The organism is Paenibacillus sp. 01T424 (assembly GCF_056398745.1).
On sequence record NZ_JBFTPZ010000041.1, the window covers coordinates 1 to 57,671 of the forward strand.

The following is a 57,671-nucleotide window of genomic DNA, read 5'->3' on the forward strand; positions in this document are numbered from 1 at the left end:
CTTCTTTCTTCTTTATCATAAGGTTGTGTTGTTAAACAGGTGTAATCGCAATATGAAGAAATTACTAAAAAGAGGCTCCACCTCGTCGAAACGACAAGGTAGAGCCTCTTTTTATAGTAGTAAAAACAACTTATAGAGGAAGCAGCGCTTCAATATCTCTCAAGGATTGTATTTCAAAAGTTGGACGTGCGGCACCTTCTGGCAGCTGCTGTCTCGATCGATTTAGCCAGGCGCTTGCTATACCGGTTCGGCTCGCCCCCAAAATGTCGGTAAACAAATTATCTCCTACCATTAGACATTGCTCAGGTTTTAGCCCCGCGAGATTCATCGTGTGCTCGAAAATTTGCGGAGCCGGCTTGCCGCAGCCGACTTCTCCCGAAATAACGATATGGGGAAAATAATCGGATAATCCGTTGATGCCATAGAGCTTCACTTTCTGTAAATCAGGTGTTCCATTGGTCAGCAGCATAAGCGGGTATTTTGCAGATAATGCTTCGAGCACCTCAAATGTTTCTTCATATACGTAGGGGCGCTTGCGCCTCTCGGCTGGAAACTGTTCAGCAAGCTTGACTGCAAGGTCTTCATCGTGGATGCCGAGCTCTTGTAGTCCTCTCTCCCAAACGTTTCTACGAAAAGCAGGTGCTGCCTCTTTCATTAATTGCAGCTCTGCTGCTTCTCCATCATCAAACCGAGCCCACATCGCTTCCATCGCCGTTACTTCAATATTCGCTAAGTAAGCGTAACATTCCAATTCGTGAAATACAGAATGAGAAGAACGAATGATAGATTGCTTTAAAAGTCCTATTTGTAAACCTAATGCTTGCTCGGCTGCTTCGCATGTTGCATCGAGTGCCTCGTCTGTACTTTTCTCATCCCAAATCAGCGTGTTGTCTAAATCGAAAATAATCGTTGTCATAAGTGTTGAACCCGTCCTTTTTTTTAGTTTGTTGTCTTTGCTAAAGAAATGAAAAAAAGGTTGTTGCACATAAAATACAGCATTCGGATCTTTAAAACAACTTAAAACCATAATAAAAGCAATTAAACACACAATCTTTACTTGTGTTTGACACTCACTTAACAAATCTATTTTAAACTGCTAATAGATCAACGATGCAAATGTTTTAACTTCATCATACCGTTCTTGAACGATTATTACGAGAACACAAGGAGAATGAGAATGAAAAATGAAGGATTAGCGATTAATGGTATTCGCAAGGCATTTGGCAGCTTTCAAGCACTCCATGATGTCAGCGTTCATATTCCGAAAGGGAAATTCACATGTCTGCTCGGCCCAAGCGGCTGCGGCAAGACGACATTGCTGCGTATTATCGCAGGTCTTGAACAGACTGATGCCGGCACCGTTATCCTTGATGGAAATGATATTACGACGCAGCATACGTCCAAACGCAACTTTGGCATCGTTTTTCAATCGTATGCGCTATTTCCGAATCTAAGTGTGAGCGACAACATTGGCTATGGTCTCAAAGGGAAACAGCCGAAGCGTCAAATTGAAGAACGCGTGAAGGAAATGCTGGAGCTTATTGGACTGACTGAGGTGAGGGATCGGTATCCAGCACAGCTCTCCGGAGGCCAGCAGCAGCGGGTGGCGCTCGCAAGAGCAATCGCCTTATCGCCTGATATTTTATTGCTGGATGAGCCGCTTTCTGCGCTTGATGCGAAGGTGCGGGAGAAGCTGCGCGAACAGCTATGCGAGCTGCAAGAGCGGCTTGGCATTACGACGGTTATGGTTACGCATGACCAAGAGGAAGCGCTGACGATGGCGGATCAGATTGTCGTCATGGATCAAGGACGGGTTGTCCAAATTGGCACGCCGCAGGAGGTATATGACAAGCCAAATACGCCTTTTGTCGCTGATTTCATTGGGGCTATTAATTTTTTCCCTGTAGGAACAGAAAGATGGATGGGGGCAAGCCCAAATGATTTGTTAGCTATAAGGCCGGAACATATCCAGATTGATGAGGAAAAGCATACGGGCGGCCTATCCAATGATAGCGGAATTAGCGGATTTGTTCAGCATGTGGAGTTTCGTGGCGCATTCTATCGTGTAAGCTTGCAGCTCGCGAATGAACACGGGAAGCACTCGGACATAAGCGTAACGGTAGATATATCCGCGCAAATAGCTAATCGATTTGAATGGTCGCGCAATAAGCTGTTTCATCTTCAAATGCCGAAAGAGCGTATGCTTCATTATCCTGCGGCAATCGCTGGGAACGTGGGGAGGTAGAGAATGAAAGGGAAAATAGATCAAGCTCTGCCCTCGCAGTGGGTGAGAAAAAGCAATCAAAAGTTACGGGAGAGCAATGGCGTTATTAAGCTCTTGCTAGTCCTAGTCCTGCTCACACTTATTACTGTCATTGTTCTGCCGCTGTTCGCGATGTTTAAGCAGGCGTTCATGGATTCAGATGGAAATCTGGTTGGCTTCACTCATTTTTCATCGTATCTGCAGTCAAGATCACTCATTCAATCGATGCTGAACACAATTACCGTATCCACAGCTACAACCGCGATTGCTGTACCGCTTGCCTTTGGGCTGGCGTTCGTACTGACTCGCACAAATATTAAAGGAAAGTCCTTCTTCAAAGCTCTTGCCATGCTGCCCTTATTCGCACCAACTATGATGCACGGGCTCGCGCTTACTTATTTATTTGGTCATCAAGGTCTCATTTCTACCGGATTGTTCGGACTGCTGCCGTTTGAGTGGCGAATTCCGCTCTATGGAAAAGTAGGCATCATCATTTCAGAGGTCATCTATACGTTTCCGCAGGCGTTTCTTATTTTGTGTGCGGGGCTTGCCGTCAGCGATTATCGCTTATATGAGGCAGCAGAGTCGATGGGCGCGAGCAGCTTGCGAAAAATGTTTACCGTAACGCTGCCGTCTGTAAAATATGCGCTGCTCAGCGCAGTCGTCATTTGTTTTACGCTCAGCTTCACCGATTTTGGCGCACCGAAGGTCGTAGGCGGACAGTATAACGTGCTGGCCACTGATATTTTTAAACAGGTTGTCGGCCAGCAAAATATGTCTATGGGAGCTGTAGTCGGCATCGTGCTGACCATTCCCGCCATTCTCGCGTTTATCGTGGATCGAATCGTCACGCGCAAGCAGCAGGCTTACGTCACATCAAAGTCTGTTCCCTACTCCGTGAAGAACAATCGGCTGCGCAATGTTTGGGCGTATACGTATGCGATTGTTTTATCAGCCATGATATTGCTGTTAATGGGAGCTGTTCTGCTTGCTTCGGTCGTGAAGAAGTGGCCGTATGACATGTCGCTAACGTGGAGCAACTTCGACTTCTCCAATGCAGCGGCAGGTGGCTTTGATCCGTTCTGGAACAGCATTGAGATGGCTGCTTGGACCGCGGTAATCGGGACGATCATTACGTTCTTGTTTGCTTATTTGATCGAAAATGGACGTGTCTACCGTCCGATCCGGCAAGCTGCTTATTTCTTGTCGATTTTGCCACTGGCGCTTCCAGGGCTGGTCATCGGATTATCTTTTATTTATTTCTTTAATCATCCGGCCAACCCGTTTCACTTTTTTTATGGAACGATGATCATTCTTGTTTTGGCTAATGTTGTGCATTTTTACTCCGTTCCATTCATGACGGCGACCGCAACTTTAAAAATGCTGGACAAGGAGTTCGACAACGTCTCGGAGTCCATGAATGTCTCAAAGCTGCGGACATTTTCGCGCATTACGGTGCCATTGTCCTTGCCGGCCATATTAGAAATGGCAGTTTACTTTTTCGTAAATGCAATGGTGACGGTATCTGCACTGGTCTTTCTGTATGCGTCGGACTTGCGAATTGCCTCGGTTTCCATCGTCAGCATGGACGATGCGGGCGATACGGCAGCGGCGGCAGCGATGTCAGTACTCGTTGTGCTCCTCAATGTTGTCGTTCGCTTTCTATATGAAGCGGGCACCGCAAGGCTGAGACGCAAAATGTCAGCTTGGCAGAAGCGATAAGGCGATGCCAAAAACAAGTTTTCAACAAAACAATTACACAATATACGATGGAGGTTTTTACTCATGATTAAAACAGTCATATTAGATTGGGCAGGTACAGTGGTTGATTATGGAAGCTTTGCACCGGTTGAAGCGTTTCGCCGCTTATTCGAAGAAAGAGGCATTGAGGCGTCGTTCAAAGCGATTCGGAAGCCGATGGGTCGTATGAAAAAGGATCATTTGCGCGATATTTGCTCCGATCCTGATGTGTCTGCTGCATGGCAAGCGAAGTTTGGCAGCATGCCAAATGAAAATGACATTGATGAAATGTATGAAAAGTTTGAACCGATGTTGTTCTCCATTCTTCATCAATATGCAACACCAGTGCCCGGAGCACTAGCACTTATTGAGAGACTGCGCGAGCAGGGCATCAAGATTGGAACGACGACAGGATATACGCGTCCCATGATGGACATTATTGCTCCGGAAGCTGCGAAGCAGGGATATTCGCCAGATAGTACAGTAACGCCAGATGAAGCAGCCGAAGGCCGCCCGCATCCATGGATGATTTTCCGCAATGCGGAACTGCTCGGTACGTATCCGATGAGCCATATTGTCAAATGCGGCGATACCGAAGCGGATATGAGAGAAGGCCGTCATGCAGGCGTATGGTCAGTAGGCGTTATTTTCGGCGGGAATGAAGTGGGTTTGACACAAGCGGAAACGGAAGCCCTGTCTGAGGGCGAGAAGGAGAAGCTGTTTGTTGAAGTTTCGGATCGCTTGATGCAAGCGGGAGCACATTTTATCATTCGTGAGATTGGCGAGCTGGATGGCGTTATTTCACACATCAACGAAAGACTACAAGCGGGGGATCGTCCATGAAATCACATAATGATGCATTATTGCTAACAGAAAATCCATATCTACTTCTTACGCCAGGACCGCTAACGACGACTCGAACCGTGAAGGAAGCGATGATGAAGGATTGGTGTACGTGGGATGATCAATACAATCAGCTGGTATCTTCGATAAGAGAGCGGATCGTTAAGCTTGCTGCACTATCGGCGGCAGAAGACTATACTGCTATATTGATGCAGGGCAGCGGGACGTTTAGCGTGGAAGCCACAATAGGCACGGCGATGCCGAAGCAAGGCGGTAAATTGGCTATTGCCGTTAATGGAGCTTATGGCGAGCGAATGGTTCAAATTGCCGACGTGCTTGGTATTTCAGTTACGCCAATCCGTTTTGACGAGCGCAGCCCTATCAATCCGGAAGTCATCGAGAAAGCACTTAAGGATGATCCGCAGATTACACATGTTGCCATCGTACATTGCGAAACGACAACAGGTATCCTTAACCCTTTGAATGAAATAGCTCAAGTTGTTAAGCGCCATAATGTCACGTTTATTGTTGACGCTATGAGCAGCTTTGGCGGTGTAGCTATGGACATAGATGAGCTGGGCATTGATTTCCTCATTAGCAGCAGCAACAAATGTATACAAGGGGTACCGGGTTTTGGTTTTGTAGTTGCCCGCCGTGATGCCATTGCCAAATGCAAAGGCCATGCGCGCTCTTTATCGCTTGATTTGTATGACCAATGGGACATGATGGAGCGCTCGAATAGCAAATGGCGTTATACTTCGCCGACACATGTTGTTCGCGCATTCGATCAAGCGCTGAAGGAGCTGGAGCTTGAAGGCGGAATCGCGGCTCGTGAAGCTCGTTATAGCAGCAATCAACAAGTAATAACTGAGGGGATGGAGGCTACTGGTTTCAGTGCGCTGCTTCCTCGTGAGTGGCAATCTCCTATTATTACGGCATTTCGTTACCCAAGCGCTAACTTTTCATTTGAATCATTTTACGGAAGCTTGAAGAAGGCAGGTTTTGTTCTGTATCCAGGGAAGCTGACCTCGGAGCCGACTTTCCGAATTGGCAGCATCGGTGATGTTAATCCAGCAGATATGGAACGATTGGTTCATGTGATCAAAAGCATTTATTCATCCTTTGACAAGGAACAGTAGGAGAGTGAAGACGATGAAAGTATTTTGTCTTGGCGGTGCAGGTCGAATTTGTATGGAAGCGGTGCTGGACCTTGTTCAGTACTCCTCATTTGAGGTCATTACGATTGGTGATTTCAATCTGGAAGCGGCGCAGCAGCTTGCTGCCTCACTGAATGATAAACGTGTCAATGCAGTCAGAGTGAATGTGCATGATCATGCGGCAACGGTAGAACAGCTTCGCGGCTACGATATTGTAATGGATGGAACTACAATTACATTAAACGGCTTGTCGACGGCATGTATTGCAGAGGCTGGCTGCCACGGCATTAATTTGAACGGCTTTGGCGAAGAAGATGCAAGCCACGATGTATTTGTCCGCAACGGAAAAATGTGTTTGCCTGGCTTCGGGATGACGCCCGGTGTAACGCAAATGATGGCGATGCATGCTGCTAATCAGTTGAAGGAAGTGCATGAGGTACGGGTTAGTCATGGCTCATACCGGCCGATTGCATTCTCCAAATCGATAGCGGAAACGACGGTTTATGAGTATGATCCGAAGCTGCCGGGACGCGTAGTTTATGAGAAGGGGCAATTCATTCAGGTGGAGCCGTTTGCTCGTCCACGTGAAATTGAGCTGCCAGAGCCTTACGGCAAATCGATTCAATACATTATTCCGCACGCAGAGACACGAACGCTGGCAAAAGCGCTTGAGAGCAAGGAGGTTCAGTTAATTGAAGTACGCGGTACATGGCCTCAGCAAAATATGAGACTCGTCCGTGCGTTATATGACTATGGGTTTATGCGCAACGATCGTATAAACATTGCAGGCCAGGAAATTGGCATTATGGATGCGATTGGGCAATACTTATTCGAATCGCAGGAAGGCCATGAAACAGAATTATACGGTTATTCTCTTCATATTGAAGTAACGGGGATATCGGCACAGACTGGCGAAGCTTGCAAACATACACTTACCCATACACATCCTGCATCGGATGGTTCAGTAGAGGGCTGGGAGAAACTCCGTGCGTACACTAGAAACGTCGGCATTCCACTTGCGATAGCGACGGAGCTTATTGCGAGCGGTCAGACGTTATGCAAAGATCAAACAGGAATCATCACACCGGAAGAAGCTTTTGAACCGAGCATTATATTTGAACAGCTAAGCAAGCGCGGCATTCTCATTCATGAAAAGATTGAGAGTTTAGTTGAAGTAGGCTAGAATACGATTAATAATCAAAACAGTAGACTAAGCTGAAGACGAAGGGGAAATAGAGATGTCGCTAGCCGGAGAAGAGCGGAAGCAGATCATCATTAATATGCTGCAGCTAAAAGGAAAGGTTCGAACGCCGGAGCTCGTGCAGGCGCTTGATGTATCATCGGAAACGATCCGCCGTTATTTGGAGGAGCTGGAGGATGAGCTTAAGCTCAAGCGAGTATACGGCGGCGCCGTTAAGATTAATGTGGAGCGGGAAGAGCCCGCTTATGTTCGGCGCGAGGTGCAGCAGGCTGAAGAGAAAAGAAGGATCGGACGAGCTGCCTCCTCTCTCATTCAAGATAAAGACGTTGTTGTCATCGACGATGGAACAACCACGCTGCAAATGATCGATTCACTTGCTTACAAAAAACAACTTACCGTTCTTGTTACATCCGTTTATACCTTAAACTTGCTGATTGGCTACAAAAATCGCAATATATTTGATGGTGAAATCGTGCTTATTGGCGGTCGCATTAACCCGAAGCATTACCGGACATCCGGTACGCTTGCGATGGAGTTTATGTCCAATTTTAATGTGGACAAAGCTTTTATCGTTGCTGACGGCTTACAGATTGATAGCGGTGTAACAAGTTATGAGGATGAGCGCGGCGTGTTGGCTAGAACTTTCATGAAACAAGCCAAGCAAACAATCGTGTTAGCTGATTATACGAAGATTGGGACGAACCATTTTTATAAGATTGCCGATTTTAAAGAGATTGATATGATTATTAGCGATGTAGCGCCTCCGCAGGCTTGGCGTTCCAAGCTTGATGATCAGGATGTGCACTGGATTGTAGCAGAATAGCTGTTTATGGCAAAGGAATCTTCGAGTCTAATAAGACTTGGAGGTTCTTTTTTTATACCAACCAAATGCAAATTACTCAAAGGAAAAACACATCTAATTAGTGGAAATCAAAAACAAAACAATTTATTTACTTGTATTTTACAGTGCGTTAAACAAACAAGCATATAGTAGGAATAGAGAAGAAGAACAAACAAAGGGAGAGAAAAAAATGAAAAGAAGCTGGTTTCTGCTTGTGAGCATGATAGTTATTGTTACGGTTTTATCCGCTTGCGGAGGTAACGGAGGATCGAGCAATAAAGGAAATAACAAAATGGGCAATACTACAGAAGCTACAGAATCAACAGAATCGTCGCTTGATACGGATAGCAAAGAACTTACCGTATACACTGCGCTTGAGGATGATCTTATTAAAGAGTATTTGAAAACTTTTTATGAAAAATACCCCGACATCAAATTGAATATTGTTCGTGATTCAACAGGTATCATTACGGCTAAGCTGCTTGCTGAGAAGGAAAATCCGCAAGCGGATGTCGTGTGGGGCGTTGCAGCAACAAGCTTGCTAGTACTGGATCAAAACAGCATGCTGGAGCCTTATTCTCCTGCTGGCGTAGATCGGATTCTTGCTGAGTTTAAAGATACTAGAAGTCCGGAGCATTGGGTAGGCATTGATGCATGGGAGACTGCTTTTATTGCTAATACGGTTGAGCTGGAGAAAAAAGGTTTGGCCGTACCGAAAACTTACGAGGATCTGCTTAAGCCAGAATATAAAGGTTTAATCACGATGCCTAACCCTGCATCATCTGGAACGGGTTTCCTCACGGTATCGGGCTTGGCGCAGCTGCTTGGAGCTGATAAAGCATGGGAATACTTGGACAAACTGCATGAGAACATTGGCATCTACACGCACTCAGGTTCGAAGCCGGCAAAAATGGCTGGTACTGGTGAATATCCAATCGGGATCTCCTTCGGATACCGCGGAATTAAAGAAAAAAGCGGCGGATCGCCAGTTGAAGTAGTGTTCCCGGCAGAAGGCTCAGGCTGGGATGTTGAGGCAAATGCGATGATTAAGAAATCGAAAATGAAAAAAGCTGCACAGACGTTTTTGGACTGGGCAATTACAGACGATGCAATGGCTGAATATAGCAAAAACTATCCGATCGTAGCTGTGAAGAGTGACACTAGCGTCATTCCAGAAGGTTATACTAAAAACCCGATTGAGCAATTAATCAAATACGATCTGCAAGAAGCGGCTAAACAAAGAGACACTATTTTAAAAGAGTGGAGCAACCGCTACGACAGCAAGAGCGAGCCGAAATCATAATAGTTGTATAAAGAAAAAGGCTGACAAGCGCTAGTTAAGCTGCTGTCAGCCTTTTCACTAGCACGCTCCCTATTGAACATAATGAAAAGCACGATTTGGAAGGAGAATGGACATGTTGTTAAGAGTGAAAAAAATAGCAATTTTGTTAATAGTGATGACGTTGTTTTCTGGCGTCTCTACGCTAACGGGCGTTGGCCGCTCAGCCTTGCTGCCTGCTGCACATGCTGCGGCTGCAACGTTGTCGCTTACCGTCAATCAGAAAAAAGCGGCAGTCGGACAACCAGTTGAGGTCGTTGTAAAAGGGGAGCAATTAAATGATTTATATGGCTTCGAGATTAAACTGAAGTACAACACAGCAAAACTTAAATTCAAACAGGCAACAGCAGCGTGGAAAGGAATGCCCATTTCACCGATTGATAAGGATGGGGTTATAACATTCGCTCATACGAAGATTGGGAAGGATAGCGGAGTGAGCGGATCGGCAGCTATTGCCACGTTTACTTTTGAGGGAGTTGCGAGTGGAAAGGCGAGCGTTGAGCTGGTAGAAGCAAAGCTGGTCGATAGCCAGGTCAAGGCGGTTCAGCTGAAAAATGCGGCGAAGCTGGCTTTGCTCTTAAGCTCTTCGACGCCAGTATCCTTCAGTGACATAAAAGGCCACTGGGCTGAGGCAAATATTACAAGAGCGGCTTCGCTTGGTATCGTAACAGGCTTTGAGAACGGTGCTTTTCAACCTAATGGTTGGGTAACGCGTTCGCAATTTGTTGCTATGATCGGCCGTGCATTCGAGTTGAATGCTAAGCAAGCGAAGGAAGTTAATTTTAAAGACAAGGGACAGTTTCCAGCTTGGGCAGAGGCGTTCATAGCGGAGGCTGTGAATGCTGAGGTAATTAGCGGTTATGACGATGGTACATTCCGGCCAAACCGCCATATTACAAGAGCGGAAATGGTGGCAATGACGATGCGTACATCTGGTTTTCCGCTCGACGAGAACCCGTCAATTCGTTTTGCGGATGCCTCGCAAATACCAGCTTGGGCTAAGCCGGCTGTAGCGGCTGCTGTTTCTCGCAATCTGCTTAAGGGGAGAAGCGGCAATCGCTTTGAACCACAGGCAAAGGCTACTCGTGCAGAAGCATTGACGTTTATTTTGACGCTCATCGATAGCCAGAATAAATAGACTTGTTCACTAGAGCAGAGGCGTTTAGTCATTGCAAGAAAGTGTGGGCGGGCATAAAAAATGAGCAGGAGCACATTTTACGAAATAGCCTATACCTTTTTTACTAAAAATCATAGGATACTGTACCTTAGTAAAAAGGAGATGAACAAATGGGCTATGGAGTAGCAGGGGTTGGCGCAGGAAATTGCGGACCTTCTTATCCAGTTGCAGGTGTTAGCAATTGTGGAGCTGGAGTTGGCGGCTGGGGAACTGGTATCGGTATTATATTGGTACTTTTCATTTTGCTTGTTATTATTTCCCGCGCTGTATGCTGGTAGTCAACAAAGCTTGCTTGTAAATCGGAATCAATGCGTTTTCCACTAATTGAAATAGTATTAAACCCCCAAGTGCCTGAGCCTTGGGGGTTTTGCTTGTTTATGCTATTCACGAACCTCTGCAATGAGCTCGATTTCAACTGGCGTATGGAATGGAAGGTCGCTTGTACCAATCGCGGACCTTGCATGGCGTCCATTTTCTCCGAATACTTCTATGAGCAGATCCGATGCGCCGTTCAGCACATAAGGCTGATCGCCGAAACCGGGAGCGCTGTTGATGAAACCAAGAATTTTTACGATTTTTACGACACGGTCAAGGTCGCCTAGGTGAGTTTTCATCGCCGCAAGCAGGTTGATAACGACTTGGCGCGCTGCTTCTTGACCTTGCTCGATCGTCAGATCAGAGCCGATTTTACCTTCATACATGAGAACACCATCGATACGGCAGTCGAAGCCGGAAGTATAGATGAGATTGCCCGTTTGGTTGACCGGAATGTAGGAGAACTTAGGCTTAGTCGTTTCAGGCAAAACAATTCCTAGCTCAGCAAGACGTTTTTCAATAATAGACATAATAAAACAGCTCCTTGTTTATCAATTGTGTATTGCGGGTTAACTAATGCGTGCAGCAGTGCTGCGCGCGAATAAGATTACCTTCGCGCTTATGCGTGTGTTCACCATGTGAGAGCGTGAGCTGGCCGGCAACGATAACATGCGAGATGCCGGACGGATATTGACGCGGGTCCTCGAACGTAGCTGTATCTTGAATGACAGCTGGGTCGAATACCGTGATGTCAGCAGCATACCCTGGCACAAGCAGTCCTCTTTTGCCAAGCTTAAAGCGCTGTACGGGAAATGAGGTTAGCTTGCGAACCGCTTGCTCAAGCGACAGTACCTTATCTTCACGCACATATTTGGCAAAAACGCGTGGAAAGGTGCCGTACGTGCGCGGATGAGGCTTGCCGATCTCGCAGTTCAAGCTGTCGGATGCAATCAATGATTTCTCATAACCGATGACCTGCTTCACATCGTCGTCGGACATATGGAAGTAGACAATCGCGATTTGACCATTCTCCTCAAGCAGAAGATCCATCATGCAATCGACTGGATGTTCTCCGCGAAGCTCGGCAACCTCGGCGATTGATTTGCCTTCGAGTGCCTTGTTCGCTTCGGTCTGAATCGAAGAAATAATGATGCTGGACCAGCCAGTTGAACATACAAGATTATCCCAAGTGTCCTGCTCGCGGCTTAGCTCTTCTTTGATCCGCAGGCGCAGCGCCTTATCGCGGAACGCTTCAAGTGTTGCATGAATGCCGCCCTCTAGTACCCAAGGAGGGAGGACGGTTGTTAAGGTGGTGGAGCCTGCCGCGTAGGGATAAACATCAACTGTGACGTCCATACCACGTGCTCTTGCCGCTTCTACAAGCTCCAGCGCATCAAGCGCTTTACCCCAATTGGCGCGGCCAGCTGCTTTCAAATGACTGATATGCAGCGAGATGCCGACTCGTTCAGCGATCCATATGACCTCTGCAACGGACGGCAGCAAGTTATTGCCCTCACCGCGAATATGTGTGGAGAGCAGACCGTTGTATTTAGGCAAAACGCTGCAAAGCTCAACCAGCTCTTCGCGTGAAGTATAGCTGCCAGGTGCATACAATAGGCCAATTGATAATCCGATTGCGCCTGCTCGCAGCCCTTCTTCAAGCAATGTCTTCATCCGCTCGATTTCGTCTTTCGTCGCAGGACGGTTCTCGAATCCCATGACTGCGATACGCAGTGCACCGTGTGCTACATAGGTGGCGATGTGCTCCGAAGGATTGGATTTGCTGACAAAATCCATATATTGACCAACCGTTTCCCAGGGCCACTCCCAGCTTGTACTCCCAAGTACGGGCTGCACATACGACTGCAGCAGTGCGCCTTTACTCCGAATAAATGGAGCAGGGGCGAGGCCGCAGTTGCCGACAACCTCAGTTGTTACCCCTTGCTGCAGCTTAATTTCACTGTAAGGATGATCAATAATCATCAGATCCGAGTGGCAATGCCCATCGATGAAGCCAGGAGAAATCACTTTGCGTCCCACATCAATAATTTGGCTAGCCTCTTGATCAATTTGGCCGATAGAAACAATGATGCCATCTTTGACTCCAACATCGCCGCCGTACCAAGGATTGCCGCTGCCATCGACGATTTTGCCGTTTTTCAAAATAAGATCGAGCATGTTATAAGCCTCCTCCTTCTCGTTATTCGAGCATTCCGCGAGCCGCTACAGTCGTTTTGTGAAGCTGCCCACTGGAATCCTTGATGTAGACAAAGCTGTGCAAATTAACGGTGCTGCAAATATGATTGGGGATGATACGCACCAAGTCGCCAACCTGATAGTTGGAATCCGGCTGTACACGAATCATGCCGTGCTCCTCATTCATTCGCTCCAAAATCGCTTCAGGATCTCCGATGATATGGCCGAAGCCCTTAAGGAATAAAGGTGAATTGCCCGGTTGTACGTCCGTTGCGAATGTTTTGCTGCCGCCGTCAATGATGATTAAATCTTCATAGGGCCTGCTGACAATGGTAGCCAGCACAACGCCGGCACAATCCTCAAGCGTACATGTTCCGAAAGCTGCCTGCATTCGGTCTTGATAAATGTAAGTCCCGGGACGAACTTCAGTGATGCCGTCAACTTCTGCAGCGAACAGCGCAGTAGGCGAAGAGCCTACACTTACATCCTCAATGGCGATGCCTGCGCTCCGTAGTACTGCAGCAGCCTCAACCATTAAGCGCCCCTCTTCATGGCCGGCTGCTTGCAAATCGAGCGTCGATGCTCCGCCGACCATAGCCCCTCGATAGGTGAAAATACCGCTAAGCTTTATGCCGACAAGATCATTGATTTGCTTCGCAAGCTCCACGGCTTTGTCGATCGCAACTCCTGTACGACGAAGTCCCGTTTCTAGCTCCAGGCGTACTTCCAACACTGCGCCTTCACGCACGGCTGTCTCAGATATGCGCTTCGCACCCTCTAAGCTATCGACTCCGATAATTAAACGAACGCCGGATAGACTGAGCCGAGCTGCACGCTCAAGCTTGGATTTGGCCACTAACGGATAAGCGACAAAAATATCACGAATGCCGCCGCTTGCCATGATCTCCGCTTCGGAAATTTTGGCTACGGTGATGCCGATGGCACCAGCTGAGAGCTGCTTTGAGGCCATTTCCGGCAGCTTATGTGTTTTGGCATGGGGACGAAGCTTTACGCCGCGTTTCGCGATAGCTTCTGCCATTGCAGCAATGTTGTTATCGACAGCATCACTGTCGATGACAACGCATGGTGTTTCTAGCTTAAGCAAGGCTTCCTCATCTTTGCGTACGTTCAATATCTCGCTCATTCGCTTGCTCCTTCATCGCTATCTACACCTTTGGATTCCTCCAAATAGCTGTATAACGTAAATTTTGAAATGCTCAAATAGCTGCAAACCTTCTCGCCTGACTTTTTAATGAGAAAAGCACCCTTTTGATCAAGCAATTGAATGATTTTAATTTTATCTTCTTTGGTCATGGCAGCTGGCGGCTTGCCAATCGTGACCTGCGCTTCCTGTATGAGCGTATCGAGCAGGTCGTTCACGTTGCTGACAAACGATTCCCGAACCGGCTGTAGTCCGCTCGCTGTCAGCGATTGAAGCGTTTTCTCGGCAACCATCAGATCGGTAATGTCGAAGTTGATGCAGAGCGCTCCAATGATGGTGCCGGCGTTATTTTTTACATACATGGAGGTCGAACGGAGAATACGTCCATCCTTCGTCTGGGTAACATAATTATGGCGGTTATCACCCTCGGAGGTGCCTCTCATAATTTCCAGTCCAAGATTCGTGCCAGGATCTCCTACATTTCTTCCGGTGACGTGGCCGTTCTCGATGACAACAATGGTGCTGTCTACGGGCTTTGACCAGTCATGCACAACGACCTCGCAATTGTCTCCAAACTGCGCGGTTATACCTTTGGYCATCTCCGTCAAAAATAGTAATTCTTGAGATATTGATTCCACTTGCATTCACTCTCCACTTTCTTAAAGCCTCATTGCCCACATGGTACTACGACTTACTCGAAAAATCAAACAAAAAATCTGTTAACCTAAAAAAAAGTGTGATAGGATGTTTTTAAACTTTTTATTGATACGAGAAAAGGAGAGTGGGGATGAGAGATGCGCTGGATTAGTAGCTCATTAAAGCGTAAGTTATCCTTTTTGCTGCTGCTATCGGTTCTCATTCCGCTGCTCGCGCTGGGCTTATTTGCCTACAACATGGCAGCGACAGCTACGGAAGAGAAGGCAAAGCAATCGGGCAAGAGCCTATTGCGTCAGACGGGTACGAATCTCGAATTTATCGTTCAAGATATCGAGAATATGTCATTATTTTTGATTGGGCAAAAGGATGTACAGCAATATTTGAGCAGTTCAGGAGAAAATGCGGTTAAACAAACGCAAATGATTGAGTTTCTATCTAATCTGGTGTTCTCCAAATCGTATATTTCGGACATCACGATTTATCCGCAAAGCCAGTCCCATCCCGTTTCTAATACAACGATTTTTGAGACGGAATTATCCGAGCTGACTGGAGAAGATATTGAACATTATCAATCTAGTGCAAAATGGTGGACAAGCCGTTACGAGACGGATACAGCAGCTGGGGTGAAGCAGGTGATCTCACTTGTTAGGCCGATTCGCAGTCTGAACAGCTTCAAACAAATTGGAACGTTAGTCATTAGCCTTAACGAAGAAGCTGTTTCCAAGCTGATGAATCAGGCGGGCATTTCAGCGGGGGGCTATGTCGTTTTGTCCAATGAGAAGGGACAAATTTTGTCCGGCAGTGATCAAAGCAGGTCAATGATGACAATGGAAGCTCTGCTGCCAGGCTTGACGATAAGAGGGAATGCAGGAACGCTCAACTACGGCCATGGTGAAAGTAAACAGACCATACTCTATGACACGGTTGCTGATGTAGGCTGGCGGCTGACGGGCGTCATGCCCTTCACAGAATACAAAGCTCAAAATAATTACGTCCTGCAGCTGATGGCGATCGTCATTATTTTTTCGATGCTGCTCGTGGCCGTGCTCGTTCTATACTTCGTTCAACGAGTGACCAATCCGCTTATTATGCTGACGCAGTTTCTAAAGCACTCGAACCCGGAAGAGCCGATGCAAACGTATCCGGTGGAAACGATGGATGAGGTAGGACAGCTCGTGCGAAGCTACAATAAGCTAAGCGAGCGAATTGAAGGTTTGACGGAGCAGGTAAAGCTGGAGGAATCATCAAAAAAAGAAGCGGATATGCATGCGCTGCAAGCGCAAATCAATCCTCATTTCTTGTACAATACTCTATCCTCTATCCACTGGATGGCGCTCATGAATCAAGATGAGAAGACGGCCGATATGGTAGGCAGCTTAAGTGATTTTATGCGATTCAGTTTAAACAATGGCGAGGAGTTTTGCTCGGTTGAGCAGGAGGTGGCGCATGCCGGCCATTATGCCAATATTCAGTCGATCCGCTTCCCGGACAAGTTTGAGTTTATCGTTCAGATCGATCAGGAACTAATGGACTTAACGATGCTGAAGCTTCTGCTGCAGCCTTTAATTGAGAATGCACTTATTCATGGTATTCAGAAGAAAGCTGAAGCTGGTTTGATCAAAGTAACCGCACATATGCAAGGATTGTTTATGTCCTTTGCTGTAGAAGATACAGGCGTTGGCATCGACTCGGTTAAGCTGGCTGCTATATATAAGGAGCTCCACGGACCGGATGATCGCAAAAAAGAACGTGATCGCCTAGAACGCGGCAGCTATGGACTTCGCAACGTTCATAAGCGGCTGCAGCTGCATTACGGGGCAGAAGCAGGCTTGCGCATTGAAAGCTTGGACGGAATAGGGACACGCGTGTCCTTCTCGATCCCGATGTTACACGAAGGAGGCAAAGCCTAATGAAGCTGTTAATCGTAGATGATGAGGTCATTATTCGAACTGGTCTGAGCACCGTTATAAAATGGGCAGAACTTGGCTACGAGCTGCTGCAGCCGGCAGCATCAGCCGAGGAGGCGCTTGCTCGTCTGGAATTGGAGCAGCCGGAAATAGTATTGACGGATATTCAAATGACGGGACGCAGCGGACTAGAGCTTGCGGGAGATGTTAGGAGACTGCTGCCTGATAGTGAGGTCATTATTTTGACAGGCTACGATCAATTTTCCTATGCCCAGCAGGCGATTCGAGAAGGAGCAGGAGATTATTTGCTCAAAACGAGTCGGCCCGATGAAATCATCCGAGCGGTAAATGGAGCGAAGATGCGAATTCTGCAAAAGTGGGAGGCACTAAAAAAAGACCAGCTACGCGACAGATTGCTTGAGAGGCTGATTGCTGATACGGAAATTGACAATCACTCCGCAGAGAAAGCGGCGAAGCTTCTGCCGAAGCTGCGATTAAACGAATCATTTTTTTATCAAACGGTAATTGTCTCGGCGGAAGGCTGGGGAAATGAATCGGGACACGGCTATTTATTGCTGTTTGCCGTGCACAATATGATAAGCGAGCTGATAGATGGAGAAGCTCTTTTGCGTAAAGATAGTCTCGTCATTCTCCTTAGGCATGAAAGCATGCGAGCAGATCAATCACAGCTCGCTAGATTAATGGAGAGGGTAACAAGGAAGCTGAAATGCAAATTGTTCGGGGCAACAGGCACAGTTGTTTCAGACTGGCACAAGCTTCAGGATTCGTACACGGAGGCTTCTTATGCTTTTTTGTTCAAAGGAATTATAGGCCAAGAAGGATTGTTGGCTTACGAGGATATAAAAGGACGCCGAGGCGGACGTACCGTCTGCTCGCAGGAGGAGGAAGGACAGCTCACAGCGTTATTCCAGAACGGAACGGACGCGCAGCTTTACCAATGGGTTCAAGAGCTCATTGAACTCCAGCTCAAAGATGCAGATACGACGCCAGATTCCTTGCAGAAGTTTCTTCAATCCGTCCAAATTTCTGCCCACCGCTGGGTGGAGCGAGTCATTGCCTCTTTTGGGGAATCTGCTGCCCTCTCCAAAGAGAAGTTTGCTAACAGCATTTCTCCCTCCCCAAACACTGATAACGGAGTTGGATTGCTGTATGAGCAGCTTCACCAATTGATGATGCTGTACCGTGAGACGATCGGACAAGAAGGCATACCTTACATTAAGCGTGCGATTGCTTATATTCATGATCATTTGGACAAAGAGCTTACATTGCAGCAGGTTGCCAAGCATGTTCATTTGAATCCAAACCACTTCAGCGAGGTATTCAAGCGTGAGACGGGTCATACCTACATTGAATTTGTAACTCGCATGAGAGTGGAGCGCGCCAAGCGGCTTTTGGATGAATCACCGATAAAGGTGAGTGAGGTTGCAAGCCGCGTGGGCTATACGGATATGAAGTATTTTAGCCAATTGTTTAAACGGTTTACGGGTTTTACACCTTCGGAATACCGGACGAGAAGCTGAAGTTTATCTACCCTACTCCTGAGTTCTGTCCCCTGCCCATGTCGCCTATGATTCCCTATACTCGGAGGTAAGACAAATATCAAGGAGGAAACATGACATGAAGAAGACACTAACAATTGCAATTATGGTCACTCTAATGATTTCTATCTTGGCAGCGTGCGGCGGAACAAACAATAACGGCAAAAAAAATGAGGACGGCAGTGAGCCGGCAGCTGAGAAAGTGAAGCTAAGCCTATGGCATAACTTTACCGGCGACGATCTTAGAGCGCAAACGATGCGTTCGATTATTCAGCAGTTCCAGACCGATCATCCGAACATTACGCTCGATATTCAAGCGATCCCGCCAGACGGTTACAAGACGCGTCTAAAAACGGTCGCTGCGGCAGATGAAATGCCGGATGTATTCATTTTATCCAATGGCTCTATGACACAGGAATTTTCAGCAGGCAAACTTATTCAGCCGGTTAATGAGCTAATTGACAGCCACCAAGAATGGAAAGAAGGTTTCATGCCTAATTCCTTCGACGCTTTCACAGTAGATGGCAACATCTATAGCGCTCCGATGGGCTTGTCTCCAACATCGATTCTATACTACAACAAAACGATTCTTGAAGAAAACGGCCTTACTGTCCCAAAAACATGGGATGAGCTGTTGAATGCAATTAGCGTGCTGAAAGGCAAAAATATTACGCCAATCGCTCTAGGCAATAAAGCGGCTTGGCTCGCACAATCCAGTATTTTCAGCTCATTGGCTGACCGTGTAACAGGTACGGAGTGGTTCTTGAAAGCAGCAAGCCAAGATGGTGCGGCATTTACGGACCCTGAATTTGTACAGGCATTAACTTACATGCAGCAGCTTGGTACGGCAGGTGCATTCCAAGATGGATTCAATGCAATCGACAACACGCAAATGGAGCAAATGTTCGCGCAAGGCAAAGCTGCGATGATGATTGACGGCGGCTGGGCATTGTCGAATCTAGCTTCCAACGCTTCAGAAGATGCACTTAAAGCAATGGGCGCAACGGTTCTTCCATCCATTCCTGGTGGAAAAGGCGATCCTAATTCTCTATCTGGTGTCGTAGGTGTCGGCATGGGTCTAGGCAAGGATGCGATTGGTCCGAAAAAGGATGCAGCATTTGAACTTATCTATGCAATGTCAGGACCAGAAGCGCAAAAGCGTACGCTTGAGAGCAATCAGCTTGTCAGCTACAAAGTAGAGCTGGATAAGAGCAAAGTTTCGCCAATCTTTAGCGAAGTATATGAGCTTGTGAACAGCGTGAAGATGACGCCGGTGTATGATGGCAAGCTGACTTCTGCAGGAGCTGAAGCCGTGAACAATGGACTACAGGAGCTGTTGATGGGTGGCAAACCGGAAGACATCGCGAAAAAAATCCAAGAGGCGCAAGCGAAAGCGCTAGGAAAGTAACATAGCTGCTCGGTAGTTAGGTTATTGAGTACAGGGAATTTCCTGATTGCATGAAGATCAGCAAGCTGAAGTCCTTTACAGCAAGCACAACTGGAAGCTGCTAAAAGGATCGCATGCCGAAGCTGTCAGGAAATCCCCGTGCTCTTACTAGCATTACGAAGCTGGCTTGCTGCGCAAACCTTGGCTCATGCTTACGAAGCAGGTTTGCTGCGCAAACCTTAGCTTATGCTTACGAAGTAGGTTTGCTGCGCAAACCTTGGCTTATGCTTACGAAGTAGGTTTGCTGCGCAAACCTTTAGGAGGGACGATTATGTCATCATCTTTACGCATCAGAGGCTTTATCGCTATCGGACTTCTTCCGGCGCTTGCGCTTTTCATCTTTTTTGTTATCGTACCGATACTATGGTCATCTTATTATGGCTTTTTTGATTGGAAAGGCATTGGGGAGATGCGATTTATCGGACTGGACAACTATAAAGAGGTTATTCAAGACCGGTTGTTCTGGCATTCGTTCAAAAACAATTTGCTCATTGTTGCTGCGTCTGTTTTCGGTCAGGTGCCGATTGCATTGGTCTTGTCCTTAGTACTGCTCAAAAACGGCTGGTTTCAAAAGTTTATCCGAGCTTCTATCTTTATGCCAATGGTACTCTCTTCCGTTGTAGTCGGTATCATCTGGGGATACATTTATCATCCGCAAATTGGTGTACTGAACTTTTTGCTAGATACGTTGGGATTAAGCAGTTGGAAACAGCAGTGGTTGTCTGACCCATCGATATCGATGTATGCCATCATGGTTCCAATCATTTGGCTGAATGTAGGTCCATATCTTATTATGTTTATTGCCGCTTTGCAAAATATTCCGAGTGAAATTGATGATGCCGCTCAGATTGACGGCGCAAAAGGCTCTCGCAAGCTGTTCTCGATCAAGCTTCCGATGATTTGGGATACGATTAAAGTAGCCGTGGTGCTCTGTATATCCGGCAGCCTTAAAGCATTCGATCTTATTTATGTCATGACAGGCGGCGGGCCGGCGAATTCGACGGAGCTGCTCGCATCGTACATGTACAATAATACATTTTCGATCTATCGCTTCGGTTATGGCAGCGCAGTATCCACCATGATTATCATCATCAGCTTGGTTCTCGTAGCGGGAAGCCAATATTTAATGAAATCAAAAAAATAATGGAGGGGGACCCACAGTATGACTACGCCATCAATTAGCGCTTCACACTCAGCCTCCTCCGCAAATTTAGGAACAGGGCTGCGCAAGCTGAGAGGAAGCTTGCAATCCATTGGTCTAACCGTATACGCCTTAGTCACGCTTTATCCGCTCATTTGGCTGTTTATTAGCGCTTTTAAAACAAATGAAGAATTTTACTCGCGTCCGTTCGGCCTGCCGGACATTTGGAATTGGAGCAACTTCACTCGTGCTTGGGAAGTTGCAGATATGGGCACTGCGTTCATGAACTCGGCCATTGTTACTTTAACAGCGCTTGTCATTACGCTTGTAATGGGTGCATTAAGCGCATATGTGATCTCACGTTTTCAGTTTAGAGGCAAGCTGCTCGTAATGGGCATTTTTATGCTCGGCATGCTCATCCCTATTCACAGCACACTCGTTCCACTGTTCATATTAATGAACAAGATCGATATTTTGAACACTTATGCAGCATTGATTTTGCCTTATACAGCGTTTGAGATGCCGATAGCCATCTTTGTCTGTGTGGCTTATATGAATACCTTCCCGAAAGAAATTGAAGAGGCTGCGATGATTGACGGGTCTGGCTACTGGGGAATTTTCCTTCGTATGATGCTTCCATTGTCCCTTCCGGCTCTAGCGACAGTTGGTATCCTAGCCTTCTTGAGATATTGGAATGATTTCTCCTTCGCGCTCGTCTTTATTAGTGACCCTGGCTTAAAGACGCTGCCGCTCAGTCTATCCATATTTGCAACAGGTTACTCCACAGACTATAAGCTTACGATGGCAGCGATGGCGCTTGCTGTTATTCCAACGATCATTGCTTATCTGGCATTTCAAGAACAGGTCATGAAAGGGATGACAGCTGGAGCAGTTAAAGGTTAGTTAGAGGATAGTAAACAAAAAAAACGGTATCATCCCTCTGGGGAGGATACCGTTTTTTTCTGATTCTATCATTATATTTAGCAGATGCAGATGATCTTGAATACCTAATGGAGCTTCAAAATAGTACGATGCCATTCGTTTGGGTTTATTGCTTATATAGGATAAATAGACTACTAATAGACGCCAAAATGCGCGTGAATATTGGATTTTTCGACTTTATTTTCGCAAAACTAACTTTAGTTGGTGTTTTTTAAAAAGCCTAGCATTTATGCTAAAGCCCGTATGCAACTATAACTTATTCATGATTTGGGAGTGAACTATTCGTATGGCACAAGGATCAATACTAGTTGGGAAAAAGGTAAAAAGTATTCTAATACGAGTCATGTGTTTGGCATTAATGATTTCATTATTTGGGCCTTTGACGAATGCTTCACAGGTATTTGCGGCGCCAGGTTTTAGTGGCGGAACTGGATCTGTTGATGATCCTTATATCGTTACGACACCTGAGCAGTTAGATAGCGTGCGAAATTATTATTCCGTAAATTTCAAGCTTGGCAGTAATATCGATTTAACGGATTATCTTTCTGAAGGTGAAGGAGGATACAATGATGGACAGTTTTGGAAGCCTTTCGGTAGCTTTTTCGGCACTTTCGATGGTGATGGTTATGTGATTAAGGGACTGAAAACGAATAGCAACGAAAATTATGTCGGTCTCTTCGGACAAGTAGCAGCAGGATCTTTTATAAAAAATATAGGGTTAGAAAATGTGGATATCATAGGTGGAATGTTTACTGGTGGTTTAGTGGGCGTTTTAAGGGGCTCTTCATCAGCAGTGTCGAACAGTTATGTTACAGGCGACGTTAGAGGGACGAATTATACAGGCGGTCTAGTAGGGTATAAAGAAGAAGCAAAGATCATAAATAGCTATACGATAACCAATGTTTCAGGCACTTCTCAATTAGGCGGTTTAGTTGGGCTTGAATATAGAGGTGCGATTACAAATAGTTTTGCTGCAGGTTTCGTCGCAACTGCCAATTTTAGTGGCGGGCTAGTGGGCGGTACTTATGGAGGTGCAGACGCTAGCGTAGACGTGGATAGCTTTTATGACAAAGAGGTTTCAAAACAATATGATAATTCAGGGAAAGGAATGCCTAAGTCAACTGCTGAGATGAAAACAAAATCCACATTTACGAATTGGGACTTTGGCTCAGATTGGTTTATAAAAGAGGGGAACTATCCTCAACTGCAAGTTTTCTTGGCAGAAACTCCTACAGCGGATGTAGAAGAAGGGGCAATTGATTGGAAGACAGAGGTGGAGCTTAGCAGTGGGACAATAGGCGCATCCATTTATTATACGACGAACGGCGATGTGCCGACGCTGAGCAGTACACGATACAGCTCACCTATTGTAGTGACGGAAGATATGACGATTAAGGCCATTGCAGTTAAAGGTATGACCTATAATGAAGTTATGATTCAGAGCTACACGATAATAGGAGCAGCAGAAGCACCAACAACGGGAAAATTATCACCAGGAACAAACGTTGACACCACACGTTTGGATGGAGTTACCGATGAAATGGAGCTCAAACTAAATAATGGGCTTTATATGGCGATTGCAGCGGGTTCTGCTTCTATTGACAACCTAAGCGTACAAGTAGGAGATGTGCTATCTCTCCGTACAAAAGCAACATCGGGTAAACCAGCATCTTCTGCACAAGTATTGACGGTAGGTCTTGCGGACATTAAGCCAAGAAGCACGGTGTCCACGCTGACCTCGACAATAGGAACAGTAAGCATCGGCGGAACAGTAAATGAAAAGATAACGAACATTCCATATGGAACAACGTTAGCCGAATTTAAGGAAGCAATTACACCAGCAGCCGATGCGACGTTTGAAGTCTATGAGGCGAATGGAATAAACCAAGCGAACGCGTTAGCGACAGGCAACAAAGTCATCGTAACAGCGCAAGATAGAACAACGATGACCACCTACACTGTAACGGTGCAAGCAGGAGCACCAACAGGGAATTTGTCACAAGGAACAAACGCAGAAACGACGCGTTTGAATGGTGTAACAGATAAGATGGAGTACAAACGCAATAGCGAGAATTACGTTGCGGTTGCAACGGGTACAACTTCTGTTGATAACATAGGCGTACAAGCAGGAGACACGATCTCCGTTCGTACAGCAGCAACATCAGAAAACCTTGCATCTGTTGAACAAGTGTTAACGGTTAGTTCAGCGGACATTAAGCCAAAAAGCACGGTCTCCACGTTGACCTCGACACTGGGAGATGTAAGCACTGGCGGAACAGCAGATGAAACGATAACGAATATTCCATACGGAACAACGTTAGATGAGTTTATTGATGCGATCACTCCAGCAGAGCATGCCACGTTTGTTGTCTATGAGGCGGACGGAATAAAAGAAGCTGATACATTGGTATCGGGCAACAAGGTCATTGTTACAGCGCAGGATACAACAACGAAGACCACATACATCGTAACAATGCAAGCAGCGCCGCCAGCAGGACATTTGTCACCAGGATCAAACGTTGGAACAACGCGTTTGAATGGGGTAACAGATAAGATGGAGTACAAATACAATAGCGGGTATAATATTGAATTTGTAACGGCAACTAATTTTGCAGCGATTGCAACGGGCCAGACTTCTGTAGACAACATTAATGTACAAGCAGGAGACACGATCTCCGTTCGTACAGCAGCAACATCAGAAAATCCTGCATCTGCTGTACAAGTATTGACGGTAGGCATAGCGGACATTAAGCCAAAAAGCACGGTGTCAACGTTGTCCTCGACAATAGGAACCGTAAGCACTGGCGGTACAACTGATGAAACGATAACGAATATTCCATATGGAACAACGTTAGCCGAATTTAAGGCAGCGATCACGCCAGCAGCGTATGCGACATTTGAAGTCTATGAGGCGGACGGCGAGAATGAGGCAGAAACTTTAGAGACAGGCAATAAGGTCGTCGTTACAGCGCAAGATACAACAAGCTATACCGTATATACCGTAACGATACAAGCTGCACCGCCAACGGGGAATTTATCGCCAGGAACAAACGCTGGCACCACGCGTTTAAATGCCGTTACGGATGTTATGGAGTACAAACACAATAATGGGAATTATGTTGCGGTAGTAGCTGCAGCTGCTTTTGTTGATAATATTAGCGTACAAGCAGGAGACACGATCTCCGTTCGTACAGCAGCAACATCAGAAAATCCTGCATCTGCTGTACAAGTATTGACGGTAGGCATAGCGGACATTAAGCCAAAAAGTACGGTGTCAACGTTGTCCTCGACAATAGGAACCGTAAGCACTAGCGGTACAACTGATGAAACGATAACGAATATTCCATATGGAACAACGTTAGCCGCTTTAAAGGCAGCGATCACGCCAGCAGCCGATGCGACATTTGCGGTCTATGAGGCGGATGGAATAAACCCAGCTAAGACATTGGCTACAGGCAACAAGGTCATCGTTACAGCGCAGGATTCAACAACAAAGACCACTTATACTGTAACTGTGAATGCAGCGCCAGTTGTACCAACACCGACGCCAACAGCGCCAACAGGACCGAGTGTACCGACAGTTCCTACACCGACACCGATATCACCAACACCAACGCCTGTTGTCAACAAACCTGTTTACAACGACAAAGTGGATAAAGCATTTGTAGCTGAAATGAAAGCAAAGGCTGAAGCAGCAGCTCCAACAACCTTTAAAGATGTAAAATCAACTTCTTGGAGTTTTGCTGACATTGATTTCGCTGCACGGGCAGGGATTGTAAAAGGGTATGCAGGCGATAAATTCCGTGGTGAAGCGAAAGTAACACGCGGTGAGTTTGCTCAAATGCTCGTAAATGCACTTGGATTCACATCTAACGCAGCGCAAGAGCTGACGGATGCTAAGGGTCACTTTGCGGAGAAAGCAATTAGGGCCTTAATGGAAAATGGCATTATGACAGGATATGCAGATGGCAGCTTCGAACCCAATCGTGAAATTACAAGAGCTGAAATTGCAGCACTATTAGCAAGGCTGCTGGATATTTCTCTTTTGAGCACAGAAGCGAAATTCCAGGATATCACTGCGAATTGGGCAGAAGATCAAATCAACGCACTAGCTAACGCGGGGATCATTAACGGTAAGAGTGGACAAAAATTCGAGCCTAAAGCCAATGCTACTAGAGAAGAAGCCGTTGTGTTGATCGTTCGTCTTTTGAAAATGGTACCTACTAATTAAGCGGGTATAGTGAGTTTAATAGTAAACAAACGGAACGCAGCTCTATAACGAGCTGCGTTTTTCTTTTTGCTAAATCGCAGTCCTGTTTACGAAAAGATGAATGAACGTAACAATTACGATATAATAGAAATATTCAAATGCGTTTAAAATTTGTTACATACAGGAGAACTTACAATGACTAATAGAGAAAAACACATACCGGTTCATTTGCTGTCTGGTTTTCTTGGAAGCGGGAAGACGACGCTGCTGAGAAGATTGTTGGATTATTACACCGCGCAGGGATTGAAGCCGGCGGTCATTATGAACGAGCTGGGCGATATTAACCTTGATGGTCAGCTTGTAGGGGATGAAGTGCCTATGGCTGAGATGCTAAGCGGCTGTATCTGCTGCACGATGCGGGGCGATTTGGGGATGGAGATCAGCATGCTCATTGACGAGCATAAACCTGACGTCATTTTTATTGAATCGACTGGTGCTGCCAATCCGATGGAGACGTTGGATGGGATAACCGAGGCAGCGATGTATAAGGAAATCGATCTACGCAGTGTGATCACGATTGTTGATGGTCCTGAGTTGCTCGCGCGGAGCCGCGACGGGAAGGGTCGCACGTTCAAGCTGATGCTGGAGCAAATAAAATGTGCTACGATTTTGCTGTTGAATAAGGCGGACAAGCTTGAGCCGGATCAGCTTGTTGAAGCGCAGCAGCAGCTGCGGGAATTAAATGCCCATGCTCAAATTATAGCAACCGTGCGCTGCGCAATTGACGATTGGAGCTGGCTTGAAACAGCTGAAAATACGGATCGCCATGCACCTGTGCATGCTGGTGATGAAGCTTTAGACATACAAGAGCGCGCATCAGCCGCGCATGTTCATAGCTATGACAGCCAAGTATGCTCAGTAGCTGGATGTACCCATGACCACGGCGATGACGTTCACTCCCATGATGATGACCTTAGCAGCCACAACCACAGCAGCCATCATCATTCGCATGACCATGTTATGGTTGTGACGCATTATTGGCGCGGCCCGGTGAGCAGTGAAGCCTTTGAATCTCTGCTGCAAAAGCTTCCAGCTAACATTTACCGCGCAAAAGGGATTGTGACGTTTACGGATGCGCCTAGCCGGTTCCTGTTCCAATATGCATATAAGGAATCTGATTTTATGAGAATCGAGCCGCAAGGACATGTAAACGATGTTGCGGTATTTATCGGAGAGCATTTTTCCAAAGAATGGCTGCAAAATGAGCTGGAGCTACTTGAGCAGCATTTGAACATAGAGACGCAGGGGTAATGAACTTGCTGTAGGGATATGTCGAAAATTGCCATTAACATGTCTATTCCTGTGATCGCTTGGGCAAAATAATGCTGACGAGGCATGACCATCGTCTCTGCATCACGAATGTAATAGAAAGGTGTGGCAACAAATGATTAGAAAATGGTTTATTCCTATGGTAGCGCTGCTTGTACTGTTTTCAGTCGCTCCCGTATGGGCAGCGAAGTCGGTTACTGCTTTGCCTGATGCTTCACTAGTGGTTCTTCACCCTAAAGAGTCTGATATAGACAAAGAGCATAAGCATTTCAAAGGCAAAATGACCCGCAAAGATTTTGAGGCTTACCGGCTGGAGAAGCTGAAGGAAATAGCGACCTATTTTGGTATTCAAGCCGATGGCAAGTCAGTGGACCAGCTGAAGAAGGAAGTAGAGGCTGCGAAGCTTGCCAATAAAGATAAATGGGAAGCATTTAAAGCAGAGCATCAAGCGAAGCGGCTGGAGCATTTGCGTGAGATTGCGAAGGAACATGGCATTAAAACAGAAGGCAAGACGTCGGAGCAGCTGCGCGAAGAGCTATATAAGCTGCATGGCGGAAAAGGCAAACGTCCCCATCGCTTAGAGGATCATGACCGCAGCAACGAGGATAATGATGTTAAAGAGAAGAACAAACAAAATCAAGTGTAAGTGAACGATTCCATCGCCTCCCCTGTCATAGACAGAGGGGGCTTTTCTTCGTGTGGATATAATGGATTTAAATGAAAAGTGTTGGACTTTTTTACTAGATATCATACAAACACGAATAGATGCGATAGACCCTTGTCGTTTCAAAAAATAAAGAAATAAAGTGGTTTTTTGTCGAATTATATAGTGTTATTATCCTATTTTTATCATTGTGTTTGGGTCAAAATGTCAAGTATACTAGAACCGTATCATAATTTGACATATTACGTCGTTTTCTGCTTTCTCCGACAACAAGGGGCTGATAGATCGGATGAGAAAGATTAGGCTAAGCATCGCTCAAAAATTAATATTTTCCATAGGCCTGCTAGTTATTCTTTCATTTGGTCTATTGGTAACCGCTCACCTCATCAAGCTTTATCATTCCAACCTGCGCGAAAGCGAGCTTCTTGCACAGACGGAATCCATGGCCTACATAAATCCTTTCACTAAAACGATGGATCAAACGATGATGATGCTGGAAACGCTTGAAGTAACCATGACTCAAATGGGCAAAAACCAGATGCAAAATCGTGAATACATAGTCGAGCTGCTTAAGCAAATGCTTATCAAGCATCCTGATCTATTAAGCGTTTATACGTTGTGGGAGCCTAATGCCTATGACGGGAAAGATGCATTTTACAAAAATAAAAACAGCTATGACGATGCTACGGGGCGCTTCATTCCTTATGTCGTTCGCGAGGATCAGTCCATTCAACTGCTGGCCATTGCAAATTACGAGGATAAGGAGAAAGGCAGCTTCTATCAAACGCCTAAACTTACGAAATCTTTTTCACTCATAGAGCCATATGCCTATGATGTTGATGGCAAATCAATAATGATGATATCGCTTGTGCTGCCTCTATTGAATGAGCAAAATGAGTTTTTAGGTATAGTAGGAGCAGATATTTCACTTGAATCGATGCAGAAACAGATCGAAGCTTTCCGGCCGCTAGGAGGATACTCCACGATTATTACGTCGGATAATCAATATTTGGCTAACGGCAAGTACCCTGAGCTTGTGAACACATCGTATCGGTTATGGTCAAATAAGGATGAACTTGAGGCGATGAAAGGGACGGATTCAAGAATTGCCTATACACGAGACTCGCAGGACAAAGAGACTGTGCTGCGTTTGCTTCATCCGATTCTTGTTCACAATGTATTATGGCATATCGAAACAATCATCCCCAAAAAGAACATGCTTTCTAATTACTACAAAAGCCTTTGGGAATCGATACTCATCACAGGTATTGCTTTATTTTTGATGGCGATTGCCATGGTGTCGCTTGTAAGGAAAATCATTTTAGTTAATATTTATAAAGTTGTACAAGCCACCTCGGCTGTCGCAATTGGAGGCGAAGAACAGCAGTTAACCATTCATACGAATGATGAGTTTGAATACATGGCTAATCATTTTAATCATATGCTTATCCACCGCAAGGAAGCGGAGAAATTAATTGAATACCAATCGACACATGATCTAATGACGGGACTTCCTAATCGCTATGCTTATCATCGCTATATGGAAGGGAAATTAGCGGAGCAGGACAAGAAACAAGGCCATATCGCTTTGCTTTTCATAGACYTTGATCGGTTCAAAATGATAAATGATATGCTCGATCATACGATGAGTGACCAATTGCTCCAGAAAATGGCGCATCGAATTATAATTACCGTCGGCAGCTCGGGGAAAGTATTCCGCTTCGGGGGGGACGAGTATATCGTGCTGCTAGAGCAAGTTACTTTTCTCCATGCGGCGATGCATAAAGCAGAAGAAATTTTATCAGCTATTTCCCAGCCCATTGGGCTTGAGGATCGGATGTTTTATATTACAGCAAGCATTGGAATGAGCATTCATCATGAATGGACGCCTGCGACTGCAGACCAGCTGGTGAAGGAAGCGGATATTGCGATGTATGTGGCGAAGAAAGAGCGAAATACATGCAAACTATATTCTCCTACGATTAATGATGTAACGAAGAAGGAGCTTATTCTTGAGAGCAGCATGTCCAAAGCGCTGGAGCTGGGCCAATTTATGCTTTATTACCAGCCCAAGGTTGATTTAGCTACTGGCTCTATATATGGGGCGGAAGCATTAATTAGATGGAATCACCCGGAGCTTGGTATGGTGTCACCGCTTGATTTCATCCCGATTGCGGAGAAAACCGGCTTTATTATTTCGCTTGGTGAATGGGTGCTGTTTACAGCTTGCCAGCAAATTAAAGAATGGGAGCGCATGGGGCTGCAGCAGATCTCAATCAGTGTAAATATGTCGATGATCCAATTCCAGCAGAAACAAATCGTCCATACGATTGAAAGAATCATTTCGGATGCAGGGATTCGGCCTCATCAAATTGAGCTGGAAATTACAGAGTCGATTTTTATGGATAATGCGGCTCACACGCTTAACATACTGCATGAGCTTCAGCAGCTCGGCGTTAAGCTGTCGCTTGATGATTTTGGCACGGGTTATTCGTCGCTCAGCTATTTGCAAAATATTCCTCTGCACACGTTAAAGATCGATAAATCTTTTATAAGCGGCATCGTAGACGATTATAAGAAACAAATGATTTTTAAATCGGTCGTCGTCATCGCTCACAATTTAAATTTAAAGGTTGTGACCGAGGGAGTAGAGACAGAGGAAGAGCTGCGGATTATTAACGACCACCACTGCGATGCTGCTCAAGGATATATTTATAGCCCTCCTGTTGCGGCACCGAGATTTGTACAGCTGTATATGGAACATAATAAGGAAGCCTGATGGACATTCCGTCTCCCGTCAAACGTGGAGGCGGTTTTTTATTAGACCAGTTTTATTTTCGTATAATTGTTACGTCTTGGGCTTGTCGATAAATATGACATTCGTTTGGTAAAATATTGTTGAGCGATAGGTGTTACAAAATGATCGAAGGCATCGTCTTCTTTATAGCTTGAGCAAAAAACGTAAGGAGGTAAACGGAATGGAACATTCGGCGCCGGATTTGTTTCGTCAACAGTTTAATGCACATTATCCTACGGTTAGACGAAAGCTTGTCGCACTTATACGCGATGAAGCAGCTGCGGAGGATCTTGCCCAGGAAACATTTCTAAGGCTTTACCGGAATCCACCGGATCAGCCTGAAGCAATAGGAGGCTGGCTTCATCGTGTATTAACGAGGCTGGCTTATGATTATATGGATAAAAAAGCACGAGAGCGTGCTCTAACACAAAAGCAGGAACAAAGCATACTCGCACAGCCGCAAGCGGTTCAGTCGAATGAACAGCAGTTGATTGATAAGGACGAGCAGGAACGGGTTAGAGGCTGGTTAGATACGCTGCCCGAACGGGACAAAAAAATGCTTCTGCTCCGATATGAAGGATACAGCTATGCGGAAATCGCAGAGCAGCTCCAGCTGCGGCAGCCGCAGGTCGGGACGATGCTGCGCAGAGCCGGGGCTAGGCTGAAGCGCCATGCGCATAAGGCAGAAGGAGCTTTGTCTCATGAATGATGTGCGATGGCCAGCGCCTGCTGCACTTAGCATGAAAGGTCAAAACCTTTTAGGAGGAATTCAAGATGACAAAAAATGATGAAATAAACAAAAAAGAAGCAGAGCAAATGTCGGCTGCATGGGCGCGTCTAGAGAAACAGCTTCAAGCCTCAGAGCAATCGCCGCTTTGGGAGAAATGGGAAGAACAAGGCAAGCACGCTGATGAGCTCAATAAGGAGTCAACAGCTGCAGCTAGCGCTGCGCAAACAAAAGCTGCTACCGTTCAAACGTATCCTGAACAAATGCAAGCAAATGTGGTTCCGTTAGGACGAGCTCGTACTTCATCCAGTCCAGCTGCTAATAAACCGAATAAAAGTGGGGCGGCAGGCCGCTGGTTCAAAAAGAACGTTGGCAAAACAATAGCAGCATGCGCAGCAGCTATCATTACGGTAGTTATTGCGACGCCCTCAACAAATGAATCATTGGCGGCATGGCTTAATACGTTCCGAATGGATAACGTAATGATTGTGCAGCAAAATGATTTGGAGTCGCTCATGAACAGCTTCATGAAGGATGGCGAAACGCGTGAAACCGTTAACCGTTTCGGCACCTTCGAGCAGACGACTGTCGGAAGCTGGTCAAAGATGAGCGTAGAACAAGCTTCTAAGGAGCTGGGCTTTGCTGTTCCAACATTGACGGTTCCAGGGATTCAGTTAGGTGCCATATCATCGATGTCAGCGCAGACGATTGCCTTCCGCCTAAATGTGGATGAAATCAATAGTGCAATGCGTAAGCTGGGCGCGGATAAGCTGCTGCCGAAATCAGTAGACGGCAAAGCAATTGAATTTAACACAGGCCAAGGTGTAACGATCACGTATGAACCTAAGGAAGGAAGTACTTCTAAGCAAAGCCTATGGGTTGAATATATTAAGCAGCCTAGCATCAAAATTGATCCTTCAGTGGATGCAAAGGATGCCTATGAGGCTATCATTCGCTTCCCAGCGCTTCCTGATCATTTGCGCAAATCGCTTATGCAAGCATCAAACATGGAAAATGGAGAAATTCCATTTCCGCTCATTACAAATGAAAAGCCGGAGAAAATCGTTATTGAAGGGGTTGATGTATATTTGAATCAATCCGCTGACCATAGTTATGCAAATGCGATGTGGCTTAAAGATGGCGTTGTAGCAAGCGCACACTTTAACGATTTTGAGGACAAACAAAAAGTACAGTCTCTTATTGCGGAGCTGATTCATCCATGAGTGCTGTTGCTATTGAAACCATCGGATTATGCAAGGATTACGGTGAAGGACGCGGCTGCCACGATGTTACACTGACGATTAGAGAAGGGGAAGCCTTTGGCTTCCTCGGTCCTAATGGAGCGGGAAAAAGCACGATAGTGAAAATGCTCACAGGCCTTATTAAACCAACCTCAGGTAAAGCTCAAATCTTCGGACAGCCTTCAGGATCAATCGAGGCTAGACGGAGATTTGGCTATTTGCCTGAGTTGTTTCGTTATCCGGATTGGTTGACGGGCGAAGAGGTTTTGGCTTTTCATGCAAAGTTGTGTGAGCTGGACCGCTCTATGGCCAAACGACGCATTCATCAGCTTCTGGACGATGTGGGCATTGGCAGCCGGGGAAGCGACAGGCTCAAAGGGTATTCGAAGGGGATGCAGCAGCGGCTTGGACTCGCATGCGCTTTACTCACAAATCCGGATATCGTTTTTCTTGATGAGCCGGCTTCGGCGCTTGATCCCGTTGGCAGGCATGAGGTGCGAGATTTGCTTGCTAGGCTGAGAAGCCAAGGGAAAACGATCTTTCTTAATTCGCATTTGCTTGAGGATGTGGAACAGTTATGCGATAAGGTCGCTCTACTGAATAACGGAAAAGTGCTGGCGGAAGGAAAGGTATCCGATGTGCTGAGCTCGCAGTCGATCTGGCGTTTGCGTGTCAGCGGTTATACCCCTTTAGCAGCTGAACGTATTCAGCAGCTGTTAGGCGCGAATGTGATCGTGTCGAACGCTGAGCATGATGATGCATCTGTATGGCTTGAGATTGAACTGGAAAATGACGAGCAAATAGGATTGGTCAATTACATTCTTATTGAGCTGGGATTGACGCTGTATGAGGTTGGGAAATTGCAATCACGGCTCGATGAGTGGTTTATGCAGGCCGTAACGGGTCTTGAGCATAGGGGGGAGCGCAGATGATCGCGGTTTGGGGCCTAACTTGGAAGGAGCTCGTTCGTAAAAGAGTGACGCTTATGACGATCATCATGACGGTTCTCTTCTGGATTGCTTACTGGTTTATTGCTGATGCTATCGCCGGTGGCGAGGTGAATGTTGCGACTTCTATGAACTTATTCGAAAATTTTGCCCGCAGTGCAATGATTATGACATTAGGTTTCTTCTTTGGCGCTTTTGCCGTTGCCTTCCTTTCTATATTCAGCTCCGTTGCGGCTGTGACAGGGGAAGCAGAGCAAGGCGTTCTTCAATCCGTACTCGCAAGGCCCATTGCGCGCTGGAAGTGGTTTTTGGGCAGATGGCTCGGCTTTGTCAGTTATGTTGCGTTATATGCATTCCTGTTATTCAGCTCAATTATTCTTATCAGCTGGGCAGAAACTGGCGTCTTATTCAGCATGATGGTGTACTTCAAATCACTTTTGTTTTTTATGTCTGTTATTCCGCTATTAGTATCCTTAACGATGCTTGGCTCCTGTTATTTAAGTCCTTTAGGAAACGGCATTTGGATGACGATGCTCTTCGGTATGGGCTGGCTTGGCAGTACGATTGGCCGGTTTATGAGCACAGGTAGGATTCAAATGAAAGGGATGCAAACACTTGAGACTATAACAGGCTTAATTAAGCTGGCTATGCCGGCGGATACTTTGCAGCAGCGCATGCTAAACGAATTATTTTCAATCTCTGAGCTTAGAGGTTTATATAACATTAACGCAGAGCTAAGTATTTTCTCTATTAACGGGGCGGCATCAAATTCCTTTTTAATTTATTGCGGTATTTACACGGCTGCTCTGCTCGGCATAGGTATACTAATTATGAGGCGAAAAGATTTTTAAGCGGGGCTGCCCCTTTTTGGAGGAGGCAGTCGACTGCTTTTTTTTATGTCTTTATGGAAGATTGGATGCCRTTAAAGGGAGGAACATCAGTAAGATTAAGTGTGGAAGCCTGCATAAATAGTATGATTTTTGTTGAAAATAAAAGCTTCTCTTTCTTTGGAAAATCCAATTTTCTCGGCAACACGAATGGACGCTAAATTATTGGGGTCTATAATACTGATTAATTTTTGCAAGCCTAAGTGATGAAAACCATATTGCTTGCAAGCCATGGCTGCTTCAGAGGCGAATCCTTTGGACCAATATTTTTTATTTATATGGTAGCCGATTTCCACCTCAATTGTTCCATCGATCGTTTGTTTAACAAGGCCACAATCACCGATTAGTTCATCCGTTGCCTTTAAGCAGACTCCCCATAAACCAAATCCATCGTTTTTGTATCTAGTTATTCATAAATTCACCGATAATGCTTCTTCTTCATTAGGTATGAAAAGTGATTTCAATAAAAATGCAATAGGGTGCTTGTGGACTTTGCGAGCGTCTGCTAAACTAAAGTTGTTATTCAGTAAATTTATTAACTAAATTCGGAGTGTGGCATGGCAACGATAAAAGATATTGCGCAGGAGGCAGGCGTTTCAGCTGCTACCGTATCCAGGGTTTTGAACAATGATGTCACCTTGGCAGTAAGTGAGGAAACGCGTACACGAATATTCAGCATTGCCGAGCAGCTGCAATATAAGCCGTCCAGGCTGCGAAGAATGAAGAAGGAAGAGCAGCTCTCGCGTCAGCAAATCGGTTTGCTCATGTGGTCGACACTGGAAGATGAGCATGATGATCCTTATTTCTCCTCCATTCGCAAAGGCATTGAAACGCGCTGCGAGGAGCTTGGAATCAACATTGTGAAAGTGCTTCGCGGCAACAGTCGAGTGGAGATGCAGTCGTTCAACGAGCTGGATGGTGTGATTGTTGTAGGCTCCATTCATGATGAGGATGTTAATCAGTTGTATAGCAACGGAAATCGGCTTGTATTTGTAAACCATTCAGGCGAGCTGTATGAGTATGACACCGTAAAGCTGCATTTTGAGCAAGCAACCCGAGCAGTAATCAAACATCTTAGAGAACTAGGACACCAAAAAATAGGCTACATCGGCGGGAATGATTATATCCATCGTCTGAATCGTCAATTTGAGAGTACAGAGACGGATGAGCTTCGCCGTGTTTTTTTCGAGAAGGAGATGCGTGAGCGCGGTCTTTATGATGAAAACTTCGTCATTAAGGCATATTGGTCTTCAAACAGCGGATATGAGGCGATGAATCAGATGCTTCAGCAAAGCTCGCGGCCAACCGCTTGTTTTATTGGAAGTGATCCCATGGCTGTAGGTGCTTTGCGCGCGCTGCATGAGCATGGTCTTCGGGTTCCTGAGGATATGGCGATTGTAGGTTTTGATGACATTGAAATCTCTGCATTTTTGAATCCGCCGCTAACGACGGTTCGCGCGCATACTGAGCATATGGGCAGAACGGCGGTACAACTGCTGCTTGAGCGGATCGAAGGCCGTGAGGCAGCTGTTCATATGACCGTTAATACGACACTCATCGTGCGGGAAAGCTGCGGCAGCTCTGTGAAATCGTAAGTATTCATTTATATAAACTTTTAGGAGGTTATTATTTTGTCTATTCAATATGATCAACAGCTCTCGGTATTCCACCTGCAAGCGAAGGATACAAGCTATGTTATCCATATTACGAAATCAGGTTATCCTGCACATGTCTATTGGGGCAAAAAAATTCGCGGCGTGCAGCTGGAGCGTTTATTTGAGCTTAAGGAGCGGGCTTCATTCACGCCTAGCACAGAGCTGGACCAATTGGAACTGTCGCTGGATACGCTTCCGCATGAGTATCCTGCATACGGCAACTCTGATTTCCGCATGCCTGCATTCCAGGTCAAGCTTCCAAATGGAACAACAGTAACGGATCTGCGCTTTGATTCGCACCGCATTGTGGATGGAAAGCCGGCGCTTGCTGGATTGCCTGCAACGTATATTGAGAACGACTCCGAAGCGCAAACGCTTGAGATCACGCTGAAAGATGATCTGACAGGCTTGTCCGTCATTTTGTCTTATACCGTATTTGAAAACTACGATGCGATTGCCCGTTCAGCTAGAATCGTCAACAACGGTACTGATACTTTGGATTTACAGCGCGCGTTCAGCATGAGCTTGGACTTTGCGCATGACAACTTTGAGATGCTGCAGCTCTCTGGTGCTTGGATTCGTGAGCGCCATATTCATAAGCGCAAGCTTGAGCCAGGTTTGCAATCGATCGAGAGCCGCAGAGGTTCAAGCAGCCATATGCAAAATCCGTTTGTCGCTTTGCTCTCTGAGGGTTCTACCGAGGATCACGGTGATGTATACGGTGTAAACCTTGTGTACAGCGGTAATTTTACGGCTGGCGTCGAGGTGGATCAATTCCATGCAGCTAGGTTATTCATTGGCATTAACCCATTCGACTTTAATTGGCGATTGGAGCCGGGCGAGGAGTTCCAAACGCCAGAGGCGGTAATGGTTCACTCTGAGCATGGCCTCGGCGGCATGTCACGCAGCTTCCATGATTTGTACCGTGCTCGCTTAATTCGCGGCACGTTCCGTGATCAAACACGTCCGATACTCGTCAACAACTGGGAAGCGACGTATTTTAACTTTAATGCGGACAAAATCGAAGATATTGCGCGTGCCGGCAAGGAGCTTGGCATCGAGCTGTTCGTACTGGATGATGGTTGGTTCGGCAAACGCGACAACGACACAACTTCGCTCGGGGATTGGTTTGTTGACCCGAAAAAGCTGCCAAACGGTTTAGAGGATTTGGTTAGCCGCGTGAAGCGTCTAGATATGCAATTCGGCCTATGGTTCGAGCCGGAAATGATTTCGCCTGAGAGCGAGCTGTACAAAGCTCATCCAGATTGGTGCTTGCATATCGACGGCCGCAGACGGACACAAGCGAGAAATCAACTCATTTTAGATTTGTCACGCGCGGACGTTCAACAATATATCGTTAAGTCGATATCGGATATTCTTTCAAGTGCGCCGATTACGTACGTGAAATGGGATATGAATCGCAATATGACAGAGATCGGTTCAGCACTTCTGCCTGCCAAGCGTCAACGCGAGACTGCTCATCGCTATATGCTGGGTCTCTATTCCGTGCTTGAGCAAATCACGTCTGCTTTCCCTGATGTATTGTTCGAGAGCTGCTCTGGCGGCGGCGGCCGCTTCGATGCGGGCATGCTGTATTACATGCCGCAAACATGGACAAGCGACAATTCGGATGCGGTATCTCGCTTGAAAATTCAATACGGAACAAGCATCGTTTATCCGGTTAGCGCGATGGGTGCTCACGTATCAGCCGTGCCTAACCATCAAGTGAACCGGATAACCTCCCTAGAAACTAGAGGAAATGTTGCGCTATCTGGAAACTTTGGTTATGAGCTTGATCTGACTCAATTTACGGAGGAAGAGAAGACGACCGTTAAGGAACAGGTTGCTCTTTATAAGGATGTAAGGCATCTTGTGCAATTCGGAGATTTCTATCGTCTGCTTAGTCCGTTCGAAGGCAATGAAACGGCGTGGATGTTCGTTTCCAAGGATAAAAAGGAAGCATTTGTAGTGTTCGTTACTGTTCTGCAAGAGCCAAATTTGAAGCTTAATCGCTTCTGCCTCAAAGGCCTTGATCCGAACCGCGATTACAAGCTGCTTGGTGAAGAAACGGTATATGGCGGCGATCAGCTGCTTTATGCTGGACTTGCAACTCCGCAATTTTATGGCGATTATGCAAGCAAGGTGTACCGCTTCCTCGCCGTGGAGTAAACGATCTACAATAAAGGGGTTATCTCAAAAGTGGATTTAATTACTTTTGAGGTAACCCCTGTTTTGTTTTAGCTTAGGTGTGAATAAAAAAATAGCGATGCAGGGGTCGTCCCTGTACCGCTATTTATTCCTTTTTCAAAAACTTTCACTTCTATTATGTACTATTGTACTAGCCGCTCATAGAAGATGAAGCTGCTGCAGCAATAAAAATAACGAAAATGATGATGTAAATAACGAGAATGATTGCTGCCCAAATTAAAGATGCTTTAAAATAGTTTTTCTTCGTTGGGTTGCCTTCACCAAACGCCCATACAAACATCATAATAACATTAACGATCGGAATGATTAAAATGAGTGTAGTGAGCATCCACTCTTTAATTGTAATGACAGGCGACATTTCCTGATTTTGTTGATGCCCGTATCCTGGTACACCGGGATTTACGGGGGGCTGCTGATAGTTATCCATTCTTTCTCTCCTCTGAGTTCATAGTGCTGTAACAATTTGGTCACAAATTGATTATATATAAATTCCCATAATTTACAACCCTTGAATTGAAGAAAATTGTTTTTTATTTATAAAATTTAGGGCTTGTATTCAATTATAGCGACAAAATAATAGATTAATTGAGAGAAAATAAATGATATTATCGATTATCAATTTGTGTTTTTACGGGCGGAAAGGATAGGATAAACCCCTTTTAAGCAGACATAAAGTAGACAATATTTCCAAAAAATTATAAATTTCATCCTGTAAGCCACTTGCCCTTGACGTTACGTCAAGGGTTATACTCTGTTCAAGAGGGGGAATGAACAGATGAATAATAGTTCTTCTTATGCGATTGGAGCATTCGCGAAGCTGACAAAAGTTACTGAGCGAACGCTCCGTTATTACGATCGACAGGGACTGCTTAAGCCGTCCAGCCGAAACGCGCATGGGCATCGCTTTTATACGGATCAAGATTTAATTCAACTGCAAAAGATTTTAACGTTAAAATATTTGGATTTCTCATTAGAGGACATTTCTGCTTATTTGCAGCGTCCGGAGGAGGACTTGCAGCACTCATTAGCTTCGCAATATGAGATGCTTAAGAAAAAGCAGGCGCATTTGGAACGTGTAATAGACACCATTGGACGGATGCAGAAAATTTTGGAGGGAGCGGGCAAGGTCGACAGCAATTCATTGCTCGTGTTTATTCAACATATTCAGCATGAGCAGCAGCAGAAGGAATGGCTGTCAACGCAAATGCCGCCTTCTTTAGTAGATGCGATATTTATGGAGGGGATAGACTCGGAAATCAGATCGGCATTTGAAAGTAAAATAACGGTGTTCGCCATGGAGCTAAAGGAACTTTACAAGCAAGGAAAACAGCCTCTGGACGAAGAGGTGCTTGCTTGCGGACTGAGTCTTGTTGCGCTCTTAGAGGAGCTGCTGTCACCTGTCTTAGAGAGATTTAGTGAAGAGGAGCTTGCGCAATTAGAGGTGCTGAACGATCCAGCTCATTCCTTTGATCCTATTTTATTCCCAAATTTGTTTACGAAGGATGAAGAAGCCTTCTTAGCCGTTACTTTCGATCATCTTGAGGCATTGAAAATGTTGAAAGCAGGGATAACCGATGAAAAATAATGTTGAAGCAGATATGCCGAAGGCAACCATTGGCGTTTCACAATTTTTCAAGCTGATCGCAAAGCATAGACCCGCTAAGTTTTTAATTATCGTTGCCGTTGTACTAGGACTCGGAGAGACGCTGCTCTCGCTGCTCATTCCTTTATTGACGAAAAATTTAGTCGAGGAGTTATCGCAATCGACCATCCAAACGATGACGTTTGTTGTGCTTGGAGCAGTGTTTCTAGTCCAGACCATTATGTCAGGTTTCTCGGTCTATACGATGTCCTATGTAGGTCAGTATGTTATTGCAGGCTTGCGACGTGAAGTATGGAACCGAGTGATAAAGCTGCCAGTACCGTTTTTTGATCGCAACAATTCCGGCGAGACGATGAGCCGTGTTACGAATGATACAAATGTGATCAAAGATTTTATCATCGGCCATGTAATATCGTTTTTTGGAGGAATTGTATCTATTATAGGCGGCGTCATTCTCCTGCTGCTGATTGATTGGAAGCTCACGCTGCTTATGCTGATTGCCGTTCCGGTAGCACTTCTTGTTCTATGGCCGCTAGGCACCAAAATGTTCACAGTATCCAAATCCATGCAGGATGAAACTGCATTATTTCAAGGCGATCTTGGCCGTGTGCTCTCCGATATTCGGCTTGTGAAGGCATCGCTTGCTGAGCCGGTAGAAAATCGTCAAGGCGACAAGCGAATCTCGCATTTGTTTACATTTGGCTTGCAGGAAGCCCGAATCATGTCAATCGTAACCCCTTTAATGATGACGGTGATGCTGCTCATACTTGTTATATTAATCGGTTATGGCGGTGTAAGGGTCGCACAGGGCACTTTAACGGGCGGAGAGCTGGTTGCTGTCATTTTGTATATGTTCCAAATTGTTATGCCGTTTACGCAGATGGCTTCGTTCTTCACGCAATTCCAGAAGGCGATGGGTGCTTCAGAACGTATTTTGGAGCTGCTAAATGAGAAGGAGGAGCAGTCCAGCCATGAGATTGCGGCAGCAGTCCTTCACGAGAAAGACCATCATTCCTTTATTAAATTTGAACAGGTAAGCTTCGGATATTCGGAGGATCGGCCGCTGCTTCATTCGCTCTCGTTTCAAGTGGAGCAGGGACAAGTAACGGCGTTTGTAGGCCCGAGCGGCACAGGCAAGACAACGCTGTTCTCGCTGCTGGAACGGTTCTATAATCCAACCGAGGGCGCCATAACGTATGGCGGGGAACAGATCGCGTCCATGGCGCTGGAAGATTGGCGAAAGCGGATTGCTTATGTTTCACAAGATAGCCCGATGATGCAAGGCTCGATTCGTCACAATCTTACTTATGGGCTGGAGGATGTGAGCGAGGCGAAAATCAGGGAAGCTGTCGATCAAGCGAATTTGACAACTTTTATCGATTCGCTTCCTGAAGGTTATGACACGGAGGTTGGAGAAAGAGGCGTTAAGCTTTCGGGAGGCCAGCGTCAACGGCTGGCGATTGCCCGGGCTATTTTGCGAAATCCTGATATACTGCTGCTGGATGAAGCGACGGCTCACCTCGACAGCGATTCGGAAATGCAAGTACAAGAAGCGCTTCAGGGTCTTATGACGGCAAGAACGACATTAGTCATTGCCCATCGACTTTCAACGATTCGTGGAGCCGACCAAATCATTGTGCTTGAGAAAGGTGAAATTTCGGGTCAGGGTACCCATGCAGAGCTGCTCGAGAACCATGAATTATATGCTAAGCTCGTACAGCAGCAGTTTAGTATTGAGTAGTTAGGTAAGTCGCGACAATAAAGCATGCTGTAGCGTTAATGCAGTTCCAACGGGTATCCAAGCCATTTTTGTCCAAATAAGCTATACTCAATACAACAGGTTATTGTATACCATTCCTAGGAATTGAGGTGGCTTAAGGATGGCTAATGTAGCAGAAGTAACCAATCGACCTATTGCATTGATTACGGGAGCATCCAGTGGGTTTGGGCTTTTGACTTCGATTCGCTTAGCGCAAGAAGGCTACTTTGTAATCGCAACAATGAGGGACATCGGGAAAAAGGAAGACGTGCTTGCAAAAGCAAATGAGAACGGCGTACTAGATCATATTGCAATAATGAGGCTTGATATTACCGATTCTGGCAACATAGTGGAAGTCATCGGGCAGGTAATGGAGCGCTGGGGCAGAATCGATGTGCTCGTAAATAATGCGGGTTATGCCGTAATGGGCGTCGTTGAGGAAATACCGATGGTGGATTGGCGTGCTCAATTCGATACGAATTTCTTTGGTACCGTTGCTGTTACGAAAGCGGTTCTGCCCCATATGCGAGTCCGCAGCCAAGGCAAAATTATTAATATTAGCAGCGGAGCAGGCATTCTTGGTTTTTCCAACACGGGTGCGTATTCGGCCTCGAAATTTGCATTAGAGGGCTTTAGTGAAGCGCTGCGTCTAGAGCTGCTGCCATTTTCCATCCCGGTCGTACTCGTAGAACCCGGTACTTACGATACTGGCATTGCAGCAAAGCATGTGTTTCGTGCGGAACAAAACTCCCCTTACAGCAAAATGATTGAGCGCTTTAATCAATTCAATAAAAAGTCGGAGAAAAATGCGCCTAATCCGATTCAGGTTGCGAACACGATCGTGAAAATTTGCCAATCCCTCCGTCCGAAGCTTCGTTATGTGTGCGGAAATGATGCGAAGATGATTTTTGTTATGAAAAAGCTGTTCCCTTGGCGACTCATCGAATTTGTACTTCGCAAAGCACTGCACTAAATTCAAATAGCTGAGAGCGCTGTTTTCTGCGCTGCTCGGCTTTATTTTTATGAAGCCAAGACAGATAAGACCCTGAGACCATTGACGCATCGAAAAAGTCCATGTTACTCTAACTTCACATGGAAACTATTGGAGGGATCATCTTGATTGAAATTCGCTTATCGGTAGGTTATGACGAGTATGAAGAAGGCGTAAGGATGTCTGAACTGATTGAGAAATTGGCATCTAGCGCAGATGGCGAGAAGCTGTCTATACTAACGATTGGCGATTGGGGTCAGGCGTATGAGAATTCTCCGGACAGCTTCTTGGAATCATTGATCAGCCACAAAGATTCTTTTCCCAATTTAACGAAATTATTTATTGGAGATATGGGTTTTGAGGAATGTGAGGTTTCCTGGATTAATCAGACGAACCTTTCACCGCTGCTTGCGGCATTCCCGAATTTGCAGTCATTGTCGATCAAGGGCAGCCAAGAGTTAAGCTTGCAGCCTCTTGTACACGAGAAGCTGCAAGAGCTCGTTATTATTTGCGGAGGGCTTCCGAAGTCTGTACTAGAGGAAATAACGAGTGCAAAGCTGCCTGAGCTGAAGAAGCTTGAGCTTTATCTGGGCGTAGATGATTACGGTTTTGACGGCGGAATAGAGGATGTCATGCCGCTGTTGCAAGGTGATCTGTTTCCAAAGCTTACATACTTAGGCTTGAAGGATAGTGAAATTCAGGACGAAATCGCAATTGCGATCGCGGATGCGCCGATTTTGGACCAGTTGGAAATACTTGATCTCTCTTACGGCACGTTATCCGATGAAGGCGGCAAGGCACTGCTTGCAAGCGAGCGTGTGAAGAAGCTGAAGCATCTTAACCTGAGCTACCACTATATGTCGGATGAGCTGCTGCTTCGCTGGAAGCAAGCAGGCCTGTCAGTAGATGTGACGGACCAGCAGGAAACGGATGAAGATGATTGGCGTTATCCGTTCCTTACCGAATAATGGATCATTTTAAAAACGACGGCGCTGCCGAAGCTCCTTATTTGCTCATCGGAAATCCGTCAAACAAACGAACATTCGGCTTGCAGGCAGCAAGAAGGAAGCAGGGGCTCGCTCCTGCTGTTGTGCTCTCCTATGAGCAGCTGCTTAAGCGAACCGTGTTTATTCAAGATATTTTGCGAGAATATGCAGGAGCGGATAAGGTCATTATTCGGCTTGATGCGCCAGGTGAGGATCAAGCCGTTGAACGACAGTTGATCGCATGGGGTGCGGCTGACCGAAGTGGCGATGACTTATTCTGGTCAGCGGGCTCTCTGCCGCACAATATTTCGATATCCGCGGAGGAAGCGCAGCAGCTGCCGCTGGAGCAAGGACGAATCTATTATCCAGCACAGTGGTACCGCGGGTACTGCCGATTTCTTGCTGCTATGCATACAGAGGTTAAAGCATCAGGCGTTTCCGCAAGCTGGGTAAACTCGCCGGGAAGCGTAGCTAATATGTTCGACAAAAGAAGCTGCTGGCAGCTGCTCACACGCCATGGACTCATCATGCCGGCTCTTCCAGCTCCTACAGGAAGCATAAAAAATTACGATGAGCTGCAAGCGGCGATTGCTGTAAGCGGCATGAGGCGTCTGTTTATTAAGCTTGCTTGCGGATCGGGCGCTTCTGGTGTTATTGCCTATCAAATCAATCCTCGTACAGGCGATGAACTTGCTATCACGACCATCGGCATAGAAGAACGGGCCCGCGGCATTTGCTATTTCAACGAAGGCAAGCTGCGGCGTTACCGGGAACGCTCCGACATTCGGCGAATGGTCGATTGGGTATGCCGGGAAGGTGCACATATTGAACGATGGATTGAGAAGGAAAACTTCGAGAGCAAGTCGTTTGATGTACGGCAGCTTGTTGTGGATGGTAAGGCTTGTCATACGGTACTCCGTTTAAGCAGCACGCCAATTACGAATCTTCATCTGCGCAACGAACGGAGGATGGATGTCGATCAGCTGCTATCTGCAGAAGTAAAGGCAGCAGTGCAGAGGACAGCTGAATCCGCGCTCCGAGCTTTTCCCGGCTGTTCTGCGGCAGGCGTTGATGTGCTCGTTCAAAGAGGAAGCGGCATGACCTATCCGATAGACATCAATCCTTTTGGTGATTTGCTGTACGGCGCCGAGTATGAGGGAATGAACACCTATGAATGGCAAATGCAGCAGCTGCTTAGAGGGGAATAGATACGAATGCTAGATATGAACCAAATTGTAGGTTCTCACGATATACTCATGATTACGCTTGATACGCTGCGTTATGACGTTGCGAAGCTTGAGGAAAAGAATTGCCCGAACCTTTGCGGAAGTGGAGGCTGGGAGAAGAGGCATTCGCCGGGCAGCTTTACTTATGCTGCCCATCATGCTTTTTTTGGCGGATTTTTGCCTACTCCTGCAAATACGGACAAAGCTTCTCATATTAGATTGTTTCATACAAAAAATACGGGGCTTAAGACGCACCCTCATACATGGTTATTTGACGCTCCGGATCTTGTATCCGGCTTGCAGGAGGCGGGCTACCGAACAATCTGCATCGGAGGCGTCATTTTTTTTACGAAAAAGAATAAGCTAGCCAAGGTTCTGCCTAGTTATTTTCAAGAAAGCTATTGGCGGATGACATTCGGGGTAACGAATCCGCGTTCGACGGAGCATCAAGTGAATCACGCGCTTAAGCTGCTGGAGAAAGCGGACCCTGCTGAGAAGCTGTTTCTGTTCATGAATATATCTGCCATGCATGGACCTAATCATTATTTTGTAGATGGCGCCAAACGGGATTCCGTGGAAACACAGCGTGCCGCGCTTCGTTATGTTGATAGTCAGCTTGCCCCATTGTTTGAAGCCATGCGGCGCAGAGGAAAAACATTATGTCTCGCGTTTTCCGATCATGGGACAGCTTATGGCGAGGACGGCTATGAAGGGCATCGGCTCGCCCATGAGGTTGTCTGGAATGTGCCGTATCGCGAATTTATTTTGGAATAAGGAGGAGAAGCAGCTTGCAAAAATCATCTTCGCTACCATCTTTTCCGGAGCTTAAGGAGCAGGAGCAGCGCTGGATGGCGGCTCCTTACCGTTCCTATTTGTATTCCTATCCCCATAAGACAGCTTACCGAGATTTGCATCCCGCGCAGTCGCTGAAGGAGATGTGGGAGCGGGATCAAACCGATTATTATTTTTTGTATATGCATATACCTTTTTGTGGTGCTCGCTGCGGCTTCTGCAATTTGTTCACGTTGCCGGATCGTCGTTTAGACGTACATGAGCAGTATATTGATGCCATGCAGCGGCAGGCGGAGCAGTGGGCGCCTTGGTTTAAAGGCAAAACATTTTCGCGATTTGCGATTGGCGGAGGGACGCCAACCTTGCTTGCGGCTCCCCAGTTGAACCGTCTATTCGATATAGCAGAGAATACAATGGGCCTTGATCCGATGAAAGCATCGATATCGGTAGAGACGTCGCCGGAAACGGTAACGGCTGACCGCATGCGCGTTCTTAAAGATCGGCATGTTGATCGGATCAGCATGGGTGTTCAAAGCTTCGTTGAAGAGGAAGCAGCAGCTATCTATCGTCCGCAGAAGCCGCGGCTTGCGGAAGAGGCGCTGGAGACGTTGATGTCCTATTCGTTTCCACTCGTGAATGTCGATCTTATTTACGGATTGCCTAAGCAAACCGTTGAAACATGGATTTATTCACTGGAGAAGGCGATCAGCTATGCGCCTGGTGAAATCTTTATTTATCCGCTATATACACGTGAGAACACCATTATTAAGCCAGAACAGATGCGCAGCGCAGGAGAGGATATTCGACTGGAGCTGTACCATATTGCACGGCAGCGTCTGGAAGCGGCAGGCTATAAGCAGTTTTCGATGAGGCGTTTCGCTCGAGATACATCGTTTGATCATAAAACCGTGCTGCCCTTCAGCTGTCAGGAGGAAGGCATGGCAGGGCTTGGCTGCGGAGCACGTTCTTACACCCGCGATGTACATTATGCATCGCGTTATGGCGTGAGCGCAGCGGCAACGCGCAGCATTATTGAACAATATGTTGCTGCAGAGCGTTATGATACGGCCGATTACGGCTTTATTCTGAATGAAGCGGAGCAGAAGCGCAGGTTTATATTGAAAGCTTTACTGCACCGCGAGGGGCTAATCTTACACACGTATGAGGAGCGATTCAAGAGTAATGCGCTAGCCGATCATCCTGATTTGCAGACACTGATCCATTTGGAGCTGGCGGAGCTTCAGGAGGGTACTCTTCGCCTGACGACACAAGGCATGGCTTATTCGGATGCGATTGGCGACGAGTTTATTTCGGGCGATGTAAGAGAGCTTATGAACGGGTACGTCATCCGATGAAGGCGGTGCTCTATTACCGCGGCGCGTTGTCATCATGCAATTATGACTGTCCTTATTGCCCATTCAGCAAAACAAAGGACAGCAAAGAGACGCTTGCGAAGGATAAGCAGCAGCTTCATGCCTTTATGGACTGGGTTCGGGAGCAAGGCGGCTCTGGACATCAGCTCTCGATTTTTTTCAATCCTTATGGCGAAGCGCTCGTACATCGTTGGTATCGTGAGGCGATGATCGAGCTGTCCCATATGCCGCATATCGAGAAGGTAGCTGTCCAGACCAATTTATCCGTCAAGCTTGATTGGACGAACGACATCGACCGGAGCAAGGCAGCCTTTTGGGTTACCTATCATCCTGGACAAACGAGCCATGCTGCTTTCCTAAGCCAGTGTATGAAGCTGTATGAGCAGGGAATTCCTTTTAGTGTCGGGTCTGTTGGGATACGCTCGGCTTTCGGCGCGATTAAGCAGCTGCGGCAGCTGCTGCCAGAGGATGTGTACCTGTGGGTCAACGCCTTCAAGGATCAGAAAAATTATTATTCAGAGAATGATATTGTTTATTTAACCGAAATTGATCCGCATTTCCAGCTGAACGTTCCCGATTACGATAGTTTAGGCAAACCATGCGGCGCGGGCTCACATGTGTTTTATGTGCAGGGGGCTGGCATTGTCAAACACTGCTATAGCGATCGCAAGGTTATCGGCCATCTCTATCGTGACGGACTTGAGGGTCTAGCATCTGAGCGTCCTTGCACGATGAAGAAATGCGGGTGCTACATTGGCTATATTCATATGCCAGAACTGAAGCTTGGCGAGGTTTACGGTGATCGTCTGCTAGAACGTATTCCGTCAGGTTATACGCAGCAGCTTGCTTCAAATTCATCGAAATAGGGTAAAGTAAATCATGGCTTGAATCATGAGAGGAGTGTGYAACATATGACACCACTAAAAAAGGTAGCATTTCTGCTAGCTGACGACTTCGAAGATTCCGAAATGAAAAATCCCTATGATGAAATGGCAAAGAACGGTCACGACGCCGTTATTATTAGCTTGAAGAGCAACGACGAATTAAAAGGAAAACAGGGGACCATTGCGTATACCTCGCATTTGTCCATTGAAGAAGCTGATGCAGATGACTACGCTGCAATCATTATTCCGGGCGGAAAATCACCGTCTCATCTTATGGACAATGCAGATGTGCAGGCGTTCGTTCAAAAGGCAGATCAAGCTGGCACAACTATTGCGGCAATATGCCACGGTCCGCAAATTTTGGAGGCAGCTGGCCTGCTGAAGGGGCGCACTTTAACAGCCTATCCTGCTTTATCCGCAGAAATTGAAGCAGCCGGCGGGACTTTTGTCGATAAAGAAGTTGTCGTTGATCGCAACTTTGTTACGTCTCGAACGCCAGAGGACGAGCCTGCTTTCATTCGGGAGACACTTGTAAAGCTTGGCGTAAACGCTTGGTAGTTTGAAATGGCTTTCGCTTTTATAGCGAAAGCGCAAGCAGGCAGGACTGTCTCACTAGATCCAAGCGGATCTGGGACAGTCCTTTTTTGTATCACATTACATATTTTGCTGGAGCGAACTTGGTCATCGCAATGCAAGTAGGGTATACTTTTTAGTATATATACGTTTAGTAAGGAAGGAGAGCATGCTTGAATGCCACACATGAAGCAGGGTGAACATACAGATCAAGCAAACCGCCCCCTTATTCAACGGCCTTCCACAGTGAGCAGGACAAGCCTTATTGATAACGGCATGACCGTTTTGCAGCAATGGGGAGCTGATCATATTTGCAAGGTTTGTATAGCTAACAGCGGATCATGCTGCCGCGATTGCCGTCATTTGCTCGATGGTGTAGGCTGTCAATTGCGAAATACCAGCTGTACAGCATGGTTATGCGGTTTTCATAAATATTTATTGTTTGAGGTTGAACAGTTGGAAGAGTGGAACCTGTTTTGGGATGATGTTCCCGGTCAGGCATTTCGTGAGGACTCTACACCTGAGCAGGTCATAATTGATAAATCATTAACGATTCAACAGCAAACAATGGAGCATCTTGGCGAAGCGCTTGCTGCAGATTTACAGGAGATGGAACGCTCGCATATTGCGATCGGCATTATCCTTACGCTTCGGGAGAAGCTGGATAAAAATATTGATCAGTTTATGCTGGAAGACAAGGATCATAAGCGGAAGCTGAGGATCAAACGGAAAATAAAAGTTCTTTCAAGCGATTTCCAGCGCTTTCACCATTTATTGAATAAGTACAAGATAGAGCTAGCTGAGCTCCATAACATGTAGAAAAAGGAGCCGATTAATCCGGCTCCTTTTCTGCTTTTTATTTCAAAAATTCGAGCAGCTCCTCATTGAATCTAGTTGGTTCGTCGAACAGCATGCCATGGCCGCTTTGCTCGAACGTAACGAGCGTAGAGCCGTCAATGCCGCTAAGCAGCTGCTTGGCGAATTCTGGCGGACATATTTGATCCAGATTGCCTTGGAAAATCGTCGTCGCAGCTTTGATTTGCAGCACATCCTTCCGCAAGTCCTCATCGCGGAGCGACTCGAACGTATGGATTGACCCCCACGCGGATGCCTCTAAGCCGAGCAGCTGCAGCCAATCTTTGAATGGCTGGCTGATGGCGTTTGGCTCTTGATCGGCTAGAAATTTCTCTCCGAAATCACGGAGCAGCTGCGGACGGTCTTTTTTGATTGCAGCGATTTGATCATTCGCTTCCTCTTGTGTCATGCCATGCGGGTAATTTTCACGCTGCGTGAATGAGGGAGCTGCTGCGCCTAGAAGCGCGAGCTTGCGAATGCCGTAACCGCCATGGCGCGCCATATAGCGGACGGCAATGGCTCCTCCTACCGAGAAACCAACGAGATAGGCTTGATCCAGTTTCAAATAATCAATAACAGCCTTTACGTCATCTGCTAGCCGATCGTAGCTATAGCCAGCTGCGGGAGCACTGGATTTGCCGAAGCCGCGTTGATCGATCCCAATACAGCGATAACCTTGCTCAGATAGCAGGGTGAACTGAGCTTCAAACATTTTGTGGTTCAGCGGCCAGCCATGCAAGAAGATAACGGGGCTGCCGGAGCCTATATCCTCAACATAAAGTTTAACTTTTTTCTCAACCTCAATATAATGTCCCATCATATCTCTCCTCTCGCGTCTATACTTTTACTTACCCGTATTAGCATCTTTTGAAAAATAAATCTTTTTCATACGTAAGAAGAGTTAGAATAGCGGTATATGACTTGGAGGCTAAAGCATGTTTTCTTGGTTGCGAATGACGGCTATTATTATCGTTACTGCTTTTTTAACTAGGTTCATTCCGTTCTCGGCTTTTTTTCAAAATGTGAATACATTAGTCCACGAGCTTGCCCATGCGCTTGCAGCTTTGCTGCTTAAGGGAAGCGTCTTGCATATTTATTTGTACGCTGACCAAAGCGGAGTGACTTATACCTCGTACACGGACAGCTGGATGCTAATCCCGATTGCGCTTGCCGGCTATACGGGCTCAGCTTTGTTCTCGCTGCTGCTTTTCTTTCTATATGCAAAAGGAAAAGCTCGTTTTGGACTCGCGATCGTTGCGATAGCAGCTGGAGTGGCGCTCGCGCTTTTTGTTCGAAATGATTACGGCATGGCTTGGAGCGCGGGTTTCCTAGCATTGACGGTACTTATTTATTTTGCTGCTCCTCGCTGGCTCAGAGACTTTTATTATTTGCTGATCGCTTTTATTTGTTTAGTGGAATCCATTATTAGTCCATTTGTGTTGCTCTATCTTGCGATTACGGAGCCCGCATCAGCTGGGGATGCGGCTGGTTTAAGCGACGTAACCGGTGTATCTGCCTTTGTGTGGTCCGCTTTGTTCTGCTTCTTCTCGCTCTGGTGTGCCAAAATAGCGACCAGCTGCTTGTTTAGGAGAGGCGCTGGTGGGATACTAATAAGTAAATAAACACTGGAGAGGCTGTGAGCAAATGTCCAAAAGCTACAAACTGCCCGAGAAGAAAAAGGTGGATCTGAAGGACATCGATCCGAAGGATACGGGGCGCTTTTCGAATAAAGAAGAGGTCGTTCAGGCAGTGAAGGAGCTTGAGCTTGAGCTGCAGCAGCTGCAAGAAAAACTTGCCGCGAGCAAAGAGCATGCCGTGCTGTTTGTGTTTCAAGGCATGGATTGCAGCGGCAAGGATGGTGTAATCAAAAAAGTTTTCGCCGGACTTCATCCGCAGGGCATTTCTGCCCACAGCTTTAAGACGCCAACAGAGGAGGAAGCGCGGCATGATTTTTTATGGAGAGCACATGTTGCCGTGCCTGCCCTTGGCCAGATAGCTGTATTTAACCGTTCGTACTACGAAGAAGTTTTGATCACGAGAATCCATGGTACGGTAAAGAGCGAGGAAGCGAAGGAGCGGTTTAAGCATATCAATCATTTTGAAGCTCTTTTAGCCGACAGCAGGGTGAAAGTGGTCAAAATCTTTTTGCACATATCGAAGCAGTTCCAACTGGAGAAGCTAATAAGCCGTATTGAAGATCCGAAAAAAAATTGGAAGTTCGACCCGTCCGACTTAAAGGAGCGCAAGTCTTGGAAGCAGTACAGCGAGCTTTACGAGGAGCTGTTTGAAAAATGCAGCAAAGCGGCGCCATGGTATGTCGTCCCCTCTGATAATCGCTGGTATCGCAATTATGCGGTGCTTCGAATCGCGGTGGATGCGCTGCGAAGCCTTGATTTGAAAGATCCGGAAGCAAGGCCTGAGCTCCAGCCCTTTTTGGAGGAGCTTAAGAAAGAAGAAGCATAGCTTGCAGATGATTGATAAAGAATGGCAGTCCAACACATGGCTTCATGTGCGGGGCTGCCTTTTTTGTGTTTATAAGATGTAGGCTGCCTTTTGATCCTCAAGGAAGCTTTCCTATTTATCTTGTTATCGAGAGCGAGAAACATGTCGAAATATGTTTAGAACATGTCCAGAGCCAACTACTATAATGGTATTTATTGCTATATCAACGATGATAGAAGACTCAGGAGGGATTTTTTTATGATACATAAACCATTTGTCAGAGTAGTCAGCATGCTGCTCGCAGTGGTGCTGCTTATATCGATTTATCCTGTATATCCAAGCAGGTCGGGGCAGCAAATATTCGCTCAGGAATCAGCTGACACAGAGGTGGAAGAGCCTACAGTAACAAGCTCCTCCTACGATCTGGAGTCTTTGGCTGTTGCCGGAGCTGCTGATAAGTTCTCCGATTATGGATGGGAGAAAATAGAATCGAACATTAAGCCTAGCCCGCGTATGGGGGCTGCTATGGCATTTGATGAAAAGAACGGAAAGGTCATTATGTTCGGGGGAGAAGGCACTTCCGGGCTGCTGAAGGATAACTTCCTGTGGGACGGTGAAACCAAGCAATGGCAAAAGCTCGCTGACTCGAGTGTCCCAAGTGGCCTTGTTGCCCGCAAAGGAGCGGCAATAACCTTTGATCCTAACCTAGAGCGCATCGTGATGTTCGGAGGCGAGGGTGCTTCAGGCGTCTTGAACGATCTTTGGGTGTGGCATGGTGAGGTATTGCAGTGGAAACCATTGCTAATCCCAGCTCCATCGGCACGTGCTGGCGCTCAGTTTGCCTATGATGGACAAAACTTGGTGCTATTCGGCGGTTATACGCTGTCTGGTTCTACTAAAAATAGATTAGCGGATACTTGGATTTTTAACGGAACGAGCTGGGAACAGCGGACTCCAGCCCAAAGCCCTCCAGCCACTTATTCGGGCTCGATGGCTTATGACGGGCAGCATGCCGTGCTTTATGGCGGTAATATTGGTGATGAAATTCGCGGAACAGCCTATCAAATCAGTTCGAATACGTTATGGGCATGGGACGGAACGACATGGAATGACAGCGCTCCAAAGGTTGAAGCGCAGGACTGGGGCCGCTGGGGACAAGCGATGGCCTACGATGGACGGAGAGTCGTCTTCTATGGTGGAGAGTTCGATTGGATTAACCCGAGCAATAGTGCGGTTACGCCAAACAAAAAACGCCCTATTGCAAATTCGCAGGATGATCAAGGGAAGAAGGCTGCTTTCGGCTGGGACGGGAGCGCTTGGTCGGTATGGTCTGGCAGGAGCAAAGGACCGGGCGGCGGCATAGAAGGCGGTCCAGGCTCAGGCAGCTTTATGAGCATGGCGTATGATGGCTATAACTTTGTCGTATTCGGCGGAAACCATGAATGGGGAGGACTAACGAATGAGACGTTTACATTCGGCAATCCTTTGCCTACCTTGCCGATCGTGAGCATAACGGGTTCACCAACGATATTGATGGACAAGAACAACAAAGCGAATGATCTAGCAAGGTTCTCTGCTAATGTGAAAGGCAAGGCGCTCAGCGAAATTGGGATTGAATACCGTGAAGCGGGTCAAACCACATGGCAGAAGAAGGCGCATTTGTCGGCTGAGGCTGGTGCGGTCACCGTTGATCTTAACGGCTTGAAGTGGCAGGTCGACTACGAAGCACGCGTGTATGCGACAAATGTTGTGGGGACGGCATACAGCGCAGTTTCAACGTTCAAGTTTTTTGAGGACCCGGCTATGGTGGTTCCAGACCTGCGTTATGACCGAGCTTCACCATCGGTGCTGCATACGAAGGATAAGAAGAGGCTGGTTGTCGTCGGAGAGGGCATCACCAATTTGTGGAGAAAGCCAGCTTCTAATATTCATTATTCACTTAAAAGCCAAGGCGGACAGTTGTATCCGTTGACGCCAAACGTTCGCAATAATCAGGAGCTAGAGCTGACTTGGACGGATGAATTGCCGGATGGCAAATATGATTTGGAACTAAATCACGATTTTTACGATGATTTTGTTCTCTCAAGCGCTTTGCTTATTACTTCAACCGGCGTATATGAGCCGCGCGATTATAATGAAATTATCATTCCTAGTACAGATTCGGACAATGAAGATATTAGTCAAATGGCTATTAGAGGACCGTTCACGGAGAATCCCTCGGAGCTTGGTATATTTAAGCTAAACAACATGAATCAAGTGGTCATGCTGAATGAATATATTAAATTTAAAGGAACGAGCCTGACGATTGATAAGACGGGTGTAGATACGTATGTAACGGGTGTCGGACGGCTTTATGTTGAAAAAGCTGGCATTATGTATACGCTGTTCCTTGGCTCCTTTGAGTTTAATTCAGCCGAGTTCGTTATCGAGCTTGCTGGTGATATGCAATCTGATTATTTGAGCTTGAATTTGCCGATTACATTGAAGAAAATTACTTTTATAGCTGGCGGGGTAAGGCTCGGCGGGGATATTAAAGTAGATTTCAGTGCAGGAACGACCAAAATTAAAGGTGAATCGGAGATTGAAGCGTTAGAGTTCAAGCGCGAACGGTTCGATTTTGCTGGTAAATTCAGTATTGCAGGCGAGTTTGAGGCAGGTCCGCTCGAGGGTGCTGAGCTAAACTTCCGGCTTGATACACGCATTCCGCTCTATGGTGCGGGAGGATCCTTCGATTTGCGCAAGCAGAAGGTTGGATTTGAAGCAGATATTCAGTTCAAACGCGGGAAGCTTGATGCGCTTAGCTTTGGCGTTCGCCGTAAAATCAAGCTTGGCTCGACGGGGGCACAGCTCACTCGTCTTGGCGGCGGGTTTTCAAATCTAGCGAGCCAGAGCGAAGTACCGTTTACGTTGAAAGCGTTTGGCGGTGCATCAGATGTCATTGCGCCTGAGATCAAAGGCTACAATATGGTGAACGGCAACAATTTGAGCGTAGGATTATCGCGTTATCATTTTGAAGCATCCGGAGAGCTGGCTGTTTACTGGGTTCCGGTTGCGAATTTGGATTTTCTGACGATTTGGAATGCAGCGGGCTTTAAAGAGTACAGCAGTGCAGGCTTCCGATTGGATGCGAACTTGAATCTGGTAGACGTTGTGGTCGGTCAGCTGTTCGCGCAATATTTTGCGAAAAGCGGTTACGCAGGTTTTGTTAGTGCACGCATAAAAATACCGAACTGGGTGTCAGTTATCGGCGGCAAAAGCTTTGGCGGCATTGATGTCGGCGTAAACAATCGTGAGATCTTTGGATCGGTTGGTTCAGGCTGGTTCGGTGGTTCTGCCAAATATATGTTTGCTCCGAACAGCTTCGACTTCAGCCTTGGCGCGAGCAAGGATATGAAGAGAGAAATTGAGAGAATGAAAAGAAATATGGTTAAGCCGCCGAGCGCTCGCTCGATGCCATTGCTAAGCAGCAGTGCTTTGCTGTTCACAAGCGCATTCGCGGATACTTCTTTTACACCACTTACGAATCCTTTGCTCACAGAGGATAAAGGTTACATGCTGAAGCTTCAGAAGGATGTGCTGCAGCAGGGTGAGATAGGCGTAGATACGGCTGCAAGCGGACGTATTTTATTGGGACAGTTTACGGCTGCATTGCGTGAGAATTCACCGCAAGCCAGCTTTACGAAGCAGGATCAGATTCAATACACATTGCAGGCAGATCATAGCTTCAAAGCGCTGCTAGTGCTGGATGGCAAGCAGGAAGACCTTTCGATCATTCGTCCGGATGAAAGCGTGGCATCGCTCAAGTTCCCTGAGACGGAAAAGGCGGGTAATGGTGCTATTTCTGCCGTATATCGTGAAGAAGAGGATAAAACGTATATTCGTTTACAACTAACCGCGAATGAAGATTGGAAGCTGGTTGCATCGCACTCTTTGCAAGTGGAGTTGTACGAGCTTACATTCCTAAATGAATCGCTCAGTCTTACTGAGCTGGCAGCACGATGGGCTGCTGCACCTGAATTGAAGCTAACAGCAATAGATATGATGGAGCGCGGTTTGAAGCTGGTAGAGCTTGACCAGCCTAAAGGCGCTGTGAAATTGTACAAGCCAGATGGCCGTGAATATGGTCTGGAATCGGATTCGCTTAAATCAGGCTGGAATCATTTTGTCGATCCACTAAGCGGCAAGCTTTATCTGTTGATCGATGTAGCTCAGCCGGGCGAATGGCTGCTTGAAGCAGGACAGAAAACGCCGGCTAAGGTATTTGCTCTTGGAGAGCATACCACGATTGGGGAGCTGAAAGACTGGATAACAAGCAGTGAGCTTCGTACTGAAGTCAACCTAAAAAGCGGTCAGACTTTGCTTGAAATCGATCAGGCGGATGAGTCTGCGGTACTGTATCGCCCAGATGGCTCGCTATATCCGCTGCAAACGGATCGCAGCGAATCAAACTGGAATGCATATTATGAGGCTGATAAACAAAAATGGACGATTTTGGTGCAAGCGGAGGAAGCGGAAGCGGGTCTTTGGACCGTTCGCGGCAAACAATTCGTGACCATACGTGCCTTCCGCAGTGATGAGCAATACGACAGCTTAATTCCGTTTTTCTCAAATGGAACAGCAGAGTATACGACGAGTTTACAAATCGATAAGCCAGGCCGATATATGTTTATGTTAACGGGTGGTTCTCGCAATACCCAAATTATTGCACCGGATAACAAAGCCATTCCGGTTGTTTTTGAAGAAGAGAATGCCAAAAATTACAATGCGGTGCTGCAAGCAGCAGCTGCAGAGGAAGATGAGGAAGCCGATAAATACGGCGATATGACATTTACCTCGAATCTGCCTTTTGTTGCAGATGCGGATATGCTTTATGTCGCTGCTGATATTGAACAAACAGGAAAATGGGAAATTCGCTCCTCCCTGCCTATTCAAGCAAGCATGTATGAGCTCGATCCTGTAACTGAAATTAGCGAATTTAGTGCAGTTCCAGAGACAGAAGGCACGAATCGCTTCAAAGTAAAATGGAACGTGGACCATGCCAAGCAGGGAACCAAAGTAAGCTTAATGGTAACCGATCAGTCCAATAAGGCAATCGGACCGGTTATTTTGAAGGATCTTCCTGCATCAGGCATTCAAACGATTGACATTCCGGATGAATTTATGCCGGGTCAATACTGGTTGTCTATGGTGGCTGAAGGTGATGAAATTGCACCGCTGTTTGCGGTAACGTCTGAGCCTGTACAGCTGATTGCTGAAGTCATGCTGCCTCAGCCGAAGCAACTTGCGATTACTTCAACTGGAAACGGCGAGCTTACGCTGCGTTTTCCTTCCATTAAGGCCGAGGGACTAGAATATTACCAGTTGACGGTCAGCTATAAGGATGATGAAGGGAAAACTGTAACGGATACATTCGGAGCAGATCCTATGGCCGGAGATTGGCAGGACGTCATTATATCCGGGTACAAGCCGGAGCACAGCTACACCATCAATGCGATGGCGGTTGGCGAGCAAAATGGCAAAGTTGTTGTTAGTCCAGTGTCAGCTAATGTGGAGGCGTTTTTGCCTAATCCGAAGCGGGCAAAGCTTAATGTTGCTTTTAATACTTTTGGTGCTAAGCAGAAAACAAGCACCTACA

The 57,671-nt window shown here is 46.5% G+C and carries 44 protein-coding genes and 1 pseudogene (1 of these 45 running past the window's edge); 37 read left to right on the forward strand and 8 right to left on the reverse strand.

Translation table 11 applies throughout. From position 1 onward, the window contains the following. Positions 1 to 130: 130 nt before the first annotated feature. Complete coding sequence (locus tag AC1DPK_RS25785) at positions 131 to 916, reverse strand: HAD family hydrolase (protein ID WP_477512069.1); 786 nt, start codon at positions 914 to 916, stop codon at positions 131 to 133. 261 nt (positions 917 to 1,177) lie between these two features. Here AC1DPK_RS25785 and AC1DPK_RS25790 point away from each other — a divergent pair, with 261 nt between their 5' ends. The 9 genes from AC1DPK_RS25790 to AC1DPK_RS25830 all read left to right on the forward strand — a co-directional run bounded on the left by AC1DPK_RS25790 (position 1,178) and on the right by AC1DPK_RS25830 (position 10,839). Then, positions 1,178 to 2,245: an ABC transporter ATP-binding protein gene (locus AC1DPK_RS25790; RefSeq protein WP_477512070.1), complete on the forward strand. Its 1,068-nt coding sequence runs from the start codon at positions 1,178 to 1,180 to the stop codon at positions 2,243 to 2,245. 3 nt (positions 2,246 to 2,248) lie between these two features. Then, the gene (locus AC1DPK_RS25795; RefSeq protein WP_477512071.1) at positions 2,249 to 3,985 is read left to right on the forward strand and encodes a putative 2-aminoethylphosphonate ABC transporter permease subunit; all 1,737 of its coding nucleotides are present in this window, start codon (positions 2,249 to 2,251) and stop codon (positions 3,983 to 3,985) included. Between the two features lie 63 nt (positions 3,986 to 4,048). Continuing rightward, positions 4,049 to 4,846 carry a phosphonoacetaldehyde hydrolase gene (phnX, locus tag AC1DPK_RS25800; protein ID WP_477512072.1) on the forward strand — a complete coding sequence of 266 codons (798 nt, stop codon included), beginning with the start codon at positions 4,049 to 4,051 and terminating at the stop codon, positions 4,844 to 4,846. Further along, positions 4,843 to 5,985, forward strand: coding sequence for a 2-aminoethylphosphonate--pyruvate transaminase (phnW, locus tag AC1DPK_RS25805; protein WP_477512073.1), 1,143 nt, complete (start codon positions 4,843 to 4,845; stop codon positions 5,983 to 5,985). The genes phnX and phnW overlap by 4 nt, the downstream gene beginning before the upstream one ends. Before the next feature lie 13 nt (positions 5,986 to 5,998). Further along, entirely contained in the window at positions 5,999 to 7,186 is a 1,188-nt protein-coding gene (locus tag AC1DPK_RS25810) for a saccharopine dehydrogenase family protein (protein ID WP_477512074.1), read from the forward strand. Positions 7,187 to 7,241: 55 nt separating this feature from the next. Further along, the gene (locus AC1DPK_RS25815) at positions 7,242 to 8,027 is read left to right on the forward strand and encodes a DeoR/GlpR family DNA-binding transcription regulator (protein ID WP_076269749.1); all 786 of its coding nucleotides are present in this window, start codon (positions 7,242 to 7,244) and stop codon (positions 8,025 to 8,027) included. 208 nt (positions 8,028 to 8,235) lie between these two features. Further along, a complete protein-coding gene (locus AC1DPK_RS25820; RefSeq protein WP_477512075.1) occupies positions 8,236 to 9,348 on the forward strand; it encodes a putative 2-aminoethylphosphonate ABC transporter substrate-binding protein in 1,113 nt (370 codons plus the stop codon). A 112-nt stretch (positions 9,349 to 9,460) separates the two neighbouring features. Then, entirely contained in the window at positions 9,461 to 10,522 is a 1,062-nt protein-coding gene (locus tag AC1DPK_RS25825; protein WP_477512076.1) for an S-layer homology domain-containing protein, read from the forward strand. Between the two features lie 149 nt (positions 10,523 to 10,671). After that, positions 10,672 to 10,839 carry a hypothetical protein gene (locus tag AC1DPK_RS25830; RefSeq protein ID WP_441877098.1) on the forward strand — a complete coding sequence of 56 codons (168 nt, stop codon included), beginning with the start codon at positions 10,672 to 10,674 and terminating at the stop codon, positions 10,837 to 10,839. 102 nt (positions 10,840 to 10,941) lie between these two features. Here the strand turns inward: AC1DPK_RS25830 and AC1DPK_RS25835 are convergent, their stop codons facing one another. Genes AC1DPK_RS25835 through AC1DPK_RS25850 form a run of 4 tightly spaced genes read right to left on the reverse strand, consistent with a single transcriptional unit; the run spans position 10,942 to position 14,872 of the window. Next, positions 10,942 to 11,406: a RidA family protein gene (locus AC1DPK_RS25835; protein ID WP_339207370.1), complete on the reverse strand. Its 465-nt coding sequence runs from the start codon at positions 11,404 to 11,406 to the stop codon at positions 10,942 to 10,944. A 43-nt stretch (positions 11,407 to 11,449) separates the two neighbouring features. Then, entirely contained in the window at positions 11,450 to 13,054 is a 1,605-nt protein-coding gene (locus tag AC1DPK_RS25840) for an N-acyl-D-amino-acid deacylase family protein (protein ID WP_339207371.1), read from the reverse strand. A 22-nt stretch (positions 13,055 to 13,076) separates the two neighbouring features. Beyond that, a complete protein-coding gene (locus AC1DPK_RS25845; RefSeq protein ID WP_441877092.1) occupies positions 13,077 to 14,216 on the reverse strand; it encodes an alanine racemase in 1,140 nt (379 codons plus the stop codon). Beyond that, entirely contained in the window at positions 14,213 to 14,872 is a 660-nt protein-coding gene (locus AC1DPK_RS25850; RefSeq protein WP_477512077.1) for a helix-turn-helix transcriptional regulator, read from the reverse strand. The genes AC1DPK_RS25845 and AC1DPK_RS25850 overlap by 4 nt, the downstream gene beginning before the upstream one ends. Positions 14,873 to 15,028: 156 nt before the next feature. Here AC1DPK_RS25850 and AC1DPK_RS25855 point away from each other — a divergent pair, with 156 nt between their 5' ends. From AC1DPK_RS25855 to AC1DPK_RS25915, 13 genes are all read left to right on the forward strand, one after another. Continuing rightward, positions 15,029 to 16,801, forward strand: a complete 1,773-nt coding sequence (locus AC1DPK_RS25855; RefSeq protein ID WP_477512078.1) for a cache domain-containing sensor histidine kinase — start codon at positions 15,029 to 15,031, stop codon at positions 16,799 to 16,801. Further along, positions 16,801 to 18,339 (forward strand): response regulator, encoded by a 1,539-nt coding sequence (locus tag AC1DPK_RS25860; protein ID WP_477512079.1) that lies wholly within the window; start codon positions 16,801 to 16,803, stop codon positions 18,337 to 18,339. The genes AC1DPK_RS25855 and AC1DPK_RS25860 overlap by 1 nt, the downstream gene beginning before the upstream one ends. Positions 18,340 to 18,436: 97 nt before the next feature. Continuing rightward, positions 18,437 to 19,765 carry an extracellular solute-binding protein gene (locus AC1DPK_RS25865; RefSeq protein WP_339207380.1) on the forward strand — a complete coding sequence of 443 codons (1,329 nt, stop codon included), beginning with the start codon at positions 18,437 to 18,439 and terminating at the stop codon, positions 19,763 to 19,765. Positions 19,766 to 20,075: 310 nt separating this feature from the next. Continuing rightward, entirely contained in the window at positions 20,076 to 20,948 is an 873-nt protein-coding gene (locus AC1DPK_RS25870) for a carbohydrate ABC transporter permease (protein ID WP_076269757.1), read from the forward strand. A gap of 18 nt (positions 20,949 to 20,966) precedes the next feature. Then, positions 20,967 to 21,848, forward strand: a complete 882-nt coding sequence (locus tag AC1DPK_RS25875; protein WP_441877076.1) for a carbohydrate ABC transporter permease — start codon at positions 20,967 to 20,969, stop codon at positions 21,846 to 21,848. 325 nt (positions 21,849 to 22,173) lie between these two features. Beyond that, entirely contained in the window at positions 22,174 to 26,118 is a 3,945-nt protein-coding gene (locus tag AC1DPK_RS25880) for an S-layer homology domain-containing protein (protein WP_477512080.1), read from the forward strand. A gap of 174 nt (positions 26,119 to 26,292) precedes the next feature. Next, the gene (locus AC1DPK_RS25885; RefSeq protein WP_477512081.1) at positions 26,293 to 27,408 is read left to right on the forward strand and encodes a CobW family GTP-binding protein; all 1,116 of its coding nucleotides are present in this window, start codon (positions 26,293 to 26,295) and stop codon (positions 27,406 to 27,408) included. Between the two features lie 133 nt (positions 27,409 to 27,541). Beyond that, positions 27,542 to 28,072, forward strand: a complete 531-nt coding sequence (locus AC1DPK_RS25890; protein WP_477512082.1) for a hypothetical protein — start codon at positions 27,542 to 27,544, stop codon at positions 28,070 to 28,072. Positions 28,073 to 28,379: 307 nt separating this feature from the next. Then, entirely contained in the window at positions 28,380 to 30,869 is a 2,490-nt protein-coding gene (locus AC1DPK_RS25895; protein WP_477512083.1) for an EAL domain-containing protein, read from the forward strand. 199 nt (positions 30,870 to 31,068) lie between these two features. Then, on the forward strand, positions 31,069 to 31,596 hold the full coding sequence (locus AC1DPK_RS25900) for a sigma-70 family RNA polymerase sigma factor (RefSeq protein ID WP_477512084.1): 528 nt from the start codon (positions 31,069 to 31,071) through the stop codon (positions 31,594 to 31,596). 65 nt (positions 31,597 to 31,661) lie between these two features. Then, positions 31,662 to 32,837 (forward strand): hypothetical protein, encoded by a 1,176-nt coding sequence (locus AC1DPK_RS25905; RefSeq protein WP_477512085.1) that lies wholly within the window; start codon positions 31,662 to 31,664, stop codon positions 32,835 to 32,837. After that, on the forward strand, positions 32,834 to 33,787 hold the full coding sequence (locus AC1DPK_RS25910) for an ABC transporter ATP-binding protein (RefSeq protein ID WP_477512086.1): 954 nt from the start codon (positions 32,834 to 32,836) through the stop codon (positions 33,785 to 33,787). The genes AC1DPK_RS25905 and AC1DPK_RS25910 overlap by 4 nt, the downstream gene beginning before the upstream one ends. Next, positions 33,784 to 34,653 (forward strand): ABC transporter permease subunit, encoded by an 870-nt coding sequence (locus tag AC1DPK_RS25915; RefSeq protein ID WP_477512087.1) that lies wholly within the window; start codon positions 33,784 to 33,786, stop codon positions 34,651 to 34,653. The genes AC1DPK_RS25910 and AC1DPK_RS25915 overlap by 4 nt, the downstream gene beginning before the upstream one ends. A 95-nt stretch (positions 34,654 to 34,748) precedes the next feature. Here the strand turns inward: AC1DPK_RS25915 and AC1DPK_RS25920 are convergent. Further along, a pseudogene (locus AC1DPK_RS25920) lies at positions 34,749 to 35,093 on the reverse strand (GNAT family N-acetyltransferase); the annotation flags it as partial. Between the two features lie 153 nt (positions 35,094 to 35,246). Here AC1DPK_RS25920 and AC1DPK_RS25925 point away from each other — a divergent pair. Beyond that, a complete protein-coding gene (locus tag AC1DPK_RS25925) occupies positions 35,247 to 36,284 on the forward strand; it encodes a LacI family DNA-binding transcriptional regulator (protein WP_430057338.1) in 1,038 nt (345 codons plus the stop codon). Positions 36,285 to 36,320: 36 nt separating this feature from the next. Further along, positions 36,321 to 38,513, forward strand: a complete 2,193-nt coding sequence (locus tag AC1DPK_RS25930; protein WP_477512088.1) for an alpha-galactosidase — start codon at positions 36,321 to 36,323, stop codon at positions 38,511 to 38,513. 169 nt (positions 38,514 to 38,682) lie between these two features. Here AC1DPK_RS25930 and AC1DPK_RS25935 read toward each other — a convergent pair whose 3' ends face one another. Then, positions 38,683 to 38,979: a hypothetical protein gene (locus AC1DPK_RS25935; RefSeq protein WP_441877044.1), complete on the reverse strand. Its 297-nt coding sequence runs from the start codon at positions 38,977 to 38,979 to the stop codon at positions 38,683 to 38,685. Between the two features lie 348 nt (positions 38,980 to 39,327). On the opposite strand from AC1DPK_RS25935, the gene AC1DPK_RS25940 reads away from it, so the two are divergent. The 10 genes from AC1DPK_RS25940 (at position 39,328) to AC1DPK_RS25985 (ending at position 49,558) form a co-directional block, all read left to right on the forward strand. After that, complete coding sequence (locus AC1DPK_RS25940) at positions 39,328 to 40,137, forward strand: MerR family transcriptional regulator (RefSeq protein ID WP_441877041.1); 810 nt, start codon at positions 39,328 to 39,330, stop codon at positions 40,135 to 40,137. Further along, positions 40,127 to 41,896, forward strand: coding sequence for an ABC transporter ATP-binding protein (locus tag AC1DPK_RS25945; protein ID WP_477512089.1), 1,770 nt, complete (start codon positions 40,127 to 40,129; stop codon positions 41,894 to 41,896). Before AC1DPK_RS25940 ends, AC1DPK_RS25945 begins: the two co-directional genes overlap by 11 nt. Positions 41,897 to 42,035: 139 nt before the next feature. Further along, a complete protein-coding gene (locus AC1DPK_RS25950; protein ID WP_477512090.1) occupies positions 42,036 to 42,887 on the forward strand; it encodes an SDR family oxidoreductase in 852 nt (283 codons plus the stop codon). Positions 42,888 to 43,033: 146 nt separating this feature from the next. Then, positions 43,034 to 43,873, forward strand: coding sequence for an STM4015 family protein (locus AC1DPK_RS25955; RefSeq protein ID WP_179089872.1), 840 nt, complete (start codon positions 43,034 to 43,036; stop codon positions 43,871 to 43,873). Continuing rightward, positions 43,846 to 45,099: an STM4014 family protein gene (locus tag AC1DPK_RS25960; RefSeq protein ID WP_477512091.1), complete on the forward strand. Its 1,254-nt coding sequence runs from the start codon at positions 43,846 to 43,848 to the stop codon at positions 45,097 to 45,099. The genes AC1DPK_RS25955 and AC1DPK_RS25960 overlap by 28 nt, the downstream gene beginning before the upstream one ends. A 6-nt stretch (positions 45,100 to 45,105) precedes the next feature. Next, on the forward strand, positions 45,106 to 45,891 hold the full coding sequence (locus AC1DPK_RS25965) for an STM4013/SEN3800 family hydrolase (RefSeq protein WP_477512092.1): 786 nt from the start codon (positions 45,106 to 45,108) through the stop codon (positions 45,889 to 45,891). Between the two features lie 74 nt (positions 45,892 to 45,965). Continuing rightward, the gene (locus AC1DPK_RS25970; RefSeq protein ID WP_477512100.1) at positions 45,966 to 47,264 is read left to right on the forward strand and encodes an STM4012 family radical SAM protein; all 1,299 of its coding nucleotides are present in this window, start codon (positions 45,966 to 45,968) and stop codon (positions 47,262 to 47,264) included. Next, a complete protein-coding gene (locus AC1DPK_RS25975; protein WP_477512093.1) occupies positions 47,261 to 48,148 on the forward strand; it encodes an STM4011 family radical SAM protein in 888 nt (295 codons plus the stop codon). Before AC1DPK_RS25970 ends, AC1DPK_RS25975 begins: the two co-directional genes overlap by 4 nt. Before the next feature lie 45 nt (positions 48,149 to 48,193). Next, a complete protein-coding gene (locus AC1DPK_RS25980) occupies positions 48,194 to 48,724 on the forward strand; it encodes a type 1 glutamine amidotransferase domain-containing protein (protein ID WP_441877023.1) in 531 nt (176 codons plus the stop codon). Between the two features lie 192 nt (positions 48,725 to 48,916). Continuing rightward, positions 48,917 to 49,558, forward strand: coding sequence for a hypothetical protein (locus AC1DPK_RS25985; RefSeq protein ID WP_339207406.1), 642 nt, complete (start codon positions 48,917 to 48,919; stop codon positions 49,556 to 49,558). Between the two features lie 37 nt (positions 49,559 to 49,595). On the opposite strand, the gene AC1DPK_RS25990 is transcribed toward AC1DPK_RS25985, so the two are convergent. Beyond that, complete coding sequence (locus tag AC1DPK_RS25990) at positions 49,596 to 50,411, reverse strand: alpha/beta fold hydrolase (protein ID WP_430057388.1); 816 nt, start codon at positions 50,409 to 50,411, stop codon at positions 49,596 to 49,598. 118 nt (positions 50,412 to 50,529) lie between these two features. On the opposite strand from AC1DPK_RS25990, the gene AC1DPK_RS25995 reads away from it, so the two are divergent. From AC1DPK_RS25995 to AC1DPK_RS26005, 3 genes are all read left to right on the forward strand, one after another. Beyond that, positions 50,530 to 51,216: a M50 family metallopeptidase gene (locus tag AC1DPK_RS25995; RefSeq protein WP_477512094.1), complete on the forward strand. Its 687-nt coding sequence runs from the start codon at positions 50,530 to 50,532 to the stop codon at positions 51,214 to 51,216. 22 nt (positions 51,217 to 51,238) lie between these two features. Beyond that, the gene (locus AC1DPK_RS26000) at positions 51,239 to 52,057 is read left to right on the forward strand and encodes a PPK2 family polyphosphate kinase (protein WP_477512095.1); all 819 of its coding nucleotides are present in this window, start codon (positions 51,239 to 51,241) and stop codon (positions 52,055 to 52,057) included. 237 nt (positions 52,058 to 52,294) lie between these two features. After that, a protein-coding gene (locus tag AC1DPK_RS26005; protein ID WP_477512096.1) for a cadherin-like beta sandwich domain-containing protein crosses the window boundary here: on the forward strand, positions 52,295 to 57,671 show its 5' portion. Its footprint extends 3,173 nt past the window's final position; 5,377 of the gene's 8,550 nt are visible here — the first part of the coding sequence; the start codon lies at positions 52,295 to 52,297; its stop codon lies off the right edge, out of view.

Coding starts and splice junctions, on each gene's coding strand:
- AC1DPK_RS25785 (WP_477512069.1), bottom strand. CDS start 916: ATGACAACGATTATTTTCGATTTAGACAACACGCTGATTTGGGATGAG.
- AC1DPK_RS25790 (WP_477512070.1), top strand. CDS start 1,178: ATGAAAAATGAAGGATTAGCGATTAATGGTATTCGCAAGGCATTTGGC.
- AC1DPK_RS25795 (WP_477512071.1), top strand. CDS start 2,249: ATGAAAGGGAAAATAGATCAAGCTCTGCCCTCGCAGTGGGTGAGAAAA.
- phnX (WP_477512072.1), top strand. CDS start 4,049: ATGATTAAAACAGTCATATTAGATTGGGCAGGTACAGTGGTTGATTAT.
- phnW (WP_477512073.1), top strand. CDS start 4,843: ATGAAATCACATAATGATGCATTATTGCTAACAGAAAATCCATATCTA.
- AC1DPK_RS25810 (WP_477512074.1), top strand. CDS start 5,999: ATGAAAGTATTTTGTCTTGGCGGTGCAGGTCGAATTTGTATGGAAGCG.
- AC1DPK_RS25815 (WP_076269749.1), top strand. CDS start 7,242: ATGTCGCTAGCCGGAGAAGAGCGGAAGCAGATCATCATTAATATGCTG.
- AC1DPK_RS25820 (WP_477512075.1), top strand. CDS start 8,236: ATGAAAAGAAGCTGGTTTCTGCTTGTGAGCATGATAGTTATTGTTACG.
- AC1DPK_RS25825 (WP_477512076.1), top strand. CDS start 9,461: ATGTTGTTAAGAGTGAAAAAAATAGCAATTTTGTTAATAGTGATGACG.
- AC1DPK_RS25830 (WP_441877098.1), top strand. CDS start 10,672: ATGGGCTATGGAGTAGCAGGGGTTGGCGCAGGAAATTGCGGACCTTCT.
- AC1DPK_RS25835 (WP_339207370.1), bottom strand. CDS start 11,406: ATGTCTATTATTGAAAAACGTCTTGCTGAGCTAGGAATTGTTTTGCCT.
- AC1DPK_RS25840 (WP_339207371.1), bottom strand. CDS start 13,054: ATGCTCGATCTTATTTTGAAAAACGGCAAAATCGTCGATGGCAGCGGC.
- AC1DPK_RS25845 (WP_441877092.1), bottom strand. CDS start 14,216: ATGAGCGAGATATTGAACGTACGCAAAGATGAGGAAGCCTTGCTTAAG.
- AC1DPK_RS25855 (WP_477512078.1), top strand. CDS start 15,029: ATGCGCTGGATTAGTAGCTCATTAAAGCGTAAGTTATCCTTTTTGCTG.
- AC1DPK_RS25860 (WP_477512079.1), top strand. CDS start 16,801: ATGAAGCTGTTAATCGTAGATGATGAGGTCATTATTCGAACTGGTCTG.
- AC1DPK_RS25865 (WP_339207380.1), top strand. CDS start 18,437: ATGAAGAAGACACTAACAATTGCAATTATGGTCACTCTAATGATTTCT.
- AC1DPK_RS25870 (WP_076269757.1), top strand. CDS start 20,076: ATGTCATCATCTTTACGCATCAGAGGCTTTATCGCTATCGGACTTCTT.
- AC1DPK_RS25875 (WP_441877076.1), top strand. CDS start 20,967: ATGACTACGCCATCAATTAGCGCTTCACACTCAGCCTCCTCCGCAAAT.
- AC1DPK_RS25880 (WP_477512080.1), top strand. CDS start 22,174: ATGGCACAAGGATCAATACTAGTTGGGAAAAAGGTAAAAAGTATTCTA.
- AC1DPK_RS25885 (WP_477512081.1), top strand. CDS start 26,293: ATGACTAATAGAGAAAAACACATACCGGTTCATTTGCTGTCTGGTTTT.
- AC1DPK_RS25890 (WP_477512082.1), top strand. CDS start 27,542: ATGATTAGAAAATGGTTTATTCCTATGGTAGCGCTGCTTGTACTGTTT.
- AC1DPK_RS25900 (WP_477512084.1), top strand. CDS start 31,069: ATGGAACATTCGGCGCCGGATTTGTTTCGTCAACAGTTTAATGCACAT.
- AC1DPK_RS25905 (WP_477512085.1), top strand. CDS start 31,662: ATGACAAAAAATGATGAAATAAACAAAAAAGAAGCAGAGCAAATGTCG.
- AC1DPK_RS25910 (WP_477512086.1), top strand. CDS start 32,834: ATGAGTGCTGTTGCTATTGAAACCATCGGATTATGCAAGGATTACGGT.
- AC1DPK_RS25915 (WP_477512087.1), top strand. CDS start 33,784: ATGATCGCGGTTTGGGGCCTAACTTGGAAGGAGCTCGTTCGTAAAAGA.
- AC1DPK_RS25925 (WP_430057338.1), top strand. CDS start 35,247: ATGGCAACGATAAAAGATATTGCGCAGGAGGCAGGCGTTTCAGCTGCT.
- AC1DPK_RS25935 (WP_441877044.1), bottom strand. CDS start 38,979: ATGGATAACTATCAGCAGCCCCCCGTAAATCCCGGTGTACCAGGATAC.
- AC1DPK_RS25940 (WP_441877041.1), top strand. CDS start 39,328: ATGAATAATAGTTCTTCTTATGCGATTGGAGCATTCGCGAAGCTGACA.
- AC1DPK_RS25945 (WP_477512089.1), top strand. CDS start 40,127: ATGAAAAATAATGTTGAAGCAGATATGCCGAAGGCAACCATTGGCGTT.
- AC1DPK_RS25950 (WP_477512090.1), top strand. CDS start 42,036: ATGGCTAATGTAGCAGAAGTAACCAATCGACCTATTGCATTGATTACG.
- AC1DPK_RS25965 (WP_477512092.1), top strand. CDS start 45,106: ATGCTAGATATGAACCAAATTGTAGGTTCTCACGATATACTCATGATT.
- AC1DPK_RS25970 (WP_477512100.1), top strand. CDS start 45,966: ATGGCGGCTCCTTACCGTTCCTATTTGTATTCCTATCCCCATAAGACA.
- AC1DPK_RS25975 (WP_477512093.1), top strand. CDS start 47,261: ATGAAGGCGGTGCTCTATTACCGCGGCGCGTTGTCATCATGCAATTAT.
- AC1DPK_RS25980 (WP_441877023.1), top strand. CDS start 48,194: ATGACACCACTAAAAAAGGTAGCATTTCTGCTAGCTGACGACTTCGAA.
- AC1DPK_RS25985 (WP_339207406.1), top strand. CDS start 48,917: ATGCCACACATGAAGCAGGGTGAACATACAGATCAAGCAAACCGCCCC.
- AC1DPK_RS25990 (WP_430057388.1), bottom strand. CDS start 50,411: ATGGGACATTATATTGAGGTTGAGAAAAAAGTTAAACTTTATGTTGAG.
- AC1DPK_RS25995 (WP_477512094.1), top strand. CDS start 50,530: ATGTTTTCTTGGTTGCGAATGACGGCTATTATTATCGTTACTGCTTTT.
- AC1DPK_RS26000 (WP_477512095.1), top strand. CDS start 51,239: ATGTCCAAAAGCTACAAACTGCCCGAGAAGAAAAAGGTGGATCTGAAG.